Source organism: Paenibacillus alvei DSM 29 (assembly GCF_000293805.1).
Lineage (GTDB): Bacteria > Bacillota > Bacilli > Paenibacillales > Paenibacillaceae > Paenibacillus_B > Paenibacillus_B alvei.
This window is the reverse complement of the sequence record NZ_AMBZ01000002.1, coordinates 431,029-488,699: the sequence shown is the minus strand read 5'-3', so window position 1 is coordinate 488,699 and position 57,671 is coordinate 431,029. Positions and strand designations below refer to the sequence as shown.

At 47.0% G+C, this 57,671-nt stretch carries 52 protein-coding genes and 4 pseudogenes (2 of these 56 only partly in view); 34 read left to right on the top strand and 22 right to left on the bottom strand.

Going from position 1 to position 57,671, the window contains the following annotated elements:
- The 5 genes from rlmN to PAV_RS08565 form a co-directional block, all read left to right on the top strand.
- Positions 1-742 carry the 3' portion of a dual-specificity RNA methyltransferase RlmN gene (gene rlmN / locus PAV_RS08585; protein ID WP_005545210.1) on the top strand. The gene continues 341 nt to the left of window position 1, outside the view, so 742 of the gene's 1,083 nt are visible here — the last part of the coding sequence; its start codon lies off the left edge, out of view; the stop codon is at positions 740-742.
- Between the two features lie 327 nt (positions 743-1,069).
- On the top strand, positions 1,070-1,744 hold the full coding sequence (locus tag PAV_RS08580) for a TerC family protein (RefSeq protein WP_005545208.1): 675 nt from the start codon (positions 1,070-1,072) through the stop codon (positions 1,742-1,744).
- Between the two features lie 201 nt (positions 1,745-1,945).
- A complete protein-coding gene (locus tag PAV_RS08575) occupies positions 1,946-2,737 on the top strand; it encodes a class I SAM-dependent methyltransferase (RefSeq protein WP_005545206.1) in 792 nt (263 codons plus the stop codon).
- Between the two features lie 177 nt (positions 2,738-2,914).
- A complete protein-coding gene (locus tag PAV_RS08570; protein WP_040735730.1) occupies positions 2,915-3,982 on the top strand; it encodes a YeeE/YedE family protein in 1,068 nt (355 codons plus the stop codon).
- Positions 3,983-3,994: 12 nt separating this feature from the next.
- Positions 3,995-4,219: a sulfurtransferase TusA family protein gene (locus tag PAV_RS08565; RefSeq protein ID WP_005545203.1), complete on the top strand. Its 225-nt coding sequence runs from the start codon at positions 3,995-3,997 to the stop codon at positions 4,217-4,219.
- 214 nt (positions 4,220-4,433) lie between these two features.
- On the opposite strand, the gene PAV_RS08560 is transcribed toward PAV_RS08565, so the two are convergent.
- Positions 4,434-4,781, bottom strand: coding sequence for a hypothetical protein (locus PAV_RS08560; protein WP_005545202.1), 348 nt, complete (start codon positions 4,779-4,781; stop codon positions 4,434-4,436).
- Positions 4,782-5,876: 1,095 nt separating this feature from the next.
- Between PAV_RS08560 and PAV_RS08550 the strand changes: the two genes are divergently transcribed.
- Positions 5,877-6,626, top strand: a complete 750-nt coding sequence (locus PAV_RS08550; protein WP_005545201.1) for a MerR family transcriptional regulator — start codon at positions 5,877-5,879, stop codon at positions 6,624-6,626.
- 86 nt (positions 6,627-6,712) lie between these two features.
- Here the strand turns inward: PAV_RS08550 and PAV_RS08545 are convergent, their stop codons facing one another.
- Positions 6,713-9,640 (bottom strand): DEAD/DEAH box helicase, encoded by a 2,928-nt coding sequence (locus tag PAV_RS08545; protein ID WP_005545200.1) that lies wholly within the window; start codon positions 9,638-9,640, stop codon positions 6,713-6,715.
- A gap of 457 nt (positions 9,641-10,097) precedes the next feature.
- Here PAV_RS08545 and wsfD point away from each other — a divergent pair, with 457 nt between their 5' ends.
- The 7 genes from wsfD (at position 10,098) to PAV_RS32255 (ending at position 18,370) form a co-directional block, all read left to right on the top strand.
- Positions 10,098-11,369 (top strand): glycan biosynthesis hexose transferase WsfD, encoded by a 1,272-nt coding sequence (gene wsfD / locus PAV_RS08540; protein WP_005545199.1) that lies wholly within the window; start codon positions 10,098-10,100, stop codon positions 11,367-11,369.
- 20 nt (positions 11,370-11,389) lie between these two features.
- Positions 11,390-11,644 (top strand): hypothetical protein, encoded by a 255-nt coding sequence (locus tag PAV_RS32260; RefSeq protein WP_051135093.1) that lies wholly within the window; start codon positions 11,390-11,392, stop codon positions 11,642-11,644.
- A 56-nt stretch (positions 11,645-11,700) separates the two neighbouring features.
- Positions 11,701-13,185 carry a hypothetical protein gene (locus PAV_RS08535; protein ID WP_238555784.1) on the top strand — a complete coding sequence of 495 codons (1,485 nt, stop codon included), beginning with the start codon at positions 11,701-11,703 and terminating at the stop codon, positions 13,183-13,185.
- Between the two features lie 10 nt (positions 13,186-13,195).
- Positions 13,196-14,446 carry a glycosyltransferase family 2 protein gene (locus PAV_RS08530; protein WP_005545196.1) on the top strand — a complete coding sequence of 417 codons (1,251 nt, stop codon included), beginning with the start codon at positions 13,196-13,198 and terminating at the stop codon, positions 14,444-14,446.
- Positions 14,447-14,589: 143 nt separating this feature from the next.
- Complete coding sequence (locus PAV_RS08525; protein WP_005545195.1) at positions 14,590-16,698, top strand: cellulose biosynthesis cyclic di-GMP-binding regulatory protein BcsB; 2,109 nt, start codon at positions 14,590-14,592, stop codon at positions 16,696-16,698.
- The gene (locus tag PAV_RS08520) at positions 16,679-17,533 is read left to right on the top strand and encodes a diguanylate cyclase domain-containing protein (protein WP_005545194.1); all 855 of its coding nucleotides are present in this window, start codon (positions 16,679-16,681) and stop codon (positions 17,531-17,533) included. Before PAV_RS08525 ends, PAV_RS08520 begins: the two co-directional genes overlap by 20 nt.
- Before the next feature lie 156 nt (positions 17,534-17,689).
- On the top strand, positions 17,690-18,370 hold the full coding sequence (locus PAV_RS32255) for a GGDEF domain-containing protein (RefSeq protein WP_005545193.1): 681 nt from the start codon (positions 17,690-17,692) through the stop codon (positions 18,368-18,370).
- 119 nt (positions 18,371-18,489) lie between these two features.
- On the opposite strand, the gene PAV_RS08510 is transcribed toward PAV_RS32255, so the two are convergent.
- From PAV_RS08510 to PAV_RS36045, 4 genes are read right to left on the bottom strand one after another with little or no spacing between them, the layout of a single operon-like run.
- The gene (locus PAV_RS08510; protein ID WP_005545192.1) at positions 18,490-19,674 is read right to left on the bottom strand and encodes an ABC transporter permease; all 1,185 of its coding nucleotides are present in this window, start codon (positions 19,672-19,674) and stop codon (positions 18,490-18,492) included.
- Positions 19,616-20,374 (bottom strand): ABC transporter ATP-binding protein, encoded by a 759-nt coding sequence (locus tag PAV_RS08505; RefSeq protein WP_005545191.1) that lies wholly within the window; start codon positions 20,372-20,374, stop codon positions 19,616-19,618. The genes PAV_RS08510 and PAV_RS08505 overlap by 59 nt, the downstream gene beginning before the upstream one ends.
- Positions 20,371-21,450: an efflux RND transporter periplasmic adaptor subunit gene (locus PAV_RS32250; RefSeq protein WP_238555799.1), complete on the bottom strand. Its 1,080-nt coding sequence runs from the start codon at positions 21,448-21,450 to the stop codon at positions 20,371-20,373. Before PAV_RS32250 ends, PAV_RS08505 begins: the two co-directional genes overlap by 4 nt.
- Positions 21,345-21,755, bottom strand: a complete 411-nt coding sequence (locus PAV_RS36045; protein ID WP_238555783.1) for a hypothetical protein — start codon at positions 21,753-21,755, stop codon at positions 21,345-21,347. Before PAV_RS36045 ends, PAV_RS32250 begins: the two co-directional genes overlap by 106 nt.
- Before the next feature lie 244 nt (positions 21,756-21,999).
- On the opposite strand from PAV_RS36045, the gene PAV_RS08490 reads away from it, so the two are divergent.
- The 5 genes from PAV_RS08490 (at position 22,000) to PAV_RS08475 (ending at position 27,410) form a co-directional block, all read left to right on the top strand.
- On the top strand, positions 22,000-22,968 hold the full coding sequence (locus PAV_RS08490; RefSeq protein WP_005545188.1) for a sugar-binding protein: 969 nt from the start codon (positions 22,000-22,002) through the stop codon (positions 22,966-22,968).
- Positions 22,965-23,960, top strand: coding sequence for a sensor histidine kinase (locus tag PAV_RS08485; protein WP_005545186.1), 996 nt, complete (start codon positions 22,965-22,967; stop codon positions 23,958-23,960). The genes PAV_RS08490 and PAV_RS08485 overlap by 4 nt, the downstream gene beginning before the upstream one ends.
- A gap of 78 nt (positions 23,961-24,038) precedes the next feature.
- Positions 24,039-24,419 (top strand): sensor histidine kinase, encoded by a 381-nt coding sequence (locus PAV_RS37195; RefSeq protein ID WP_005545184.1) that lies wholly within the window; start codon positions 24,039-24,041, stop codon positions 24,417-24,419.
- 30 nt (positions 24,420-24,449) lie between these two features.
- Positions 24,450-25,820 carry an AraC family transcriptional regulator gene (locus tag PAV_RS08480; protein WP_005545183.1) on the top strand — a complete coding sequence of 457 codons (1,371 nt, stop codon included), beginning with the start codon at positions 24,450-24,452 and terminating at the stop codon, positions 25,818-25,820.
- Between the two features lie 210 nt (positions 25,821-26,030).
- Positions 26,031-27,410, top strand: a complete 1,380-nt coding sequence (locus tag PAV_RS08475; protein ID WP_005545179.1) for a sugar porter family MFS transporter — start codon at positions 26,031-26,033, stop codon at positions 27,408-27,410.
- Positions 27,411-27,631: 221 nt separating this feature from the next.
- Here PAV_RS08475 and yedF read toward each other — a convergent pair whose 3' ends face one another.
- Both yedF and yedE read right to left on the bottom strand, forming a co-directional pair.
- Complete coding sequence (gene yedF / locus PAV_RS08470; RefSeq protein ID WP_005545177.1) at positions 27,632-27,856, bottom strand: sulfurtransferase-like selenium metabolism protein YedF; 225 nt, start codon at positions 27,854-27,856, stop codon at positions 27,632-27,634.
- Positions 27,853-29,054 (bottom strand): annotated as a pseudogene (gene yedE / locus PAV_RS08465) (selenium metabolism membrane protein YedE/FdhT). Before yedE ends, yedF begins: the two are co-directional and overlap by 4 nt.
- A 273-nt stretch (positions 29,055-29,327) precedes the next feature.
- On the opposite strand from yedE, the pseudogene PAV_RS08460 reads away from it, so the two are divergent.
- The 6 genes and pseudogenes from PAV_RS08460 to PAV_RS08435 all read left to right on the top strand — a co-directional run bounded on the left by PAV_RS08460 (position 29,328) and on the right by PAV_RS08435 (position 34,682).
- Positions 29,328-29,775: pseudogene (locus PAV_RS08460) on the top strand (carboxymuconolactone decarboxylase family protein).
- Positions 29,776-29,863: 88 nt separating this feature from the next.
- Complete coding sequence (locus PAV_RS08455; RefSeq protein ID WP_005545170.1) at positions 29,864-30,784, top strand: RNA polymerase sigma-70 factor; 921 nt, start codon at positions 29,864-29,866, stop codon at positions 30,782-30,784.
- Positions 30,785-31,000: 216 nt separating this feature from the next.
- A complete protein-coding gene (locus PAV_RS08450; protein WP_005545168.1) occupies positions 31,001-32,314 on the top strand; it encodes an MATE family efflux transporter in 1,314 nt (437 codons plus the stop codon).
- Between the two features lie 81 nt (positions 32,315-32,395).
- Positions 32,396-33,103, top strand: a complete 708-nt coding sequence (locus PAV_RS08445; RefSeq protein ID WP_005545166.1) for a DNA alkylation repair protein — start codon at positions 32,396-32,398, stop codon at positions 33,101-33,103.
- Positions 33,104-33,216: 113 nt separating this feature from the next.
- Positions 33,217-34,233 carry a medium chain dehydrogenase/reductase family protein gene (locus PAV_RS08440; protein ID WP_005545165.1) on the top strand — a complete coding sequence of 339 codons (1,017 nt, stop codon included), beginning with the start codon at positions 33,217-33,219 and terminating at the stop codon, positions 34,231-34,233.
- A 26-nt stretch (positions 34,234-34,259) separates the two neighbouring features.
- Positions 34,260-34,682: a MerR family transcriptional regulator gene (locus PAV_RS08435; RefSeq protein ID WP_005545163.1), complete on the top strand. Its 423-nt coding sequence runs from the start codon at positions 34,260-34,262 to the stop codon at positions 34,680-34,682.
- Between the two features lie 50 nt (positions 34,683-34,732).
- On the opposite strand, the gene PAV_RS08430 is transcribed toward PAV_RS08435, so the two are convergent.
- On the bottom strand, positions 34,733-35,491 hold the full coding sequence (locus PAV_RS08430) for a tyrosine-protein phosphatase (RefSeq protein ID WP_238555782.1): 759 nt from the start codon (positions 35,489-35,491) through the stop codon (positions 34,733-34,735).
- A 114-nt stretch (positions 35,492-35,605) separates the two neighbouring features.
- Between PAV_RS08430 and PAV_RS08425 the strand changes: the two genes are divergently transcribed.
- Positions 35,606-37,555, top strand: coding sequence for a GTP-binding protein (locus PAV_RS08425; protein WP_005545160.1), 1,950 nt, complete (start codon positions 35,606-35,608; stop codon positions 37,553-37,555).
- A gap of 701 nt (positions 37,556-38,256) precedes the next feature.
- Here the strand turns inward: PAV_RS08425 and PAV_RS08420 are convergent.
- The 4 genes from PAV_RS08420 to PAV_RS08405 form a co-directional block, all read right to left on the bottom strand.
- Positions 38,257-38,802 carry a hypothetical protein gene (locus tag PAV_RS08420; RefSeq protein WP_005545158.1) on the bottom strand — a complete coding sequence of 182 codons (546 nt, stop codon included), beginning with the start codon at positions 38,800-38,802 and terminating at the stop codon, positions 38,257-38,259.
- A 475-nt stretch (positions 38,803-39,277) separates the two neighbouring features.
- The gene (gene pepT / locus PAV_RS08415) at positions 39,278-40,516 is read right to left on the bottom strand and encodes a peptidase T (protein ID WP_005545156.1); all 1,239 of its coding nucleotides are present in this window, start codon (positions 40,514-40,516) and stop codon (positions 39,278-39,280) included.
- Positions 40,517-40,653: 137 nt separating this feature from the next.
- The gene (locus PAV_RS08410) at positions 40,654-41,538 is read right to left on the bottom strand and encodes an AraC family transcriptional regulator (protein ID WP_005545154.1); all 885 of its coding nucleotides are present in this window, start codon (positions 41,536-41,538) and stop codon (positions 40,654-40,656) included.
- Between the two features lie 2 nt (positions 41,539-41,540).
- A complete protein-coding gene (locus PAV_RS08405) occupies positions 41,541-42,659 on the bottom strand; it encodes a C45 family autoproteolytic acyltransferase/hydrolase (RefSeq protein ID WP_005545152.1) in 1,119 nt (372 codons plus the stop codon).
- A gap of 389 nt (positions 42,660-43,048) precedes the next feature.
- On the opposite strand from PAV_RS08405, the gene PAV_RS08400 reads away from it, so the two are divergent.
- The 4 genes and pseudogenes from PAV_RS08400 to PAV_RS08385 all read left to right on the top strand — a co-directional run bounded on the left by PAV_RS08400 (position 43,049) and on the right by PAV_RS08385 (position 46,520).
- Positions 43,049-43,744 (top strand): response regulator transcription factor, encoded by a 696-nt coding sequence (locus tag PAV_RS08400; protein WP_005545150.1) that lies wholly within the window; start codon positions 43,049-43,051, stop codon positions 43,742-43,744.
- 8 nt (positions 43,745-43,752) lie between these two features.
- Entirely contained in the window at positions 43,753-44,985 is a 1,233-nt protein-coding gene (locus PAV_RS08395) for a sensor histidine kinase (RefSeq protein WP_005545148.1), read from the top strand.
- 280 nt (positions 44,986-45,265) lie between these two features.
- Positions 45,266-46,022, top strand: a pseudogene (locus PAV_RS08390) (threonine/serine exporter family protein).
- 69 nt (positions 46,023-46,091) lie between these two features.
- The gene (locus tag PAV_RS08385; RefSeq protein ID WP_005545145.1) at positions 46,092-46,520 is read left to right on the top strand and encodes a threonine/serine exporter family protein; all 429 of its coding nucleotides are present in this window, start codon (positions 46,092-46,094) and stop codon (positions 46,518-46,520) included.
- A 170-nt stretch (positions 46,521-46,690) separates the two neighbouring features.
- Here PAV_RS08385 and PAV_RS08380 read toward each other — a convergent pair whose 3' ends face one another.
- Positions 46,691-48,016, bottom strand: a complete 1,326-nt coding sequence (locus PAV_RS08380) for a PepSY-associated TM helix domain-containing protein (RefSeq protein WP_005545143.1) — start codon at positions 48,014-48,016, stop codon at positions 46,691-46,693.
- Between the two features lie 362 nt (positions 48,017-48,378).
- On the opposite strand from PAV_RS08380, the gene PAV_RS08375 reads away from it, so the two are divergent.
- Positions 48,379-48,648 carry a DMT family transporter gene (locus PAV_RS08375; protein ID WP_005545141.1) on the top strand — a complete coding sequence of 90 codons (270 nt, stop codon included), beginning with the start codon at positions 48,379-48,381 and terminating at the stop codon, positions 48,646-48,648.
- A 1-nt stretch (position 48,649) separates the two neighbouring features.
- A complete protein-coding gene (locus PAV_RS08370) occupies positions 48,650-48,964 on the top strand; it encodes a DMT family transporter (RefSeq protein ID WP_005545139.1) in 315 nt (104 codons plus the stop codon).
- 109 nt (positions 48,965-49,073) lie between these two features.
- On the opposite strand, the gene PAV_RS08365 is transcribed toward PAV_RS08370, so the two are convergent.
- Positions 49,074-50,201 carry an ATP-binding protein gene (locus PAV_RS08365; RefSeq protein WP_005545137.1) on the bottom strand — a complete coding sequence of 376 codons (1,128 nt, stop codon included), beginning with the start codon at positions 50,199-50,201 and terminating at the stop codon, positions 49,074-49,076.
- A 170-nt stretch (positions 50,202-50,371) separates the two neighbouring features.
- Between PAV_RS08365 and PAV_RS33260 the strand changes: the two genes are divergently transcribed.
- From PAV_RS33260 to PAV_RS08355, 3 genes are read left to right on the top strand one after another with little or no spacing between them, the layout of a single operon-like run.
- Positions 50,372-50,599, top strand: a complete 228-nt coding sequence (locus PAV_RS33260; protein WP_306416454.1) for a spore coat associated protein CotJA — start codon at positions 50,372-50,374, stop codon at positions 50,597-50,599.
- A gap of 14 nt (positions 50,600-50,613) precedes the next feature.
- Entirely contained in the window at positions 50,614-50,871 is a 258-nt protein-coding gene (locus PAV_RS08360) for a spore coat protein CotJB (RefSeq protein ID WP_005545135.1), read from the top strand.
- A gap of 11 nt (positions 50,872-50,882) precedes the next feature.
- Entirely contained in the window at positions 50,883-51,446 is a 564-nt protein-coding gene (locus PAV_RS08355; RefSeq protein WP_005545133.1) for a manganese catalase family protein, read from the top strand.
- A gap of 88 nt (positions 51,447-51,534) precedes the next feature.
- Here the strand turns inward: PAV_RS08355 and PAV_RS08350 are convergent.
- The 7 genes and pseudogenes from PAV_RS08350 to qoxA all read right to left on the bottom strand — a co-directional run.
- Positions 51,535-52,494: pseudogene (locus PAV_RS08350) on the bottom strand (copper amine oxidase N-terminal domain-containing protein); the annotation flags it as partial.
- Positions 52,495-52,506: 12 nt separating this feature from the next.
- The gene (locus tag PAV_RS34535) at positions 52,507-52,671 is read right to left on the bottom strand and encodes a hypothetical protein (protein ID WP_005545129.1); all 165 of its coding nucleotides are present in this window, start codon (positions 52,669-52,671) and stop codon (positions 52,507-52,509) included.
- A 144-nt stretch (positions 52,672-52,815) separates the two neighbouring features.
- Complete coding sequence (locus PAV_RS08345) at positions 52,816-53,946, bottom strand: copper amine oxidase N-terminal domain-containing protein (RefSeq protein WP_005545127.1); 1,131 nt, start codon at positions 53,944-53,946, stop codon at positions 52,816-52,818.
- Between the two features lie 167 nt (positions 53,947-54,113).
- Positions 54,114-54,401 (bottom strand): cytochrome aa3 quinol oxidase subunit IV, encoded by a 288-nt coding sequence (gene qoxD / locus PAV_RS08340; protein ID WP_005545125.1) that lies wholly within the window; start codon positions 54,399-54,401, stop codon positions 54,114-54,116.
- Between the two features lies 1 nt (position 54,402).
- Positions 54,403-54,999 (bottom strand): cytochrome aa3 quinol oxidase subunit III, encoded by a 597-nt coding sequence (qoxC, locus tag PAV_RS08335; RefSeq protein WP_005545123.1) that lies wholly within the window; start codon positions 54,997-54,999, stop codon positions 54,403-54,405.
- Entirely contained in the window at positions 54,996-56,939 is a 1,944-nt protein-coding gene (gene qoxB / locus PAV_RS08330) for a cytochrome aa3 quinol oxidase subunit I (protein WP_005545122.1), read from the bottom strand. The genes qoxC and qoxB overlap by 4 nt, the downstream gene beginning before the upstream one ends.
- A 29-nt stretch (positions 56,940-56,968) precedes the next feature.
- Positions 56,969-57,671 carry the 3' portion of a cytochrome aa3 quinol oxidase subunit II gene (qoxA, locus tag PAV_RS08325; RefSeq protein ID WP_005545120.1) on the bottom strand. Its footprint extends 350 nt past the window's final position, so 703 of the gene's 1,053 nt are visible here — the last part of the coding sequence; its start codon lies beyond the right edge, outside the window; the stop codon is at positions 56,969-56,971.

The following is a 57,671-nucleotide window of genomic DNA, read 5'->3' as shown; positions in this document are numbered from 1 at the left end:
TGGCTGCAGCTTTTGTGCGAGCGGACTGCTGGCAAAGAGCCGCGACTTGTCGAGCGGCGAGATTGTAGAACAGATTATGAAGGTTCAGCACCATTTGGACGAAATGGGCCAAGGTGATCTGGTCAGTCATATCGTCGTGATGGGCATCGGAGAGCCGTTCGATAACTTCGAGAATATTATTAACTTCTTGCGGGTCGTGACTGATCATAAAGGTCTGGCTATCGGTGCGAGACGAATTACGGTTTCAACAAGCGGCTTGGCGAATAAGATTAAAGATTTCGCGGATATTAACCTGCGGGTGAATCTGGCTCTTTCCTTGCATGCACCGAATGATGAGCTTCGCACGCGCATTATGAAGATCAACCGTGCGATTCCGATTGCGAAGGTGATGGAGGCGATTCAGTACTTCATCAATACAACGAACCAACGGGTGACACTGGAATATATCTTGTTGAGGGACGTAAACGATCAGCAGGAGCATGCGCTTGAATTGGTGAAGCTGATACAGGAGTGGAACATGCAGGACGAGGTCAATGTGAACCTGATCCCGTACAACCCTGTTGATGAACACAGCCAATATCAGCGCAGCGAGCAGGAGTCGATCCGCGGCTTCTATGACGTGATGAAGAAAAATAACATCAGCTGCAGCGTACGCTTGGAGCATGGCACAGACATCGATGCCGCCTGCGGCCAGCTTCGCAGTAAGCAGATTAAGAAAGAAAACACGCATGCATCAACGTAAGCCGTGGTAGAAAAAAGGGGCATTGAGCGGCAGGAAATCGGACAATTGTATCTTGACCCTGTGTACCCTCTTCGATTAACATAAGATCTATAAAGGGGAGTAGCTGTTACAATAAAGTCGTCATTACGAGGATAATCCTCCGGCTTTGTTGGCAACTTCGATTGTTAGCGAGACCTTTACCGACAGGGTAAAGGTCTTTATTTATGGCCTTTACCGTGATCGGTAAAGGTCATTTTTGTTTTTTAAGGGGTGTTGCTCGGGAAACTTCTCATAATTGTGCGCAATTGAAGAAAAGATATACATGACATGATAAGAGGAGAGGGTACTATGGATTTCTTTACAGCAGAGTTCTGGTCCGCGCTAATGGCAATCGTAGTCATTGATTTAGTCTTGGCGGGAGACAATGCAATAGTAATCGGTTTGACAGCGCGCAACCTGCCTAAGGAGCAGCAGAAGAAAGTCATATTCTGGGGCACATTTGGTGCTATTGCGCTTCGTTCCTTGTTGACGCTTGCTGTAGTATGGCTGTTGAAAATTCCGGACTTGCTGCTCATTGGCGGCGTACTGCTCGTATGGATTGCGTATAAGCTTCTTGTAGAAGAGAAGGGCCATGATGTTGGATCTGCTGCTAGCCTGTGGGCGGCGATCAAGACGATCATTATCGCGGATACGGTCATGGGGCTCGATAACGTGCTTGCGGTAGCAGGGGCGGCGCATGGTGATTTTATACTCGTTGTACTCGGCTTGCTAATCAGTGTACCTATCGTGGTATGGGGCAGCACGCTTATTATTAAGTGGGTAGAGCGCTTCCCGGTCATTATCTATATTGGTGCGGGTGTCCTGGCTTGGACGGCGGCAAAGATGATTGTAGATGAGCCGCTGGTGAAGGGGTTCTTTACAGCGAACCCGGTTCTGAAGTGGTGCCTTATCGTTGTCATCATCGTCGCTGTGTTGGCATTGGGCAGAATGAAAAAGCAGAAGCAAGTGAAGCAGGCTGCGTAATGTGCGGCTGATAAGCAATTATTTGCCGAAAAAGTAAGGTAGATGAGCGAGGAGCTGTCCGGAAGAGGCTCCTTTTTGTTGAAATAAAAGTAAAAATAGGAGTGCATGCATCAAGCTGTTGCGCTATAATGAAAATGTGAATAAAATGGAACGTGGTTCCATTAAGTGGAACGATAGTGTTCGGTGACTAAAGGTCGGTGTATGTATTATTCTTCATACGATGGGAGCGTGAATGTTGTGGATAGTAAAGAACGATTTTCAAGTCGGGTGGATGCGTACGTGAAATATCGACCGAGTTACCCGACAGAGGCACTGGCGTATTTGTACGATGTCGTAGGTTTGCGGCCCGAGGATATAATTGCCGATATAGGCGCGGGAACCGGGAAATTCTCGAAGCTTCTTCTCGGCAAAGGAAGCCGCGTTACCGCGGTAGAACCTAATCAGCCCATGCGGGAGGCGGCTGAGCGAGAACTTGGGGGCAATCCGAATTATCGCGCCATTTCAGGAGCGGCAGAGGCGACAGGGCTGCCCGATCACTCCGTCGATCATATCGTATGTGCGCAGGCATTTCACTGGTTCGATCGCACAGTAGCCCGTGCAGAATTTCATCGCATCCTGAAGCCGGGAGGGAAAGTAGTCCTCATATGGAATGCGCGAAAGCTTCACGGAACCCCGTTTCTGGAGGAATATGAGCAACTGCTCCGGCAGTATGGAACGGATTATGAGAAGCTGCGCCATAAAAATATATCAGAGGAAGCATTAGCAGCATTTTTCTCCCCTAACAAGATGACGGTGGCTACATTCACGATGCGGCAATTGCTTAACAAAGAGGAACTTGGTGGGAGATTGCTTTCCTCCTCGTACGCGCCTGAGAAGGGCCATCCGAATCATGAGCCCATGATGGCTGAGCTCGCCCGTGTATTCGAACGCAATCAGCAGAATGGCGTTGTATCCTTTGATTACGAAACTGAAATATACTGGGGCGAAATGTAGGAAAATAGCCAAGAATCGCATATTGCTTTTAGATAAGAGAGGAGAAAATACCTCTCTTTTTTGCGTCTGTGTCATATTTGGTATTGACTCTGCCATACATTATGATAGAATCATTATCACTTATAAATCCTATTGTATTACTAGGTATAAATGAGGGGGATATACGATTTGGCACAAATGATCATTACTGGATTGTTATGTGGGATACTGCTCGGGTTTGTCATGCAGCGCGGCCGATTCTGCCTGACTGGTGGATTCCGTGATATGTATTTGGCAAAGGATAATCGGATGTTCTATGCGCTGCTCATCGCCATCACGGTTCAAAGCATCGGCGTATTTGCACTCATTCAGCTCGGATTGGTGGAGTTCACGGCAGGCTCGTTTCAATGGCTGAGCACGATCGTAGGCTCTTTCATATTTGGAATCGGCATTATTTTGGCGGGAGGTTGTGCGACAGGGACATGGTATCGTGCCGGGGAAGGCTTGATTGGAAGTTGGATTGCCTTATTCGGATATATGGCGATGAGCGCCATTATGAAGTCAGGCGCGTTGCTGCCTGTCAACCACGGCCTGAAGGCGTATGCAGCTCCGAATAATTCCATCCCGGATACATTCGGATTGTCCGTATGGCCGTTCATCGTCGTGCTCGCGCTCGTGACATTATGGCTTGTTAGCAAGCAACTGCGCAAACCAGCCGTCGCGATTCCAGCTTTGCCGGCAAAACGGAAAGGACTCAACCATCTATTGTTCGAAAAGCGCTGGCATCCGTTTGCTACAGCTGCTCTTGTAGGAATCATTGCGCTGCTCGCATGGCCGCTGAGCGAAGCGACAGGTCGGATGTCCGGTCTTGGCATTACAACGCCGTCAGCCAATCTCCTGCAGTACTTGGTGACGGGCGATAGTACCAAGTATGTGAACTGGGGCGTTTTCTTGGTGCTTGGCATCTTTGCAGGCTCCTTCCTGGCAGCGAAGGGAAGCCGCGAATTCCGCTTTCGGGCACCGGATGCAAAGACAGCTGTATCCAGCTTCGGCGGGGGGCTTCTCATGGGCTTCGGAGCGAGTTGGGCAGGAGGGTGTTCGATTGGCAATGGGCTCGTTATGACGGCCATGATGACGTGGCAAGGATGGGTGTCACTCATTTTCATGATTTTAGGTACATGGACGGCTTCGTATTTCGTATATGTACGGCCGCGTACCAAGGCAAGTCGCAAGCTAGGTGCTTCTTATCATGCAAAGACCGTATAGGAGGAAAATGACATGAAAACGAAATTAGCCGTACTTGGCATGGTATGTCCATTTCCATTAATCGAGGCGAAGGAGGCGATCCAGTCATTGAACAGCGGCGATGAGCTGGTCATTGATTTCGACTGCACGCAAGCTACAGAGAGCATTCCTCGTTGGGCCGCCGAAGCGGGGCATACGATAACCAACTATGAACAAATCAATGATGCATCATGGACGATTACGGTACGTAAAAAATAACCGGAGACATCGACGAACAATAACGGGGAGTTCTACGATGCCGCTTCTTTCAGTGAACTAAAAGAGATGGCATAAAGCAAGAAGGTCGAGTTGAGGACAAAAAGAGGAGTCCTGACTCGACCTTTCGTATTATAGGTCATTATTTTAGTATATGATAGGGGAAGTATCCTTTTTTAATTACTTTTTTGTGTGGCTAAAGGAAAGTGCATGTACCTTAATCTGGCCATTTTGGATATGTACCCTCTTCAAGCACTCCAAACTTCCAGCTCCATTTTTCAAAAATATTATTTTTTGATGCAATTGTATGTTCAACGACGATTCCTACTCTAGTAGCGAGTCCACCTCTCAATACAGGAGCCCAATTCCAGTCTCTAACCAATATGGTGCCACTCAAAATTTTTGGGACATCTTTAGGATCGGTAGAGCCAAATTCGGGGATTTCTTTGTTTTGAAATTTCCCAGATCCATTTAAGGTAGGCCCATCTTGAAATAAGTATTTTCTGGCTAGAATAGCTCTGATATTGTCATCCTTATGCTCTATTCTCCAACTAACCTTGTCCATTCCAATGTACATACCACCATCACTATATTCATAATAAAATACTGTGAGGAATGTATGAACTTTTCCAGATTTATCAGTATCATTTTTACTGTTACTGTTGGGAACTGAACCGACTATTTCAAAATCAGTGGCATATTGGGTTATTGTTTCGTTGGTGAGTATATTTCTTAAGTCTTGAATGGGATATGTTCTCTGACTTACAACTTTTGTCGTGGCACTATCTTCCTCTTTAATTGAGAGATCAACAATTCTAAAGTCTGGTTTCTTAAAGAGATTGAATGTGTTTGTGGAGTTATCGTATTTTTTATGATTTCGTACCCAGCAGGAACTGTAGGTGGTGAGTCTGAGTCAAGTCCTTTTGCGAATGAATGAGTGGAGTAAGTAGACAGAAGTAACAGGGTCATAACGAAAGATAAAAGCAATTTCGAAGATTTCAATTTTACACTAACCCCCTTAATTGGTATTTGATGTAATAATATCATATTGAATTTCCCAGTCAAGTATTATAGTTTTAATTTTTGAGTGAAAACTAATCCAATAGAAAGGCGGCATCATATAAGGACGCTTCTATCTTGATTGTACATGATCATTATTTGAATTTGTGATAGGATTAATTTGGGGAATGTGGATAAATTAAACTTAGGATCAAAAGAAAAGGAGCTACAATGTCTATGAAAAATTAATTCTTAGTGCGTTGTTTATTATTCTTACAATATTTTTCCTGGTGGGATGCACTGAAAGTACGAAATTTAAAGGGGCAACTGAAAACTGGGAAGTCGAAGTTATGCAGAAAGGTAATTTGGAGCAAGTGCAATATCGATTTAAGTATTTGGGAGTTGAGCAGTCTATAGAGTCCTTTTCTTATCGATTTGAGAGCCTGAATCTTAATTCATCAGGTACTTTATCGAAAACAAATTCAATTCCGTTTATTTATGAAACAAATATAAGATTCATCGGTCAAAAAAATAGAAGTTCCTTTAACAGCAACAATAGGTTGGAATGGCAAAAAAGAGGAAATTAAGCTGGAATAATAATAAATGTAAATTGACTCTCACGTTACGTGATACTTTATAGTAAATGTCGAAGGGAGGTCGCATGGAGTCTATGAGAGTCAAAGAAGTGGCAGATATCACTGGCATTAGTGTGCGCACGCTGCATCATTATGATGAGATTGGGTTGTTGACGCCAGCCCATATTACCGAAGCGGGTTACCGACAGTATTCAGAAGACGATCTCGCTTTGCTGCAGCAAATTTTATTTTTCCGAGAGCTGGATTTCCCTTTGAAACAAATTAAAGAGATTATTTATAGTCCGAACTTCAATCAGGCAGAGGCGCTTGAGCTGCATCGCAGCATGCTGCTGGAGAAGCGCAGGCAGCTTGATGTCATGCTGGAAACATTAGATAGAACGATTCGGCATATGAAAGGAGAAATCGAAATGACAAATAAAGAGAAGTTCCAAGGTTTCGACTTCAGTCACAATCCCTATGAGCAGGAGGCCCGTGAAAGATGGGGCAGCAAGGCAGTGGATGAAGCGAATGCGAAGATCAGTAGCATGACGATGGAGCAGCAATCTTCCTTGTCGGAGAAGATGAATGCGATTTACACTCGCTTGGCAGCACTGCGCAATAGCGCACCAGAGTCGGAAGAGGCGCAAGCGGGAATCAAAGAATGGTTCGATTTCTTGAATTCGATGGGGAAATACACCCCTGAAGCATTCAAGGGCCTGGGCCAAATGTATGTGGATGACGAGCGATTCACAAAAAATATAGATAAGTTCGGTGAAGGCTTAGCAGCATTCATGCGAGACACAATGGCTGTGTTCGTGGATAAGCAATGTCAATAGGGACTCTCTTATAAAAGATGCAGAAAACCGAAACCCCCAGCGGCCAAACGGCTGGGGGTTTTTTGTAGTTGGCACCTGTACGGGGCTTATAAACTCAAAATGTCACGTATATCTTGTTCAGAAAGAGAAGCAAGAGCATCCTCTCCGGGCTGAATTACTTCTTCAATTAAATGTTTCTTTCTTTGTTGAATATCGTACATTTTGTCCTCGACAGTGCCTTGTGCAACGAGGCGCAACACTTGTACGACATTTTTCTGCCCGATTCGGTGTGCGCGATCAGCCGCTTGCTGTTCCACAGCAGGGTTCCACCATAGGTCATACAGAATGACCGTATCCGCCCCGGTCAAATTCAACCCCGTTCCGCCTGCCTTCAAGGAGGCTAAGAACAGCTCGCGCTCACCCGCATTGAATCGGCTGCACAGCTCCACTCGCTCAGCGCTTGGCGTCTGACCGTCCAAGTAGAAGTAGGACACGCCTTGTTCCGCCAGCTCTCGCTTTATAATGGCGAGCATTTCCGTGAACTGTGAGAAAATGAGCGGTCTTCGGCCAGCCTCTCTTGCTTCTGCGATTATCTCCAGCAGCTGTTCGAACTTCGCGGAGCTTCCCGCGTAATCCTCGACGAACAGGGCAGGATGGCAGCAGAGTTGGCGCAGCCTTGTAATGCCAGCGAGTATCTTAATACGACTCTTCTGGAACCCGTCCTCATCCAGATGCTTTAGAGTATCCTTCTGCAACTTGGCTAAGTAAGCAAGATACAGCTTCTTCTGCTCAGGCAGCAATTCTGATGCTTGCAGGGATTCGATTTTCTCCGGCAGCTCCTGCAATACATCTGTTTTTAATCTTCGCAGCAGGAACGGACGGGAGCGCTTCGCTACAACGTCGCGCGGAAGGTCGCTGAACTCCTTTCTCTCTGGGAACAAGCCCGGAAATACAGCATCGTAAATCGACCACAGCTCATCTAGCGAATTCTCTACTGGTGTTCCGGTAAGCGCGAAACGGTACACAGCTTGAAGTGCCTTCACAGCCTGTGCCGTTTGAGTCGTGTAATTTTTGAACGCTTGCGCTTCATCCAGAATGAGCGTGTGGAATGAGCGCTTGGCATACCATTCAATATCTCTGCGCAGCAGCGGATAGGATGTGATGATAACATCGGCTTGCTCAAGATGATTCAGCTTGCGGATGCGTTCCGTCTTGTTCCCGTCAGCAATGACAGTGCGAACCGAAGGAGCGAAGCGCATGAATTCGTTGCGCCAATTGTACATGAGCGACGCTGGACAGACGACGAGCGCAGGGAGCTCCTTTTTCTGAATGTCCGGCAGAACAGACATGATGAAGGCAATGCTTTGCAATGTCTTGCCGAGACCCATATCGTCCGCCAATATGCCGCCGAAGTGATAGTGCGCCAGCGTCTTCAGCCACTGGAACCCGTATGCTTGATATTCCCGCAGCACAGGAACGAGACTGTCCGGTACGGGAAATTCCAAATGATCCGGGTTGCGCAAATTCTCCAACAGCTTGCGCAAGGTTTTGCCAAACCGTACAACCTGCCGTTCTCCTTGGGAATCGACAAGATGCAGTCCTCGTATGACAGGGATCCGGAATTCTGCTCCTGAAGCCTCTCCCTGACGTAGGCCCACCTCGTTCATGAAGCGAATGATCTCTTGGAACTGTTCGCTTTCAAGCGGCATGAGCGAGCCGTTTGCCATTCGATAGTAGCGTCTTTTTTCTTCAATTGCCTTTAGCAGCTTGCGGATCTCTGCCTCTGATATTCCATCCAGTTCGAACTTGAATTCAAGCCAATCGGTACGTTCGTCCACATTGACTGAGATTTTGGGAGGAGAATTTGGAATGAACAGCCTTTCCTTCACGGCAGAAGTCGCATAGATGTGTAGGATTCGCTGCAACTGGGGAACAACGTGATACATGAATTCATATTCTGCATCCTCGTCTTCCAAGAAATATCCGCCTTCCGTCTTCACAAACGGCGACTGCTCCATAATTTCCAGTATCCGCTGCTCTTTCTCCGTATTTCGCATCAGAATTCGGTTCTCTGTGTGCTTTTGCCGATTTGGTTCCAGCGGATTAATGGAGACATCGCCGTAGTGAAATTCCAGCCCTGCAAGCAGGCGATCCCGTATGCGATCGAGATACAGCTTCGCTTGCAGTTCCGGCTGTACGACGCGATCGGCTATTGCTTGCGCAATGCGAACATTGCCGAGCTTCTGCAGTCCCGGGATTACTTTGTCCATGATTGGCCCAATCTGATTAGGCGATATAAGAATCCGTTGCTGGCGACCACTGCCCAACGTCTTCTTGAGGTCGACGAGCCGCTTGCATTGCTCAATCGGGGTCGGAATAAAGGCTCCATTAGCAATGACTGCTCCGTAGCTTTCCAGCACTGTCACTTGCTCTAATCCATGTACATCAATGCAGAACGACTCTTTATCCGCCTCATCCAGCCTGAATTGTATCGGGAGGGGCTCATCTATAACAGACAGTCCCTCAAAAATCGCTCCATCATGCGACAGAAGTACAGATGGAGCCTGTTGAATAACAGGAAGCAGGGCATCCCACGAGTAAGGGGGAATGAGCAGCATTCGTTCATCGTTGCCCTGCTTGGCAAGAACGGCGGAATGCGGCATGTGCCGATATACATTTTCGTTGCGGTATATCGAGATCAACTGCTGGATAACGGCAAAATGCTCGGGATGAAAGCAGTGCAGTGCGGGGTCATAGGAGAAGTGTCTTGAAAAAACATAGCATTCCCCACGATCGATACAGCGCAGCAGTTCCCGAATATGCTTGACGATATACAGTCGCTGCGGCCCGGCTCTCATTTCAACGGCCAAAAAGGCTTGCTCGCTGCCTGATGAAACCGGGAAGCAAGTGATTTCTAATTCCAGCGGCAGCCTGGTGTCGAATAAGGGGCGGACGCGGCTTGATTTGAGCGGAGTATCGTCAAATAAACCGAGTATTCGCTGGGCTAGCTGATCATCCCCCGATTCCATATTCATAGTAACGATTCTCCTTTCTGTATGTGAGACGAGATATATAGTGAACGCATGTTCGTGTGTGTCGATAGCTATATGATAACAGAAAGCAATTAAAAAGAAACAATAGGACTTTGGGACTACGTGATTATAGTCGAAATTAAGAATATATTCAGTGCCGATTGGTAAGATGGGAGTCAAAGTAAATCGTATAGGCTTGTTACCCGCATGAGCTCAGTGGAGCCATAACTGGAAAGTTGAAACCACTGACAGGATGTATGCAGGCATGTATAATAGGATCTGCAATGAAAGGGAGTTTTCAGAAAATACAAAAATTTTCCTTGATTCTCCAAGGATCATACAGGAATTCGTCGAATGTAATAGCGATTATACTTCTTTCAGACTGATTCCAGGGTGTTAAAAAATAAGACCAACGTCTCATTTTATGGGGCGTTATAGATAGGGAAAGGAGGCCGACCCGATGGCGGGCATATGGTCCAAAATGAAAATTGAGCAGAGACTGGAGTCCCTGCGCCGCTATGTCACGCCAGCACTGCTAGCTGCCGCGGGAGTATTTATAATTACCTGCATGGCATTATTTGTTCCCCCCTATATCGGCATGGCAGATAACGGCGACTATTTCCGCATCCTATACAGCAATGGCCTATACTTTAATGCGCCTGATTATGACAGCCAGTATTTTGGATATTTTATTAAGCAATATGGAATATTCCAATACTACAACGAGAATGCGGCAACATTGTTCTCTTCTCAATCGGTATTTATTAAAGCAGCGATTTGGCTTAATCAATTATTGTACAGCCATGAGATATTCGATATCCGCTTCCAAGCGGCTATTTTTCTGGTGTTGTATACCATTGCCGTATATTTGCTCGTGGAGAGCTTAACGTGGAAGGTTGCTTCCAAGTACGCATATCCGATATCCATCATCGCGATATTTTTATTCGGTGATACCGCATATACCGCTTACTTCAACTCCTTCTTCGGGGAGAGCGTTGTTTTCATTATGCTGATATTTGTGTTTGCCTCAGGGCTGCTCATCTATCGGAATCGATACAATGACTATGTCATGATGGGGGTGCTGTTGGCCAGCGGATTGCTGTTGACAACAAGTAAACAACAGAACGCGCCACTTGGCATCATTCTCGGCATATTTGGCATCTTCCTTATCTTTATTCGGAAAAAAAGAACATACCGGGCATTGATGGCTTCAACGCTCGTACTTCTGCTTTTGGCCGGCATCGGCACCTACACGCTCATACCGAAGGAGTTCGTGAACATTAACCAATACCACGCGATGACGCGGGGAATATTGATGGGTTCCGATGATCCGGAATCGACATTGGAAAAATTCAATATGGACAAGCAGTACGCCATACTGAACAAAAGTATTTATTACGAGCTTTACACAACTGTAGATGTAGATTCTGAAATTTTAGAAAATCAATTCTACAGCAAATACGGATTTGTATCGATACTTGGCTATTACCTTACCCATCCTTCTAAAGCTATCGATATGCTGGATTTGGCCGCCAAGAGTGCATTCAAGATTCGTCCCCCTGCAATGGGCAATTACGAGCTATCAGTTGGAAAGCCATTTCGCGCGCAGACGTCGTTTTTTTCTGGCTACAGCATTCTGAAGGCCAAGATGGCGCCGAAAACATTCGGTTTCGTGACTTATGGATTGTGCTTGTCACTGGACTGTATATGCCTTCCTTTATCGCTGCGATAAGGGCCAAGCAAATACGGCGCATGATCCGATTTACCTTTATTTTTATTATGATTTTGATGGGGTTGTCGGGAATCGCAGTATCCATTATTGGTGCAGGGGATGCCGATTTAGCGAAGCATGAATTTGTCTTTACGGCGGTTTTTGACCTTGTCACGTTTGTAACGGTGTCTGACGCGATACGCAGACGCTTATGGAGCAGACAGGATGAAGATTCTGCACTGCTTACTTCTGATACCGGCACTCATGTTCATGAGGGATCCAAGGTGGTGATGTAACGCGTGATCCAAAAAAATTCATAATATGGATGCTTGTAGTGATGCTTGGGTGTGGGATGCCATTGCCTATCCGAGCGGCAGAGCAAGCTGCCTCCAAGGTGCTGCTCATCTACGACAGCTTGGACAAAGGAACAACGCGAGAGGGGAATGTCGAGGCAATGCAGCGCCTGCTGGCTTCCTATGGCATCCAAGTTACGCTTGTTCGTTCTGACCATTATCAGCGGGGGCAGATGGACGCTTATGCAAAGGTGATAGGGATTCATAACTTAACTGATTTGAAGGAATCAAGTCAGGATTTTCTTCAAGATGTCGAACAGTATCGAGGTAAATATTTGCATATCGGTGCGAGAGTCCCGGAAGTGGTAACTGCAAGCTTGGAGCTTCGCGTCCGCAGCGGAGTCCCTGGCCCAATTCGAATCACGATTAACCGCTTTGTACAAGACGCAATCCGTACCGAGCAAGTGAGCATTATCGAGCATGCTGCGGGCACTCATTACGGGAGCCTCAGCTCAGCAGGCGCCCCGTCCGAACACCCTTATGGTGTGCGAAACGGCCGCTACGGCTATGCCGCTTACTTCGAGGGGGGCAACATCAGTGAGCTGGCAATGTCGCACTTGTTGCGGGACTGGCTGGGCATTGCAGGAGAGGCTCGCAGCTACGTTATTTTTAAGGAAATCTATCCGTTCTCAGACTTGCGGCTGCTGGAGCGGCTTGCCGACCGGATGTATGAGGCGGGAATCCCGTTCATCGCAAGTGTGCAGCCCGTGTTCATGAATACCGACTATCCGGCCATGAAGCGATATATGGAGACGCTGAAGTATGTCCAATCCCGCAAGGGAAGCATTATTGCGAATGCCCCAGTCGTAGCCTCCACGGTCAACCTACGCGATACGACATTGAAGGGAAAGATGGAAGGGTTCGTTGATGTGCTTGCAGACTATGGTGTTGCACCTTTGGGACTTGGAGCAGATTTCTACTGGACATATGACCAAAGGTACGCAGAAGAGGGTATGAGCTTTACGGACTCGGTCGTGTTGTTTCCAAATAAGACGTTGAAGTACAGAGTCAAGACGAATGAGTCTAAGGCGTTTTCGTTCTCCGCATACAGCATGCAGCCTGAATTTTTGAAGCAATTCGGTCATTCCGGGACTTTAGTGCCTGCGATGCCGATGAATACAGCATTAACCTTTGATCTTCCCAATACAGAGGAGAAGATGAACGACATCGTAGAGCAATTGGAGAGCAGTTGGATATTGTTTTCTGATTATAAACAAGCCCCCCATACCGTTCGTACGCCTAACAGCATCATTATGTCCCGAGGCGGCAGTGTGACCATTAACGGACAGGGTGTAAACTTGGATGTCGTGATCAAGAAGGTAAGCTCGGATTTTGTATATAAGGAAAAAGAAGTGAAGAGCTTCGAGACCTTGTTTAATGTACAGAACAAAATTTTTATTGTCATTATTATTCTGACGCTTATTGCGTTCACAGGGTTCCTCATCGTGGGGAAGCGGCTGTACAAGCGCAAATATTACAAATAAGGAGATAGCCATGACGACTGCAGATATTTTAATGCTCATAGCGGTTATCTGTATTTGGTCGCTCTTGCTTGTCAACGTCGTTCTTATCATTGCAGGTTACTTGTACTACATCAAAATCGAGAACGAGGAAGTGCCGGAAATTAAGGGTGAGGCTCCATTCGTCTCTATCATGGTGCCTGCCCATAATGAAGGAAAGGTCATCACGAAGACGGTGGAGTCACTATTGGCGCTGGATTATCCTCATGATCGATACGAGATTATTGTTATCAATGATAATTCATCAGATAACAGCAGCGAACTGCTGGGCAATTTGCAGCACAAGCATGAGGGTCGCAATCTGATAGTCATTAACACGGATGCGGTGACGGGGGGCAAAGGCAAGTCCAACGCGCTCAATATCGGATTCAAGCGGAGTCGAGGCGAACTGATTGCTATCTATGACGCAGACAATACGCCGGAGAAGACAGCTCTTCGCTATCTGGTAGCAGAGATTACGAATGACGATACGCTTGGTGCGGTAATCGGCAAGTTCCGTACCCGCAACCGCAACACGAACCTGCTTACGCGCTTTATTAACATCGAGACGCTGTCGTTCCAATGGATGGCTCAGGCTGGGCGATGGAAACTATTCAAGCTGTGTACGATTCCGGGGACGAACTTCATTATGCGGCGCAGTATCGTGGAAAGCATAGGCGGCTGGGATGTAAAGGCGATTGCTGAGGATACGGAAATTAGCTTTCGCATTTACATGATGGGGTATCGAATTAAGTTTCAGCCGAAGTCTGTAACATGGGAACAGGAGCCACAGACGGTAAAGGTGTGGTTCAAACAGCGAACGCGCTGGGCAAAGGGCAATATTTACGTCATTATCAAAAACATTCCACTGCTTTTTGACCGAAAGGCACGAAATATTCGCTTCGACATTCTCTATTTTTTATCGATTTACTTTTTGCTGCTTACCTCATTAGTCATGTCCGATATTTTGCTCATTCTGCATGCCTTAGGTTACGTGCATACGACGATAGCCGGCTTTAGCTCCTTCTTATGGCTGCTGGCCATCACGTTGTTCATCTTAGGGACTTATATTACGCTAATCACGGAAAAGGGGGAGATGGTGCTCTCCAATCTGTGGATCATTATGCTGATGTATGTATCGTATTGCCAGATGTGGATGGTCGTAGCCGCTTATGGGCTCTATAACTATGTGAAGGACTTATTATTCAAGCGGGAGGTCAAGTGGTACAAAACAGAACGCTTTTAGAAAGTTGATTTTGAACACGTAGTATTTTAGGAAGTAACTCTTTTGATCACGCAGCATGTTGACCATTTTGACCCGCATGTATAAGGAACTCGTTCGATGACGGAATACTCATTATATGAAGAAAAGACAGGAGAGAGAAGCTTGTGAATAAACGGTGGATCGTAGTCGGCATGACTTGCTTGTCCTTGTTATTGGGACAGCTTGGACAGGCCTCGGCAGCTGTGGCTCCCACAATGGGCTCTGCTCAACTGAATACGTATGAAGAGACATTTTCAAGTGCGGACACCTCTTTGTCCGGAATTATGTCCTCTAGACAGTTCAACTTTCAAACTGAAGAGTATTGGAAGGTTGACGAAGTTAAGATCCATGTCGATTATAAGGCATCGCCTTTGACGAAAAGAGAACGATCCAGCGTAACGCTGGCATTGAATGGAAAGAAGTTTCATTCCTTCCGTCCCGAAGTCAGCGATGATCCAAAACGTCGGCTTACGGTATCCGTCCCGAAGGAACTGCTGGTAAAAGGAAATAATACATTAACGATCGAAGGCTATATTGTTACTACTGACGCAAATCAAATTTGTATGCCGTCGGAGAAGCGTGACAACTGGCTGCAGCTGTTTGCGACGTCAGGCGCTTCCATTCGATATACGAGTGAGGCGATTAAGCCAAGCATTCGCGATTTTAGCCGCCATTTTACGGGCATGGATACGATCAGCACAGGGCTTAGCGCGATTGCGATACCTAGGAACAGCAGCTCTGCTGAGCTGGAGTCGGCCGTATATGCACTTACAGGCTTTGCGAAGCAAAATAGGCTGAAGCAAAAACAAATTCCGATGTATGCATTTGACACTGACGCCTTAAAGGGGAAAAAAGCAGTTGTGGCTGTGGCCTTGTACAATCAGCTGCCAGCGGCTTGGAAGAGTGAACTGGGCAAAGTAGATGTCGCACAAGCTGCGGTGATCCGTGTGATTCGAACCGATACACAGCCGACTCTTGTCGTTACTTCTCAGGATCCTGCTATGCTGGTGAAGGCAGGACGATTGCTGGCAAATCAAGAACTGGTCAAGCAGTTGGACGGGGATACGAAAATTGTATCGGGGGATACGGATGTTGCGACGCCTGAAGTCAGCATTAGCAGGGACATGAAGCTTACCGACAATGGCGACAAGCTGAAAGGCTGGATGCATCAAGAGAAATCATACTTCATTTCGCTTCCAGCCAACCGCACGATTGCCGAGGCGAGCAAAATCCATCTGGATATGCGATATGCGACTAATCTCGATTTTGATCGCTCCATGGTTACGGTGCTCATTAACAACACGCCGATCGGCAGCAAGAAACTGAGTATGGATCTAGCCAACAAGGATACATTAACTTTGCCGATTCCAAACAATTTAGATGTAACAGGTAGCTTTACGATCACGGTTGCATTTGACTTGGAGCTTCAAAATGTCGTGTGCATGGAACCTCAGGATGAGATGCCTTGGGCATTTATTACGAAGGATTCAGTACTGCAGTTGAAAACGAAGGATAAGACAGAGCTGTTGTTCGACAGTTATCCGAATCCATTCCTTCGTGACGGCAGCTTCAATCAAGTTGCGGTTGTGATGCCGAAAAATCCAGATATGTATACGTACCAGTCGTTGGGGAATGTATTCAATCTTCTTGGCCAATATGCCGAAGGCAATGCAGGAGAAGTTCGCTTCTTCGCGGATCAAGCATCTGCTTCCGACCTGAAGGCACATAATGTGATTGCAATTGGCAGCTATAACAATAATAAAATTATCCGGGATAACAATGATAAATTGTATTTTAAATACGGAGCGAATGGCGAAGGGTTTGTCTCCAACGAGAAGATGAGCGTGGACGCGGATTACGGCAAGCGATTAGGCACGCTTCAATTGATCGAGTCTCCGTATGAGGAAGGCCGAGGCTTGCTGGCTATTAGTGGCCCGAGCACCGAATATGATTATTTGGCCTCCAAGCTGCTGGCCAGTGATAATGCGAAGTGGAGAATATACGGAGATGGCGTAGCCACGAACAAGGACGGCGACATCCACGCCTTCCGCTTCAAGAAGCAGGCAGAGCAGCAAGCTACCTCGATTATGGATCAGGTACTGCAGCGTGGAGACGTTCTGGGCTTTATGGTAGCTACTATGCTTATCGGTTTGCTCGTGATCGTATCTCTCATTTTCATCATTCGCAAATACCGCAAGAAACGGGGGGCTGACGATGAAACGAAATCAAAGTAGTCTTCTGTCAGATGGTGCCTTCTTGCTATGGTTTTTGCTGAGCTTTGTATGCATTGCATTTACGGTGGGTGAGCCGAGCCGCTACATCATGAACATGATCCTGCTTAATGTAGCCTTCCTCATCGCCATCGTTACGTACTTCACGAGTGTGACGACAGGGTTAGTCCTAAATATTGTGTTTTTATTCGGATATGGGACGTTTACATTGTATCAGACTGTCGTGGAGGGAGGAGTCGTTGGAGCCCACAATTATTTCTGGCTTATCATGACGCCGGCCTTTACCGTGGTTAGTGCTATGCTTACCCATGGAAATCGAAAATTGCAAGCGGATAACGAACAATTGGAACGTAAAAATGCATCTCTGGCGACGATGGATGAAAGCACAGACTTGAAAAATAGCCGCTCATTCCAAAAAGATGCCAAAGTGTTCATGGCTTTGTCCATGCGATATCATATTCCGCTGACACTGCTTGTCGTACAGGTGAGATATTGGGACGAACTGAAGCGAATGGTTAGTGAAGAACAAATGTCAAAAATGATCTATGATGTGTCTAAGCTGAGTGAGACAAGCATACGTATGAACGACTCGCTATACATGCTGAATACAGAGAATCCGACATGGGGCCTGCTGTTGTTCACCGACCGTGACGGAGCCAATGTCGTTATCGAGAGGTTGAAGGAGAAGGTTGCTTCCTTTAATAATGTAGAATTTGCGGGTAAGTACAAAATCGAGTTGAGTCTTATCGTAGGTGCTTTGGAATATTCTCCTGAGACGGTACCCACACCGTTGGAATTCATATCGCAAGCTAGAAGACAGATGGAGTACGATGTATAAAAGCTGCTAAGGTTTTGCGGCAGTTAACGCTTCGCGATGACCATTCACCCTATGTGGATGGTCTTTTATTTAGAAAGAAAATGTAGTAGGCTTGGTTTCAGTAAATGTTCAGTGAGTTGGAATATAATGTTGATTAACGATATTCCGAGGTGGAGCATGAAGAAATGTAAAGGAAGGGCACTGCTGTTTATTATGTCATTGATTCCAATTGGATCACTGCATGTGTATTTATCCATTCATGACGTAAACCATTTGTTTATTATGATTATGTCAACATTTGCTATTGTGGTTTCGTGGCAAGTTGGCAAATATATTGATAAGCTGCGATATGAGCGAGATACGGATCCGCTAACAAAGGCCTATACTCGTCGCGCGGCCCTGCGCATCTTCCGTAAGCTCTCTAAAAGAGCTGCCAGCGCCAACCGCAAGTTGGCAGTCTATTTTGTTGATGTGGACAACTTCAAGACGGTTAACGATAATTACGGTCATCATGTCGGAGACACGATGCTGAAGAAAATAAGCAGCCAGCTACTGCAGCTCAAGATTCGAGACAAGCAGGTTGCGCGCTGGGGAGGCGATGAATTCGTCATTATGGTGCCATGCGCGAACGATCAGGAAGCACATGTTGTGCAGCATGCGTTGTTATCTCATATACAGCTTCCAGCCATTGATGAACAGACCCCTTTGACGATTTCCGTCGGATGCTCAACTTTCCCAAATCAAGGCCGGAGCTTGAATGAACTGGTGGACATTGCGGACAAGCAAATGCTTTGGAACAAGCGGCAGGGCAAGTCGGATGTCAATCGGAAGCGCTGCTCCTGCGAATGGACATGCTAAGAGGCATGATATTATTCGGTTTGAATTTCTCTTAAATAGCATCAACATAAAAACAGCCTGATATCCGATAACGGATAATCAGGCTGTTTTTACTTATCAATTGCGAAAGGAAGCCTTCTCTAATCATGACGCAGTGCATCTACCGGCTTCAGAGAAGCTGCTTTGTTGGCAGGAAATATCCCGAATACAATTCCAATTACGGCTGAAAAGGCAAACGAATATATGACAATATCTATTTGGATGGCGGTTGCGACGGACATGAAATGAGTCATGGCATAGCAGGCGGCATAAGCCAATCCGATACCGGCCAAGCCGCCCATTCCGCTTAAAACGACGGACTCAATCAGAAATTGCAACAGAATATCGCGTTTCTTGGCGCCCAGCGATTTGCGGATGCCGATTTCCCGTGTCCGCTCCGTAACGGACACCAGCATAATATTCATAATTCCGATTCCCCCAATAATTAGGGAGATGCAAGCGACGCCCGCCATCATCGTGGACAGCGTCTTCGTGATTGAGCTCATCGTATCCTTTACATCTTGCTGGTTGAAAATGTTGAAGCTGTCCGTATTGCCACGGAACAAGTTCGTCAGCTTCGCTTCCAGTTGTGCCGAGACATCGCCCATTTTCTCCTCTTGTGCGACCTTAACGCCAACAGAGCGCACGCCAGCCGACTGGAACAAGCGCTGTGCTGTTGTGATAGGGATGAGAACTTTCTCGTCATTCGATCCGCCGAGCGAGCTGCCTTTCGGCTCCAGCAAGCCGATTACTTTAAACCGTACACCGTTCAGCAATATCGTTTGTCCGGTTGGATCTGCTCCCTTGAATAATTCAGCTGCTGTATCTACGCCAAGCAGGGCAACTCGGGAATAACCTGTAATATCGAGGGGTACGATATAGCGGCCGCTTTGGTTTTTGAAATCCTTGACCCGTTCATAGTCTGGCGTAATGCCTTCCACAGATACGGATGAGGCTTCAGTCGTGCCATTTTTAACGGTCGCATTTCCGGATACTGTGGGGGCCAGTCCCTCGATATCCGGAATATCGTCAGCCAAATGAACCGCATCGTCCAACGTTAGTGTCGTTTGGCTGCCCCGTCCCATAATATTGACAGACAGCTGATTCGTGCCAAGGCTTTGCAGCGATTGCTCAACTGCATTGGAGGAACCTTGACCCATGGCCATCAAGGAAATAACCGTAGCGACTCCAATTAAGATGCCGAGCATCGAAAGGAAGGTTCGCAGTTTATTGGAGCGTATACTGTGCCATGACATTTTGAATCCTTGCGACAGCTTCACGTCCATTCCCCCTTTCCTCTGTCAGGACGCCGTCGTTCATGAAGACGACTCGTTTTGCGTGGGCGGCCACCTCCATGTCATGGGTGATAAGGATGATCGTATGCCCCTCGTGATTGAGTTTCTTGATTAGTTCCATTACTTCTTGTCCTGTTTTCGTATCTAAGGCACCGGTAGGCTCGTCAGCAAGCAGGATTGGAGGATGCGCAGCCAGTGCCCGGGCAATGGCTACCCGCTGTTGCTGCCCGCCTGACAATTCGCTTGGCCGGTGTCCCATCCTGTCCTCCAATCCGACCTGACGCAGTGCCTGTACAGCCATTTCCTGTCTATCTTTTGCTCCTAATCCGCGATAGATAAGCGGAAGCTCTACATTTTCAATGGCGGTAAGCTTGGGGAGCAGGTGGAAACTTTGAAAGATAAATCCGATCTTGCGATTGCGAATATCCGCCAGCTTGTTGTCGCTCAATCGGCTCACTTCCACTCCATCCAGCATATAGCTGCCGGAGCTTGGCGTATCCAGACAGCCGATGACATTCATCAGAGTGGACTTACCGGAACCCGAAGGGCCGATAATAGCTACAAAATCCCCTTGTTGAATATCGAGATGAACCCCTTTGAGGATTTGAACCTCCTCAGGCCCCATTTGATATGACTTTTTCACATCGCATATAGTAATGATACAAGGATTGCCTGATACATTCTGCTTCATTGGCGACCACCTCTACCTCCTGAAGACCCGTTAGGGAAGCTAGACCCTCCAGGGAATCCGCCGCCGAAGCTTATGCCGCCCTGGCGTTGTCTCTGCTCTGTACCGCTGCTTCCACCAACTTTGCCTTGCGGGATAGCCACTAAGACAGAATCTCCAGCATGGAGGCCTGACGTAATTTCGGCATACGTATCATTGCTGATACCGATGGCGACCTCCATGAGCTTACCACCACCTCCTGTGCCTGCTGCCTGTCCGAGGTATCCCCCATTTCTCGTATATCCTTGCCCTGCATCACCAGCAGCGGCGCCAGATCCGCTGCGGTTGGCTTTGGACCATCCTTTACTAGAGCGTTCATTGTCTCCATTTAGGCGAGGGGTTTCATTGCTGTCCTGCTGGGACAAGCTGCTTGCATTGGCTGGTTGGTTATCGGTCTCCTTAGCATCACTCTCTGGGGAAGTAGCACTCCCATCTTCATCAGGTACACGCACATAATGTTTACTGCCCATGGTAATGACTGCATCGACCGGAACAAGCACGACATCCTGCTTCGCTTGCGTAACGATATCAGCTTGACCCGACATGCCCGCAAGCACCCCTTCTGCCTTGGTTAATCCGATATTCACATCGTAAGTCGCTACGCCATTTGAGCTATTGCCTTCTTTTCCGATCGATGTGATCTTTCCGGTAAATTCTTTATTCGGGAAGGCATTAAGCGTCACTTTGGCTGTCTGTCCAGTTTTAATGGATGGGATATCTAATTCGTCAGCCGACATTACAAATTTCAAGTTCTCATAGTTTGCAATGACAGCTACCACCGTATTTTCGTTCACATCATTCCCATCTTCGATCTGGCTTTCCTTAATAGTTCCTGAAGCTGGAGCGACCACATCATGATTTTCCGCTTCCTCTGCCTGTAGACTTGCAAGCGTGGACTCATTTTGCTCGATTTCTAAGGTGAGTGATTCCATGTTTATCTGAATGGAATCCCGGTTTTCCTCAGGCGCTTCTTTGTATTGCTTCTGGAACTGCTGCATTTGCAGCTGCTGCTTCTTGATAGACAACTCCGTCTGCTTGATTCGCTCGGAATTGTCTGTCTTCTTAAACGCAACGAGCGTCTGTCCTTTTTTACTTGATCGCCGACCTTGAAGTTGATTTTGCTGATGGTTCCTTTATAGCCTGCCTTTACGTTGGTCACCTCTGCTACGTCAACAAGTCCGGAACCAGATACTTTGGTTTCGATATTTCCCTTGACCGCCTGTACGGTTCGAGCTGCCGGATTGGAAGCAGAAGTCTGCTCTGCCGGCTGCCGGGTCAGATATATTGCGATGGCCGCGCCTGCTGCAATTAATATCGCTGTCACATACACCCATTTCCTCATCATTCTAATCCACCTTTACCGGTTCTAGGGGGCTGCACCTCATTCGATGTTCCCGATAAACATAGGGTACTTGTCTTAGATGAATGATCCATTAAAGCTCACTGAGCATGAACTGAGCGTTAGCTGAATAATTGCTGAAAGCCAAACGAAGGACAACAAATAATGCCATAATGGTCTTAGTTTTCATTTTCGCGATCAGATTAGTATAATAAAGCCTATATTTCAGAAAAGAATTAAGGGGGGCATCATGGCGAAACGAAAGTGGATGATAGGCCTGATCGTCCTATTCGCTATATTCGGTTATGTAGCTGTTCGATTTTTGTCCTCCACATTTGCGGTTGAACGCTTGGTGCAGCAGCTTGAATCGGGTCAGGATACGGAACGGCATCAATCGCTCAAACATATCGTGCTTATTGCTCAGGAGCTGGATAATCCCTTCTGGCGCACGGTGGAGCAGGGGGCAAAGGAGGCGGCCGCACAGTTCGGCATGAATATCGAATACGCCGGCCCAATACGCATTAATCCATCCGAACAGATGAAGCTGCTGTCTAAAGCGATTGCATCCAAGCCGGACGCGATTCTGACACAAGGGATCGACGAACCACAATATAACGAGCTGGTGAGCAAAGCAATCGAGCAGGGCATTCCCATTGTAACCGTCGATTCAGACGCCCCGAGCAGTAAGAGATTAGCCTATATCGGGACTGATAATCAAGCGGCAGGGGTGCAAATGGGACAGTTGGTCGTTCGTGATTCAGCCCACCAAGGGAAGATTGGCGTTATTCTAGGCAGCGAGCATGCCGACAATCAGCAGATGCGGCTGGAGGGATTCCGAACGATTATCGAGCAAACTCCAGGCTTTGAAATAGTAGCGGTACAGTCATCGAATATTTCGCGAATCGAAGCCGCGAGACAAGCCGAGCTCATGCTAAGTGAACATCCTGATATTCGAACGATGATTGGATTCAGTGCATGGGACGCAGTTGGCATTGTCGAAGGCCTTCAAGCCCTGCATAAGAGCGGGGTCACTGTATTTGGCTTCGATGATGTGGAGGCAACCCAGCGTGCAATTGCGCGTGGCGATATCGCTGCATCCCTTGTGCAGCAGCCGAAAGACATTGGATTCGAAGCTGTATCTGTCCTGCACCGTATTTTTGAGCATAATCCATATCCGAACACACACTATACAGGTACTAAGGTATTAGACAAACGATGAATATACGGAAAAAGTTATTGATCTTCATTCCAGCACTGCTCATTATGAGCAATGGCGTTTCCTTTTTTATTTTCCAAAGCGGGACAACCGTACAGCACAGCTATAATGTGATGCTGGAACGGGTATTGATGTACAAACAGATTGCAGGCCAAGCCGATAACAACCTGCGTGCCTTAAATATATACCTGCTTGATCAAAGCGACAGTGCGCGCAAGGAATACCTTCGGGAACGAGATAGGCTGATTGTGCTCCGATCAAAATTAACAGAGCAGGTTTCTAACCTTCCATCCTCAGGAGCGGCAGTCCGCAATTATCGGAATCTGTTGGACACTTATATCGAGGAGGAGGCCGCTGTGCTTCAAGCGCGAGAGGAGCCTAGTTCCTTGCGTTATGTTCCTCTTTATGAGGAGTTGGAGGCAACAGCCGGCTTTATTCGGGAAGAGGGACATCAGCTCATTGATGAAGAGCTGCGCTTTTATCAGCCGTTCTACCGGCAAATTTTCACTCATACAGAAGCGATGAATCAATGGGGAATCGGCATTTTTATCTTTAATACGCTGCTCAGCATCGCGCTTGCTTATTGGCTTTCTCTAGGTATTACCGAGCCTATCAAGCGGCTGGTAAATGTGGCGAGAGCGATATCCCGCGGTAATTTGCAGAGCAAGCCCCCGCAGGTGGAGGGCAACAACGAGCTTCGCACGCTTGCAGAAGCCTTCGGACGTATGCAGGCTGATCTTCTGCAAATGATCGAGAAAGATAAAGCGAGCTTAGAGAAGGATCGACTTGTGAAGGAGCTGGAGCTCAAGGCGCTGCAAAATCAAATGAACCCGCACTTCCTGTTCAATTCGCTTAATGTGCTTGCAAAGCTTGCTTTGCTGGAGGGCGCTGAACGTACAAGCGATTTGACAGTGTCTATGTCCAATTTGCTCCGGTATAATCTGCGCAAACTCGATCAACCCGTGCCGCTTCGGGACGAGGTTGAGCAGGCGTAGGAATACTTTACGATTCAGCAGGCTCGGTTCCGTGACCGCATCCAATTTGTAACGCAAATCGATGAGACAGCCTTGGATGTGCTTGTTCCGGTGCTCACCCTGCAGCCGATTCTCGAAAATGTATTTGTGCACGGCATTGAGGGAATGGAGGCGGGAGCGGTCGTAACCTTGACTATCGAACATGTGCTGGATGGGGTGCGGGTATCGATCGCGGACAATGGCATGGGAATGTCGGAGGAGACGCGCAATTCCTTACTCCAAATGGATGAGGGAGCAACTGATTCTCGTTCCGGTGGAGGCGGGCAATCTACAGGGATAGGGACATATAATGTGTTTCGGCGACTGGAGCTGTACTATGGCAGAGCGGATCTGGTCGATATTTATAGCGAGCCGGGCCAAGGTACGACGGTAATGATACGAATTCCGAACATCGTGGTGCAATCCGAAAAAGACCGGTGAGAGTTGTCGTGATGAGAAAGGAGGGGGAAGATGTATCGTTTGCTGATTGCCGACGATGAGGCATTGGAACGAGAAGGCCTAGAGTGGATTATTACGAGGATGATGCCCGACACCTTCGAGATTATCCATGCGGATAATGGCCGTGTGGCCATCCAGAAGGCGGATGAGCATCGTCCGCATATTGTGCTGATGGATGTGCGGATGCCCGGTATTCAGGGCTTGGATGCCTTGAAGGAGATTAAGGAACGCAATCCACTCGTGAAAATGGTGCTGATTACGGCCTATGAATATTTTGACTATGCCAAGCAGGCTCTTTCCCTTGGGGTGAAGGAATACTTGGTCAAGCCTGCCAAGCGGGAGCAAATTGTGTCAATTCTTCAGCGGCTCGTTGATGAGATCAAGGATGAGCGTAGAAAGCGGGATGAGCAGCTTGCCATTCGGGATAAATTCTTTCAGCTGCTCCCATTAGCCGAAACCGAGCTCTCTCTTGCCTTAATGGCTGATCAGGCTTATATGGCAGATGCCTTGCAGCTAGCGGATATTTTGGAGCTTTCGCTTGATCGGGGATATGCAATTGTCGTTGCTATAAAGGATATGAAGTCGGCTTCAGGGCTACAATTAGCAGAGAATTGGCAGCTAGCGGTCGATGCTGTGAAGAGTGCAGTAAAGGAGCAGATAAAGGATCGATTCAACTGGATTGCAAGCCCAATTATCCATGAGCATATGGCTATTTTTATCTTGGATAAAGAAACAATACAGGGAGAACCAATGCAGGAGGATGTGTCCGGCATTGGAACCGAGATTATAAATTCCCTGCGCAGACAGTGCGGGTTGGACGTTATGATCGGTGTTGGAACCATTCAGCATCATATCGAGGGGATACGGCGTTCTTATTATGAAGCGGTGTTTGCCTCGACTTGTCCAAACTCTTGGGGAAGTCTATGCCGATTTGAAGATTTGCAATTGGCTGCGGACAATGCCTCTTGGCAGCCCGATGATAGGTACGAACGTGGAACTGCTGCCGAAGGAGCTTATGTGGAGCATGCAATCAAGCGGATTCGCGAGGAGCGGGAACAACAGACAGGGAATGTCGTGGATCGAGCTGCGGCCTATATTCTTGATCGGTACGATGAAGAGCTTTCCTTGGAGGAGGTAGCAGAGCATGTCCACTTGAATCCGCATTATTTTAGCAAAGTCTTTAAGCAGCAGACGGGTGAAACCTTTATTGACTACGTCACAAGACTGCGGATTGACAAGGCCAAGGCGCTTATTTTGGACGGACAATACAGTCTGAAGGAAGTGTGCTATATGGTAGGCTATAAAGACCCGAATTACTTCAGTCGTGTATTTAAGAAGGTAACAGGCGTAACGCCAACTGAATATCGCAGTACAGAGAATTAAGTTCATGCCCGTATGTTGGCATGGACTTTTTTGTCTTTCAGACAAGAATGTGCTAGTTCGCGGGCAATGTTTGGAATTCGTTCTGATGGGGAACGATATTATGCTGATGATCCGCAAGGAAGTGAAGGGTTTGACTGTCATGATCGGACAGGCTGGATGTTATAATGAAGCTCCAGTCATCATTGATTCTACTCAAAGGGGTATAAGGTTATGAGTACGCAACAAGACGAACACAATCAAATAAATATGAAGTATGTTACGCTTGTATCGATTGTAGCCGCACTCGGTGGTTTGCTGTTCGGTTTCGACACTGCCGTTGTCTCTGGTGCAATCGGTTTCATGAAAGAAAAGTTCGGCCTGTCCGAATTCCAGGTTGGCTGGGCAGTTTCCAGCTTAATTGTAGGATGTATTGTCGGGGCAGCAAGCACAGGCATTTTGGCGGACAAGTTCGGCCGTAAAAAGGTACTTATTGCAGCAGCTCTTCTGTTTATTGTCGGCACAGTGGGTTCAGCGATTCCAGCAACGTTCTCAGGCTATATCGCAGCGCGTATTGTCGGCGGTCTCGGAATTGGGATTACTTCTACGCTCTGCCCGCTCTATAATGCGGAGATTGCGCCGGCGAAGTTCCGCGGGCGTCTGGTTGCCTTGAATCAGTTGGCAGTCGTAACGGGTATTTTTGTCGTCTATTTCGTCAATATGGGTATTGCTGGCGCAGGCGATCATGCTTGGGGCGTGGAACATGCATGGCGTTGGATGTTCGGCGTAGGAGCCGTGCCAGGCGTACTGTTCCTAGTACTGTTGTTCTTCGTGCCAGAAAGTCCTAGATGGTTGATTACGCAGGGCAGGGCAGCGGAATCCTTGCCAATTCTGTGCAAAATTCACGGCGACGAATTGGCTCGCCAAGAAGTGTTGGATATTAAAGAATCATTCAAACAGGAAAAAGGTTCTATCAAGGATCTATTCAAGCCGGGGCTTCGTCTGGCATTGATCGTAGGCGTCGTGTTGGCAGTGCTTCAGCAGGTAACGGGCATTAACGCGGTCATGTATTACGCACCTGAAATTTTCAAACAAGCAGGTGCAGGAACGAACGGAGCGCTCATACAGACGATTCTTGTCGGGTTCATCAACTTCGTGTTCACGATTTTGGCACTGTGGTTGATTGACAAAGTCGGCCGCAAAGCGCTGCTCCTCGTCGGATCTGCCTTAATGACGATATGCTTGTTCGTTATCGGCCTTGCATTCCAGACCGGGCACTCATCCGGCTGGCTGGTGTTAGTCTGCATTCTGGTATACGTAGCAGCCTTTGCCATATCGCTTGGCCCGGTTGTATGGGTGATCATGTCCGAGATATTCCCGAACCATATTCGCGGCAAGGCTACGGCGATTGCGTCTATGATGCTGTGGGCGGCGGATTATCTCGTTTCCCAGTCGTTCCCGCCGATGCTTAGCTCTGCGGGGCCGGCCATTACGTTCTGGATATTCGGCATATTGGCGCTGTTCACCGTCTTCTTTACTTGGCGTGTTGTACCCGAAACAAAGGGGAAATCGCTGGAGGAAATCGAGAATATGTGGACTCCGTCCAAGGCGTAATATTGGAGATTGCTGCATTCTATAGAACCACTCTGTCATCCGTGAAGCGGCAGTACAGAGTGGTTTTTTGTTATTCCGGCCTAGGTACAGTTGCTGCGGCAAGCTGGCTGAATTATGCTGAATTCATGCAAGATGAAACTGATAGTAAATAAGAAATCAAAAGGAGCTGCTTAGGCGAAGTAGTTAACTACTTGCAGAGCAGCTCCTTTGTCATGTCTTTACTATTTTTGAATATAGAAAATAAGTTGTCCATTCTTAACAGGGTCTTGCGCGAGCGTATAGCCGTGCTTCACCACTTCTTCCGGTACGTTCTTGAAGGCGGCTGGACAGTCGGCAATTACTTGCAATACTTGTCCTTTCTCCATATCCTGCAATGTCTCTAACGTGTAGATAACGGGATATGGGCAAGGTTCTCCTCTAAGATCCAATGTGAAATCAATCGTCATTGTTTTGCATCTCCTTTTTTGAATCCAACGCCGAAGCGGTAATTTTTTGCCAGTAGCTAGCTACAGCATAACCGATTGCAAGCAATACAAGTGTGACAATGATCGCCCAAGCTGGACCCATCACAGAAATCAGATTAATCTTCGCGCCACTCTTCACGAGCAGGTCGAATACGCCAAGATGATCCCAAGCGTACGCAAGAGCAGTAGCGCCAATAATGTTGCCGATGAAAACAGGCAGGAAGATGACTTGTCCTTCCATGAGGCGGTACATCATCCCTGTCTCGCAGCCGCCTGCAAGGACGATACCAATGCCGAACAGGATGCCGCCGATGAATGTGCTTGGTGCTGCCATTTTCGTAATCGGCTCGACGCCGTTCACGAGAATAACGATAAGCGTTAGGACAGAGCTGATCGCCATCCCGCCGATAATAGCCTTGGTCATCGTTGCGCGTCCGCTAATCCACAGATCGCGGAAAGCGGAGGTGAAGCAGATCTGTCCTCTTTCGATCAAGATGCCGAAGGCAGCCCCGAAGATAGCAGCTACGCCGAGCATTGTTTGGCCTGCTAGGAAGAAGTACACAATAAGTCCAGTATAAGCCAGTGCAACAAGCCCGCCGATATAAGGCTGAACTTTTCTTGTTTGTTGAATGGTAGGCGCGGCATTCCCTTTTTGCAGGATCGGCTTGCCTTTCCACCATTTAGTGCCTACGATCTTTACCCCGGCATAGGTTCCTATGGCAGTCGCGACCATGAAGATCCAGGCATGGAACGAGAATTGCGGCACGCCTGTGAAGAAGGCAGCCAAGTTGCAGCCAAGCGCGAGCCGTGCGCCCGCACCTGCGATAATGCCGCCGATCAGGCCCTGTACCAAGCGGCGCTTCTGCTTCGGCATGCGAATTTTGAAATTGTTGCTGAACAGGATCATGATGAGCGCGCCAATGAACATGCCCCACACGATCCAGCCGTCCGTACGCTCGAATGTCGAGCCCTTCATTTGTATCAATTTGAAGTAAGCCCAATCGGAAATATCGACGCCGAACAGTTGGAGGATATGTCCTCCAAAGCGCGTAAACTCGCCGGTGACGGCCCATACCGTGTTGGTAATGCCGAAGTACAGCGCGCTGAGTACGCCTGCGATGCCGATCGCAACGTAAGGGCTCCAGTAGTTGGTGAATAGCTTGCGTAACGAATCTTTCATCTTTTCCCTTACCCCTTCAATCCCTCATAGCTAAAAGTGCGAACACGATCGAACTATGATTTGTTTGTATGCGGCAATTCACATCCGAACAAGAGATGAGATGCAAATAAAACCATTCTCCATTTTACTACAAACTGCTTACTAGCGGGGGAATTCGGGGGTGATACTTTTTTACCTCAAATGGAAATTCAAAAAATCGATTATGACGTGTCACAAAATGAGTACCTTATCTGTCTTAGATTATGTAACCAAATCCAAGATGAGGTGAATGAAATGAAATTGCGCTTTAATTACCGAACGGCAAATGCCCCTGCTTATCAAGCCATGCTAGCTTTGGACAAATTCGTCAGCGGTACACTTGATCCGGTGCTGCTTGAACTCATTAAGATACGGGCTTCTCAAATCAATGGTTGCTCCTTCTGTATCGATATGCACGCAGCAGATCTGATGAAGATGGGCGATCATACGAAGCGCATCATGCTGCTTAGTGTGTGGAGGGAAGCACCAGTATTCACTGACAAAGAAAAGGCTGTTCTGGAATTAACAGAATGTGTGACAGAAATAGCGGATGCGGGTGTACCACAGTCGGTATATGAAAAGGTACGCGAGCATTTTTAATGAGAAGGAATATGCAGATTTGATTCTCGCGATTGCGACGATTAATTGCTGGAATCGCATTGCCATTTCGACAGGAATGCATCCGGGATGCTTCGATAAGTAGAGGGGAGCCTTGTGCTCCTCTTTTCTTATTTGCTCCATGGATCAGTATAGCCTTGGAATGGTAGAATGAGGGGCAAAGGAGGGGGAACATGGATGTAAAAGAGCTTCATTCGGTTCATACACAGGAGGCTGATCCTGTTGAACAATTGTATCGCAGCTATCGGCCTTTAGCATTTTCAATTGCATATCGGATGCTGGGCACGGTGTCTGATGCGGAGGATGCCGTGCAGGATTTATTTGCGGGTATGGTTGGCAGGAATTTGGACGATGTCAGGCATATCAAGCCGTATATCGCCAAGTGGATGACGAACCGATGTCTGAATGTGCTGCAATCTTCTCGTCGAACAAGGGAGACGTATTTCGGGGAGTGGCTTCCAGAGCCTATCGTTGAACAAGGAGAGCAGCCCGATCAAGTGGCGGAGCGTGCAGATTCGTTGTCCTATGCGTATATGGTTATGCTTGAACGGATGACTCCGATGGAGAGAGCCGTATTTCTGCTGAGAGAAGTATTCGAATATGAGTATGAGGAAATCGCAGATGCGGTAGGCAAGTCGACTTCCAACTGTCGCAAAATATTGAGCCGCGCCAAGGAGCACGCGCGAGAATATTCCCCCTCTGCCAGTCAAGATACGGAAGCCAGACGTACGCTTGTCTCTAAGTTCGTTACTGCCTTTCAGCAATATGATATGGAGGCATTGTTGTCCTTGCTGTCAGAGGATGTACGACTGACTACCGATGGAGGAGGCAGAGTCCATGCTGCTATGCGGCCTATTATAGGCAGAAGCCGTGTACTGAGGCTGCTCACTTCTCCTAAAGCGTTCGTGGCGCTGCGAAGTTGGGATCTATCCTTCACTATGGTAAATACGAGTTTGAATATGGTGTACTGGGAGCAAGGAGTTGTGAAGGCGGTATGCTGCTGTGAGCTAACGGCTGAGCAAGATCGCATAAGCAACGTTTATGTTATATTTAACCCGGATAAGTTGGATCATATAAGTCGTATAGAAAAGTAAAGTAAGTCTTCCCTTTCTTCCGTTATTTATATGTGATTATGTTCACATATTGGCAAAGGTACTGGTTATATACTGATTACGCGACTGAAATTTCCAATATTATAGCTCAAGAATATGAAGTAAGTAATGAAGAAGTATATTCCGATATTGTAGATTTCTTGTGGCAGCTTAATTCTGTTGTAGAAATAACCCAGACTGAAATAAAGGATATAATCAGTGAAAAGCATATGGAAAAAATATAAATCAGATTTTATTCTTATAAATAGTATGGTTTTACCTATGCTTTCAGCGCATCTCATGCAATTATTATTCCAAATAGGGGATCAAGCTATTGTTGGCAGGCTATCCATTCATGAATTTGCTGCTGTTGGTATTGTAGGATCGTTTATTTATTTTATAACAGGCTCAATTGGACTTCTTGGCGTGGCATTCAATATTATTGGTGCAAAGTATCTTGGGAATGATGATAAAAAATCATTCGGCGATATATTTAATTCAAGTATCACGCTTGCAGTCGTATTAGGGGTTATTTGCGAATGTCTAATTTTAATTGGCGGTAAATGGGTACTTGTGTATTTGTATGGGCTTGATTCATTAACGTTGAAGTATTCCGAAAATTACCTTTATATTAGTGGCATAGGCATAGGTATTAACCTTGTATTATTTATATTTTCCGCTTATTTTAAAAACTTGCGAAAAACTAAAATATTTTTTATAAGTACCATAGTCGCTAGTATTGTAAATATATCATTGGATTATGTACTGGTTTTTGGCAAGTTAGGTTTCCCGCAATTAGGTACTACCGGTGCTGCAATAGGGTCTGTAGTTGGTTTGCTTTCAAGCGTATTTATCTGCATCATAGCTTACAAAAAGCATAGTTTTCACATTTTTAGATTGAGGTTCAATAGAAGTCACTTGAAAGAGCTTGTAAAATTATATATTCCTCTTTCCCTACAGGATTTGGTTGAATCTTCTTTGTTTATGATCTGTTTAACTATGATTGTGTCAAGACTCCATGTGACATCTATAGCTTCCTATAATGTAATAACAACCCTATTGGAATTTTTAATGCTTCCTGCATATGCATATGCTGGTTGCAGCATGACTTTAACCGCTCAAGCATATAGTAAAAATAGAGACTATTTCACTTATGTTAAGATCGCATTTTTATCATCATTCCTAATTATTATTCCTCTTAGTATAGTTATAGTGAATTATTCTTCTTACATAAGTGGGTTCATTACAGATAAAGTTGAAGTAATTTCACAGATAAAAGATTACCTGATGATTGCTTTATTGATTTCCTTCATCAATGCTGCCCAACAAATCATGAAATATACTTTACAAAGCATAGATTATGAAAAATGGGTAATGTATTTCTCTACAATTATCTATGGCATATCCATAGTGATCATCTGGATTTTATCTCTACATGCAGGATTATGGGGAATCTATTTTGGTTTAGGAATATGCTATTTGATATTAATGGTTGGCTTCCTTAGTAAGTTAGGGAGAATTTCAAAGTTATAGCCCTGATTCGTACTCACTAGGTATATATCATTTTGAACTCGGATAAGTTGGATTATATATAGTGGGGTCAGGGGGCTGCAAATGACACTGGATGAAGTCATGGCGAAGCTGGAAGCGATGGGCACAGAGCAAACGAAGAAAACGTTCCTCCGACATGGGGCACCAGAGCCGCTGTTTGGTGTAAAGATCGGCGATCTGAAGAAGCTGGTCAAGGAAGTTAAGAAGGATCAGCAGCTTGCGCGTGCGCTGTTCGATACAGGGAATAGCGATGCGATGTATTTGGCAGGGCTGACGGTCGATCCATCTGTAATGACCAAGGAGCTTCTGCAATCATGGGCCCAAAAGGCTTCATGGCATATGATTGTAGAATGTACGGTAGCTGGTGTGGCTGCGGAAAGTCCGTATGCCCTCGAATTAGCGCGCGAATGGATGGCATCCAGTGAAGAGCTGATTGCGACATGCGGCTGGAGCACCTATCTGCACTATATCTCGATTACTTCGGATGAGAAGCTGGATATCGAAGAGTTGAGGAGAATGCTCGCGCTCGTCGAGTCGACGGTTCATCAGGAACGCAATCGGGTGAGGTACGTTATGAATCAATTTGTCATTGTAGTGGGTTCGTATGTATTGGCCTTGCATGATGAGGCAATGCGAGTGGCAGAAGCCATTGGCAAGGTGCAGGTCAATATGGGCGAGACAGCTTGCAAAGTACCGGAAGCGGCGGCCTATATCCGCAAAGTGAAGGCTGCAGGCAAGCTCGGCGCTAAGCGAAAGACATGCATATGTTAAGATGAAGCACAGGATATGGGATCCTGTGCTTTTTTGATTCGTGTTGACTTCGAGTGAACTCGAAGGACTACAATACAGCCATCTACGAAAAATCGCTAAAGGAGAGATGGCTTGTGTGGAACACCAAGATGACTGTAACTGAATATGGGGGGCCGGAGGTGTTGAAGGCCATTCAAGAACCGATTTGTACACCTGAAGTAGATGAGGTGCGCGTAAGGGTGCAGAGTGTGGGCGTAGCGCTTGCGGATATTATGCGCAGGGAAGGATTATATCCGATGTCGCCTAAAGTGCCGTTTGTTCCTGGTTATGATGCGGTTGGGATTGTCGAAGAAGTAGGAGATGCTGTGGACGATTATGTGGCAGGGGATCGCGTAGCCGTATTTTTCAATGGGACAGGAAGTTACGCTTCACATGTGTATGCAAGAGTAGATGAGCTTGTTCCGATTCCTGCACAAATCGATGCGGCCGAAGCAGCAGCGAGTATATTGAATTATGTGACGGCGTATCAGATGCTGCATCGCATCGCAAAGGTGGCGGAGGGTGAGCGAATTCTTATCCATGGCGCGAGCGGCGGTGTAGGGACAGCATTGTTGGATTTGGGGCGATTGGCAAAGCTGAAGATGTACGGAACAGCCTCGGCTGCGAAGCATCAGGTCGTTGCAGCATACGGTGCGATGCCGATAAACTATAGAGCAGAGGATTTTGTTGAAGTGCTTGCTCAAGCAGCTCCTGAGGGCATGGATGCCGTGTTCGATCCAATTGGCGGCTCTAACTGGAAACGCTCCATGCGGACGTTAAGTTCGAAGGGGCGCTTTGTCGGTTATGGCTACACATCCGTGCTGGAGAAGGATCATCATGCTAACGATTGGGTGAAGGATTGGACAGGGACGGCCGCACGCGGGACAACGGAAAGCGGGAACTCTGTGTATATGTATAGTATTACAGCGCTGAAAAAGGATCGATTGGATTGGTTCCGTGAGGATGTGCAATCCGTCATGTCCCTGCTGGTAGCGGGGGAGATTCACCCGCTCATCTCCCATCGAATTCCGCTGCAGGAAGCAGCCCAGGCACAGCAATTGCTGACAGGATCTCATTCGATCGGTAAAATCGTCCTTGTGACAGAGGAGTAATCGAGACAGCGGGAAGGAGCAAGGGGATGTATTCCATTGGAGAAGCGGCGCGACTAACCGGAATATCTGCCTACACGCTTCGATACTATGAACAAATCGGTCTTCTCCACAGCCCACAGCGTTTGGGAGGGAAGCCGGATGGCGTTCGGCAGTACGACGAGCAGGATGTAAGGTTTATCCAATTCATTTATGGATTGAAGCAAACAGGTATGAAGCTAGAGGACATAGCGGCGTTTACAGAGGACGGATGCCTGTTGTCTGGGAATCGCTTGCCGCATGATATAGAGGACACTTTGCATAAACGAATAGGCATGCTTGATCGTCATCTTGCGCGGCTTGACGCGCAGATTAAACAGCTTGAATCCGTCAGAAAGATTGCTGAGGAAAAAAGAAGCATGTATGATGCGATGCTGCTTGAACAGCTGCAAAAGAATGCTCAAAAGGACTAACCAATGAAGGCTAGTCCTTTTTGTATTGTATTTTTTATTGTGTATCAGGGTTATGCTTCCAACAATTTTTGTCTCAATGTTTGTACTTTCCCCTCGGGCAGTCCAATTGCCGCCAAATAACGCTCGCTGCCGCCATACTTGGCATGAAGATGTTGAAGCATCATCTCCATATTGCTCGGATCACAGCCAAGGAAGCGCTCGTACAAGTCGACGGGCATTCCTTTCGGTCGGCTGGCGCGCAGGTCATTCATAATCGGAATCAGGCATTCAGCAGTCATGGCATAGTCTTCAATAATTGTTGCATGAGGTATACCCGCCAGATCCAGCAGCAGGGCCGCTACCATTCCTGTCCGATCCTTGCCTGCCGTGCAGTGGAAGAGTACAGCCTCCCCTGAATGGTCAGTCAGAAGCTCGAACACACGAAGAAAAGCCGCTTGGCTATTGTCCAGCATGCTGACATACAGTTCACCAAGGCTAGTAACGTGCGGCTTGTTCGTCGTTGCTGGATTGATAAGATCAACATTGTAGTAAGCAACCTGATCCGAATCGGCGAATGCATCCTTGGCAACGGCCAGCTCTTGTGCATAACGCAGGTCGATGACCGTATGGATACCGCGTTCAAGCAATATCTCTTGATCCTGCTGAGTCAGCTTATGTTGACCGTCCCCGCGATAAAATCGCCCCCACTGGATTTCGCGTCCGTTCACCGCTTTATATCCGCCGAGATCCCGTACGTTGCAGGCGCCTTCCAATTCAATGATCCTTGCAGGCTGCCGTTCTATAAATTGATTCTTTTCTCCGTTCATCATCTCTGTCCGCCTCTCTTGAAGTAGGTAAGTCTATGCTATCATAGATAGCATAGAAGAACCAAAATAAGAATTGGTGAAGAATGCAGACTTCAGAATTAGCAATGAGGTGTCGCCATGAATATTACATTAGGGCTATTCGCCCATGTGGATGCAGGAAAGACGACCTTTGCCGAGCAGATCCTGTATCATACACGAAGCATCCAAAGCCGGGGACGGGTAGATAATAAGGACGCTTTTTTGGACAGCCATGAGATAGAGAAGGAACGCGGCATTACGATATTCGCCGATCAGGCGGTGATGACCTATAAAGGGAATTCGTACACACTTATTGATACTCCTGGGCATGTCGATTTCTCTGCAGAAATGGAGCGTGCGATTCAAGTCATGGATGCTGCGATCATTGTCGTAAGCAGCGTGGAGGGCATTCAGGGACATACGGAAACGGTATGGCGGCTGCTGCAGAAGCAAGGTGTGCCGACGATATTCTTCCTTAACAAAATAGATCGGATCGGCGCTGATGTGGAGCGAGTCATCGAGGAAATCCGATTGAACCTGACTGCCGACATTCTGGAGATGTCATCGTATTGTTCAGATGGGGAATTAGGTGATGATGTGATTACATTTATGGCTGAGCGAAATGATGAGTTGCTCGAGCTCTACTTGGGGGGGAGCTATGAGCAGGCCGAATGGCTGCGAGCGATGCGGCATATGCTTGCTGAACGAAAATGGTTCCCGTGCGTACGTGGTTCGGCACTTCAGGATGTTGGTGTTGAACAAGTCCTGGAGCTGATACATCAGTTTATACAGACCGGCTATGTCAGTGAAGGGGATTTTGCCGGACGAGTATATAAGATTCGCTATGACGATCAGGGTACACGAATGACACATATGAAGATTATGAGCGGCTCCCTGTCCGTCCGGGATGAAGTTCGATATCGCGCAGGATCGGATGCCTTCATGGAGAAAGTGACATCTATACACATCTATAGCGGCCAGAAGGCACAGCAGGTTGATCGTGCAGAAGCAGGGCAGCTGTGTGCAGTAACAGGGCTCACGGCTGCATCTGTAGGGGATGGGCTTGGTATGTTAGAGGAGCCGGCTGCTTATCATATCATACCTACGTTAAAGTCCAAGGTTATCTTTCCTGCCGATTTGCATGTGAAAGAGGTGCTGGCCTGCTTCCATCGGTTGGATGCGGAAGACCCTGTTCTTCGCGTGCAGTGGGATGAGCATGTACAGGAGATTCATATTCATGTCATGGGAATGATTCAACTGGAAGTGCTGGAACGAATTGTGAAGGAGCGCTTTGGCATTACCGTATCGTTTGCTGTCCCAGAAATCCTTTATAAGGAGACGATACGTTCTGTCGCGAATGGGTGCGGACACTTCGAACCGCTCGGACACTATGCGGAAGCACGCTTGCGGTTGGAGCCTGGAGAACGAGACAGCGGGATTCAGGTATTCAACGAATGCCATCCCGATGAGCTTGGTGTCAATTATCAAAACTTGATTATGCAGCATCTGCTGGAACGGGATCACCATGGCCTGCTTACGGGATCGCCACTAACGGATGTACGCATTACCCTGCTGACAGGGCGTGCTCACAATCGGCATACGAGCGGCGGTGATTTCCGTGAGGCCTCTTTCCGTGCGCTGCGTCAAGGGTTGGAGCAGGCAGACAATGTGCTGCTGGAGCCGTACTATAATGTGAAAATTACGGTGGATGCAGACGATATGGGCAAGGTGATGGCAGATGTGCAGAAAGCGCATGGTACACTAGAGCCTCCGGACTTTGTTGGAAGCAAGGCGGTCATTATCGGGCGGGTGCCTGTGTCAACCTTCATGAACTACAGCACAGAGCTTGCAGCGAATACACAGGGCAAAGGGATGATTCAGATTCTGTTCGGCGGCTACGATATCTGCCATAATGCCGATGAAGTGATCGCACACAAGGGCTACGATAAGGACGCAGATCCGGCCTATACCTCTTCTTCGATATTCTGTTCCAAGGGACAGGCGTATCGAGTTTCCTGGGATGAGGCGGAATCTCATATGCATAGCTAAGATATTCGTGTAGCACATGCATCGTGATTATGCGGTAAGCATAGCTTCACTACCGTAATAAATAACAGGCTGTCCAATAGGAAAGGGAATCCTTGCTGGGATAGCCTGTTATTCTTCGGCTGCTTTCACTCGCTTCTTCTATATAAATCAATTATTTTTTTGCATTTCCAATAGATAAACCATACTTAGTTCTGACTCTTTTTATTGCTTCTACTTCTTCTGATTCTCCCTCTAAAACCTTTTCAACAAATGATTTAACTTCACTGTTATTTCTATATGACTCATATAGTGCTTCCTCTAATGAGTTCAACTTCTTAGAATTATAATAATTTGTAATAACAGAAAAATAAGTGCCAATAGCAAGAATATGATTACATATATTGAGCTGTCCATAAGGCTCCTCCCTATTTTCCTCAAAATTAAGTAAGAATAGAGCACTTGAGGAACAAGGGGAGGGGAAACGGATTTCCCCAGCTTGTCCAAAGTGCTCTTAATTGGCCCAGTAACACCACTCGAAAACCCTATTGCCACAACGATTTAACGATGTTCCGGACTTACATACGTAAATAATTTAGGTAGAAAAGAGCATTGATAGGCTTAATTTTGTTCCGAGACTCACCGTTTGCGGGTGGTAACAGCGACTGGTATTACCCCTAAAATTGTATTGTGAAGAATGTTACGTTATATCAATTTATCCCAAATCAAAAGCAAGCCTTGCTAACAGCTGTGATTCCTGCCAATTCAGCAACCAAATCTTTAGCAGCTGAGCCTAAAGCTTTCCATTTCTCACTTGCAAACGAAGCGCCCCAAATTACTTTAGCCGCTTCGGCAGCGCCACCCAAACTTTTGACTAATTTGCCTATTTTCACAATCTTAGCGATTGGCACGGCAGTGGTCACAACTAAACCTGCAATAGCTAATCCACATTCCCAAACTCCAGCAGGTTGGATCAACTCTTCATAATCGTCGGAATCTGTAACTTTTACTTGGCTGCCTATACTTATAAAGTAATTATTAATAGTCGACGCATCATTTGAATGTAAGACTTCATCTGGAATGTTATAAATGTCATTTAGAATACGTTGAAAAGAATTCTGAGAAATGCTTTGGAATTTTTCCATCTCAGGATCTGGGCTTTCAGCTGCAGTAGCAACTGATCCTGACGAAAGACCAAAGGTAACAAACATGGAGAATACAACCAAAGAAATTAAACCCTTGACCCACTTGTTATTTGTGGCAATCTTCATGTTTTGTAACGCTCCTTTTCTTTTAAATTTTTCCACATTTTCATAGTATCACATAGCATTATATATGCATAGTATATATTTCCAATATGACAAAACATTTCAATATTCTACAATGATTATGAATGAATGTAGGATATGGTTACCTGATATCGGTGATGAGAATAGTCGGTAAGCTGCGAGATGATGTTGGGGTTAGTTGTGTTGATGGTTTGCGGACATATTGGTGAGTAGTATTCAGACTTATCATAGTCTTCAATCTTCCATTCCTGTTCCAAGGGAAAGACGATCGATTTCCTTGAGGCGAAATCCCATATGCATTGCTAAGATATCGTGTAGCGCGTGCATCGTGATTATGCGGCAGGCATAGCCTCACTACTGTAAACAATAACAGGCTGTTCAACAGGAAAGGAAGTTCTTGCTGGTACAGCCTGCTATTCTTCGGTTACTTAAGCGGGTAATTTCATTTCTGTCTTCCTTATTCAGCGCCTTGCTGTTCGAACAACTTTACAATTTCAACAATGACCTCAGTAGCCTTCTGCATATTGTCTACAGACACATACTCATAGCGGCCATGATAGTTTTCGCCGCCTGTGAAAATGTTCGGTGTAGGCAGCCCCATATAAGACAATTGCGAACCGTCTGTACCGCCGCGGATTGGCTTAATTACAGGCTCTACGCCAATGTTTTTCATCGCTTTATAGGCAATATCGACAATGTGCTTCACGGGCTCGATTTTTTCACGCATATTGTAATATTGATCCTTCAGCTCAAGGCTGATGCGTTCGGCTCCATACTTCTCTTGCAAGCTCTTCACGATGTTCTCCATGTTCTGCTTGCGAGCATTAAAGTTATCTCTATCGAAATCACGAATAATGTAGCGGAGCTTTGTCAGCTCTACATCGCCGCTAATGGAAGATAGATGGTAGAAGCCCTCATAGCCTTCTGTCGATTCAGGCGCTTCCTCAACGGGAAGCTGGCTGTTGAATTCCATGGCGATTTTCGCTGCATTGACCATTTTATTTTTAGCCGTACCTGGGTGAACGTTCTTGCCCTTAAAGGTTAGTGTAGCTTGTGCAGCATTGAAGCTCTCATATTCCAGCTCACCAAGCGGGCCTCCGTCTACGGTGTAAGCATATCGAGCATTGAATGCTTCTACATCGAAGCGATGAGGGCCTCTGCCGATTTCCTCGTCCGGCGTGAAGGCAACGCGAACCTTCCCGTGCTTGATTTCTGGGTTGCGGATCAAGTACGCCATCGCTGTCATAATCTCGGCAATGCCGGCTTTGTCGTCTGCGCCAAGCAATGTTGTGCCATCAGTCGTAACGAGCGTATGTCCGATGTAATTATGTAATTCAGGGAAGTCTTTTGGCGAGAGAACAACGCCTTGAGCTTCATTGAGCACAATGTCCTTGCCATCGTAATTTTCAACCAGTTGAGGGTTCACGCCCTCCCCAGAAAGCTCGGTAGCGGTGTCTATATGGGACAAAAATCCGATCGTAGGAATGTCCTTGTCTGTATTAGCAGGAAGCGTAGCCATGACGTAGCCGTTCTCGTCCATTGTCACTTCTTCCATGCCGAGCGCTTTCAGCTCATCAACGAGCAGGCGTGCCAAATCGAGCTGTCCAGGTGTGGAAGGGCAAGTTTCGCTGTCGTCGTTGGATTGGGTATTCACTTTGACATAGGATGTAAAGCGTTCAATTAGTTCTTGTTTCACGACATTCACCTCTGAATAGTAGCGTATCAAACTCTCTTCATCTTACCACGAATGGCAGGACTTTACCCTATTTGTGGCAATGTCTCTTTGGAACGTTATTCGAGGGAGTGAGCCATCCCCTTCTTCATGAACCTTTTCTATTTTTGAATGGGGATGTAAATCCATATCGTCGACTGTGGATGATGCGGACCATAGAAGTCACATCCATATATCTCGAAGTCTGCCCGATCGGCGAGGCGAAGCGGTGTGTTGCTCAGCCATGTTCCCCAGATGTAATCATACGTGCTTCGAAGCTGCTGGGTAGTCCCTATATGCTTGAAGACGGCATAGGCACCCGCAAATATCGTATACGCACGCATGCCATGGGGAATGTCAGCAATACGCTCCACGGAGAATCCAGCCATGTGTCCAAACGGCGAGTGCTCTGTGATGTCCCTGAACTCGACATCGTGCTGCGGCGGACATATTCCGTAGCCAGTGAGCTCCGGCGTCAAAGCTTGAATCTCGTGACGCCGTTGGAGTAGTTCCTCCCACAGTTTCGGTATCGTATTGTGATCGGGAGAGACAGCTCCGCTAACCCCTACGACATGAATATCATCCTCTATTTCTGCGATGTTGGGGACAAGGCTAATGGTATCCAGCCGATGCTGCAGACGATCGCCCAACAGTGTGCCCTTCTCCAGGAATATAGGGCGCATGCTGCGCTTGCGGAAGCTGCCAGGCGTTGCGCCGAATACTTGCTTGAAGGAACGGGAGAAGGCCTCTTGGGATTCGAATTGATATTCTAAGGCAATGTCCAATATAGAACGCTCGCTCGAAAGTAAGGCTACGGCTGCTTCGGTTAATCTACGCTTGCGAATGTAGTCGCCGAGTGTTTCCCCTGTCATTGCAGCAAAGATACGATGAAAATGATAGTATGATAAATGGACAGAGGCGGCTACACGCTCTGCATCCAGCCGCTCTGTCAAATGTGATTCGATGAATCGAGTCGCTTGTTCAATTTGTTTCTTATATGTTTGCATAACTAATCACCACTTATTTTCATTTGCCAAAAATCAGGTGCATAATCATGGTGCTGCATCGTTACCTGTACACGATCTACCGGCATTTTCCCGCCTACGGGCACAGTATACCATGGATTATCAATTGGAGAACCAAAGCATATATTGATGATTCGGTCATCCAAATCGAACAGCATGGATCGCAATGTGCCGAACCACTGATTGTAATTATGAACGGCCAAGCCTTGCGGGTATTCGGTTGAGACCAAGGACTGCAGATCCTCCATCGTTACAGAAGCAGGCTTCTCCAAGAATTGCTGCAGGATGTGTTGGCGGATGACCGAATGGTTCAGCTTGCCGGGTTCAAGCTGCTCAATATCTGCAAACAACGGATGATTCGTGGCTGCGACATAAGGAGCTTGGCTCGCCTCTTCTACCTCGCGAATTGCTTTGTGCCCGTCAAAGGTTTCGATTAGCGCTGCATGGCCATGCGGATCGCACACGATGAGGTTCATGTTGGATGCAATCGGCATTTCTTTCACAAGTCGCACCGCTTCACTGACATTGCGGCATTGCTCTAAGACGGCTCGTACCACGGCCCAGAATTGCAAGCCGCTAGCTCTAGGAGGTCTCATACCGGGCGCGTTGCCTACAGGCATCCCGCAGGCGGAGAAGGTAACACATAATCCATGCTCATTCATGCCCTCCGTTCTACCGAACAAAAATACGGAAAATCCAGTATGCTTATATGCCTTCTCGATCGACGTAGAACATAACCTCATATCATCAACATTAGGTGAAAGATCGTAATTGCGGAGCATGTACGTGTGCCCATTCGCCGTTTTAGCCGGCAGGATGGCACAATGGCTGCATCCTGAATGAAGAGCAGAGTTAGCGTAATAAGAAATCAGTGATGGCGGCACTTCTAATGCCGCACAGAAACCGTCAATTTCCTCCGTTATTCCCGGACAATATTGTTCGAGCAGTGCGACTGCTTCTTTCCATTGATCAACAGGTAACGGCTCGTTCAATAAAATGCCTTGTAAAAAGTGAGGATGCTTCTTCGCAAACTCCCCTTGCTGGTACCCCGCCTCATAACGCGTTCCCTCGATAGAAGAAAAATAGCCTTGTATTTGCTGCATAAATAAATCTCCCTTCACTAATGTCATCTCTTGTTCCAGTGTAGCGGGATAAGTTGCTCCTGGTATGATATTTCCTGCTGACTTATCGGGACGGTGCAGCAAAGCGGCCTTATGGCCAATTTAGCTGTCTCTGGCTTCGAGCCAAATCCTTATCAAATTCTGAATTCCTTAATATTCACTTAACGAAAGGAACAATTTCCCTAGCAGGACGTCATAATATATATCGCTTTTTACGTAAGCAGCAGAACTGGAATGGCATAAGGGGGTTGTATTCATTCCGCTGTAAGAAAAGGAGTAATTAGCTGGAAGCTGAATTAGTATGTACCAAAGGAAGACGCTCCTTCAAGCAGAAGCGTTTTGTTAGCATACATGGAAAGGGAGATAGTCACATGGGCAAGGAAACCGTTCTTGTCGTTGATGATGAGAAGGAAATTATTGAACTTTTGCAAATTTATTTGAAGAATGAAGGTTACGATTTGCTTCAGGCATCCAATGGATTAGAGGCTTTGGAGCTGCTGGAGAAGCATGATGTGCAGCTGATTATTTTGGATGTGATGATGCCTCATATGGATGGCATACAAGCATGCATGAAGATTCGGGAGGAACGCAACACCCCTATTATTATGTTGTCCGCGAAGGATCAGGATATAGATAAAATTACAGGGCTTAGCATTGGCGCCGATGACTATGAGACGAAGCCGTTTAACCCGCTTGTGCTGATGGCGCGGATTAAGTCTCTGCTACGGAGAACGAAACAATTCCGGCAAGAGGGAATTCAGTACAATGAACATGAAATCTTCATTGACGATATGGTGATCAATACGGCGAACTATACGGTGATGGTAGATGATATTCCGGTAAAGCTGACACCACGGGAGTTCGCCATATTAAAGCTGCTTGCGGTGAATCGCGGGATCGTGCTGAGCATGGAAAAGATTTACGAGGAAGTGTGGAACGAGCCCTTCATGGAATCTAAAAACACAGTAATGGTACATATTCGTAAGATAAGGGAAAAAATCGAGAAGGATCGCCAAAACCCGCAATATATTAAGACGGTGTGGGGAATCGGCTATAAACTGGGATAGGAGCGGATATGAAGAGACGATTCATGACATCAAAATGGCTGAATTCGATTCGGTGGAAATTCCTGATTACGTTTATTGCCAGTATCGGTGCTACGGGTATTATTTTGCTGCTTGGGCAGCTGCTGGTTTCTTATTTGATGCAGCACAAGCCGTATAATATAGCATTGACATGGGTGATCAACAATATCGGCTCAAGGCCCGTCTATGTCATATCAGGATGCCTATTATTTATTTTTAGCTACTATCAACTGAGTCGTCCTATATTGAGTCAGATAACACAGATCTCAAATGGGCTTCAGGAGATGGCGAACGGAAATTTCGATGTGGAGATTCAGATCGATTCGTCGGACGAGCTAGGAGATATTGCACATCGAATTAATGATGTAGCGACTGAATTAGACAGCTACCTGCAAGAGATCACTCATGGGCTGGGCGAAATCGCCACGGGTGAGCTGCAGCATGAAATACCGGTAAGATCAGTTCAAATGCTGGGCAAAGTAGCGGAGAGCATTAACCGAATGAGTCGGCAGTTAAGCCAATCGATTGAGGAAGAACGGAAGGCGGAGAAAACAAAGAGCGATCTCATTACGGGGGTATCGCATGATTTGCGCACACCGCTAACATCTATACTCGGTTTCCTCGAGCTTATTGAGAAGGATCGTTATCATGACGAGGTGGAGATTCGCTATTATGTCAACATAGCCTATGAAAAAGCGCTCGACTTGAAAAAATTGATCGACGATCTGTTCGAGTATACACGCATTAATAATGGACTTCCGCTTCAAGTACAGGAACTGCATATTACGAGCTTTATCCGTCAATTAGTGGAAGAATTCGTACCGATTCTGGAAAAGGCAGGCTTGGAGTGCAGACTGAATGTAGAAAAGGAAACGCTCAAGGTTCTAGCAGACGGCGACAGGCTCGTTCGGGCTTACGAAAATTTATTGTCAAATGCGATTCAGTATGGTCGCAAGGGGCGATATATCGACATCGAGATCCAGTCGCTGGACGAACAGGCGGTCATTCGTATTATCAATTACGGCGACCCGATACCGGAGCGGGATTTACCATTCATCTTCGACCGATTCTATCGCGTGGAGCAATCCCGTTCCAAGGAGACAGGCGGAACAGGGTTAGGACTGGCGATTACGAAAAGTATTATCGAGGTTCATGGAGGGCAAATCGCGGCATACAGCAATCCGTATCAAACGACATTCGAAACGATACTGCCTGCTGTTTAGAAGGATCAATCGAGCGACGGGGCAATTCCTTCATTGCCTTCTGTCCAGATTCAACTTCAAGTAGATGCGGGAACGTTTACAGGGTGGGCGTTGGGGCTTGAGTACACTGCTTAGGCTCAACTGTATGGCAAGGCTCATTTAAGACTCAGTGAGCCTTTTTAAGATGCTGTTCATGGGTAAGGAGTTTAGCGAATATTTGCATGATCAGCAGGCATAGACTAAAGATTGTTCTGTCGGTTACAATATGGGAAATTCATGCCATTCACAGGAGAGACATCGGATGAGCGAACAGTCGAATGAAAGCTATGAAATTACGCAGCTATGCCTATTGGCAGGAAAAATCATGCTGCAAAGCGGAGGGGAAACGAATCGGGTAGAGGATACGATGATCCGTATCGCCGCTTCGTATGGGTTCGAGAACTGCCACAGCTTCGTGACGCCGACAGGCATTATTTTTGCGATCGACGGGTCAGCGCCAATTACCCGGTTGTACCGAATATCCGAGCGATCGACGGATTTGAAGAAGGTAACGCTCGTGAATGACATTTCGCGCAAAATAAGCAGCGGAACCTTGTCTTATGCAGAGGCCTATCGCTTGCTGAAAAAATCGAAGTGTCTAATTTGGCTTATCCGGTATGGCTGCAGATTGCAGCAGCGATGCTCTCGAGCGGCTGTTTTACGATTATGTTTCGTGGCGGATGGCCGGAATTCGTACCTTCGTTGTTGGCAGGAGGACTAGGATTTTCACTCTTCCTGTATTTCCATCGTTTATCGCGCATTAAGTTTTTTCTGAATTCCTCGCTTCCATTGTAGTCGGAACCGTGTCCTATTTCTGTGTTCGGTACGGTCTGGGTCGTGATCTGGATAAGGTCATTATCGGGTCGGTGATGCCGCTTGTTCCGGGGCTGCTTATTACCAACGCTGTGCGGGATTTGATGGCGGGTCACTTAGTATCCGGCATATCGAAGGGGGCGGAAGCATTTTTAACTGCCTTCGCGATTGGAGCAGGGGTTGCTTGTGTATTGTCCTTCGCCTAGGACGGTAATGCAGCAGATTCCGAATTCGTTGACCACTTTGGATGTAGAGCATGAGGGAGGCATTTTGTTATGATCGAGCAGCTCATTGTAAGCTTCATAGCATCCGCTGCATTCGGAATATTGTTCAACAGTCCGCCGAAGCTGATGCTTCAATGTGGGTTTGTCGGCATGGCAGGCTGGTTCGTATATATGATTTGCATAGATAATCAGATCGGTCCAATTCCAGCGAGCTTGGCTGCTTCATTCGTTATTGCCATGATGAGTCATCTATTTGCCAAGCTGTATCGCACTCCGATAATTGTATTCAATGTCGCAGGGGTTATTCCCCTCGTACCTGGCGGAATGGCATACGACGCAATGCGAAATATTGTAGAAGATCAGTATGATCAGGCGATTCAGCTTGCATTCAAGGCATCGATGATTTCCGGCGCAATTGCAATTGGCTTGATCTTCTCGGAAGTGCTGCATCAGGTGATGCGGAAGCGTGTGAAGGGATAAGGCGATGATGATCTGCGCACTCCCTTAAATTTTCTTTCTGAATTGTGTAGTACAAGAGGCAGCTAAGGAGATTTATAAAATATCGTAATTAGATTTGCTGTCCATAAAGGGATAGCAAAAAAAGGGGAGGGCCGAGGCCTGTCCCCTTTTCTATTTCAATACCCTTATAATTAACCAGTTACGGACTTCGCTGATTTCCCTCGGAACACTAGGAAACGTATCAGTTCAACGACTGCAATGACAATCAGCGACATACCGAGCAGCGGCATGAGCAGTCCGAGAATGACTAAAATGGCATAGAAGCCGATCATCGATTTCGTGTGCGGTTGTCTTGGTGGTGCTGCAAGTCTTCCGCGAGGTCTGCGCATCCACCACATTTTAACTCCCCAGTATACAATGGCAAGCAGTGCAACCACCGTCAGCAGGCATAGAATCTGGTTCGGCCAACCGAATAGATGCCCTTCATGCAAAGGAATTCCGTAGGTGAACCACTGGGCGAGAAGCCCGTAATCGCGGTAGTCAATCTTATGAATCTGTGTGCCGCTATATTGATCGAAGTAAGCTGTTATTTCCTCGCTAGGCTTGATGACATCCATTCCGGTAATGCCTGATCCTGCGGATTTAGATGCCGTGTAGACGTCTTTTTCATCTGCTGGCAGGCTCAAGACGAAAGGCTTGGTCACACCGTAATGATGGAGCATATGCTCGATATCGTCTGCAGAGAGTGGCAGGTAGCCGGATGAAGATTGCGGAGACTTCTCCTTTCTAGTAGCCCATGGCAGCTCCTTTGCTTCGGATTGCGGCGGGCTCACATACAGCTGCGGATACCCGAGTGATTCGTTGCTTGCTGCCAGTTGATAGATCTGGTTGCCCATGAAACCAGACCAAGGCAGCCCTGTAACGATAAGAATTAGCAACGGTATGGTGAATATGATACCGATGACGGTATGCCTCGATTTCACCTTCTCACGCTTCGTTCCAGCTGCCGACGCCCTCTTTTTCCAACTCATATAGAGGCCAGAGATGATCAGAAATACTGCCCAACATGCCGCAAGCTCCACCGTATAGTTGACGACGGTTCCACCTACGAGCAATGAACTATGCAAATTTCGCATTATATTTCCGAAGCTGTCATCGGCAAGCATGCTCCCGACGATCTGCTTGTTGCGATCTACAAATACATATCTTTCTCGACCTGCTTCATCACGCATGGAGAATCTTGTGTTGCGCGATTCATCATCGAAATAACTGATTTTCGTCACGCGTTCTCCTGGGTACGCTTGCTCTGCAGCCGTAATCGCTTGACTCGTTGTTAACGTGTGGGTGTTGCTGCTCTGTCCAAAGTAGAGTGATTTGTATGCGACATCCTCAATTTCCGACTTGAACAGGTATCCAATTCCGCTAAGCGATAACATAATTAGCAAGGGGGCAATGAACAACCCCGCATAGAAATGCCACCGCCAAAACATATGGCTGAGTCTATTGTTTGCTTTCATACTATGATGTTCCTCCTCTAAAAACAGGGGCTAGGTTGCGATACTAAGTCATTGTATGTGGATGCAAAAAAACGGACAAGACTCGATCGGGCTATATTTCACTGTATTTATTGAAAATTTAGTTACTAAAATTCAAGATAATCGTAGTAGAGAACTATAAATAGGATAGTAAAAATTAGGAACTGACATTACAATGATTAGGTACAAAGGTGTGAAATACCATAACTAAGAGGGGAGAAGGTGGAAATGAATGAGAGACCTCCAATGCAGCCTCCAGGGTCGGAAGCTGCTGCTAAAAAAGCAAGCGAATATCTGTCAATCGTGCTTGGCTGTACATCGTGTTAGGAGGATCCTTAGAGATCGTGTGGGCCAGCGGCTTCAAATACGAGCAAATTCCACCGCTTGTCGTTCTTGTAGCGCTGTTGCTCAGTTTCGATCTCATTATCCGTGCTGCTAAGGTCATACCGATCGGGACAACGTATGCTGTATTTGCAGGTATTGGGACAGTTGGAACGGTCGTGGTAGAAGCGGTTATGTCTCATGAGTTTAATCCGATCAAAATCGGAATCATTCTGCTGCTGCTGCTCTTTATTATCGGATTGAAGCTGACGAGCGGGAAGGAGGGGCATTGAGATGGCGTGGATAACATTAATCGCGGCTGGACTGCTTGAAGTCATTGGTGTCATCGGAATTAAACGGGTTGCTGAGAAGAACAATTGGCCGAATAACATTATGATGATTGCCGCCTTCTTCCTTAGCTTTAAATTGCTTATTGGTGCAATGCAGACAATACCGTTGTCCACCGCTTATTCCGTATGGACAGGTGTCGGGACGGTTGGCTCTGCATTGGTGGGGATGTTGATATACCAGGAGTCGAAGCGCCCATTTCGCCTGTTATGTATATTGGGGATCATTGGCTGCGTGGTCGGCTTGAAGCTGATCGATTAACCGGATCGCTGACAAGCAGCCTGACAGGGGGCCAAGATCCCTTTATAGACCGCGACAACATAAGATGTGTGATTGGATTCTTGGCCAGCCTCGTGCCTAAAGCGTGCAGCTATTCACGATGAATTCGAATGTTTAATTCGGGATGAGCTTCGTTAATTATGGTAACTTGTGCAGCTAGTATGTCGGTTTCGATTGCCAAGCGGAAAAGCTTATTGTCCGGCAGGAATGTGATGCTCGTACCTGTATCTTGAGTAATACCGATTGTCCGTAATCCTCCCTGCGGAATACCCTGCTTATAATCTTGGCGGAATACTCTTCCTTCACGGCGAATCTCCACGGAAAGCGTGGATGAGAGCGCATTGACGACCGCCATGCTAATCCCCTGTTCTCCTCCAGGAGCTGTGAACGAAGCGCTTCTTGAGAACCTTCCCATATCCGTTAGAACGGATTGTGCCTGTGTAACATCGTGACCGGGAAGCACGTTCACTGGGATGCCTCGGCCGTTGTCCGCAACGGTAACGCTTCTATCCTGATGTACAAACAGGTTCACTTCTGTGCAATACCCCGCCTGGTGTTCTTGGATACAGTTCTCTAGGACAGCCTGTATCAATAGATGCGGGTCATATTCATCTTCAGGTGCCCCCAAGTACGTACCGGCATTGCTCCGTGCCTCTGCCATCTCCATGTAGTCGCTGGCGTCGTTCAAGTCGGCAGCGGCTGATAGGAGCAGCAGAAGCGGCATGATACGGTGCTTGGGAACGGAATAGGCTCCGCCGCGTTCTTCCTGAACGAGCAGATCAGCACCAAGCAAAGCCTTCGTGTGGTGATACAATTGACCAGTTGTCCCCATATGAAGCCGTTCTACAAGCTGCGGTCCAGTTTGCGGCCCTTGCAGTAGGGAGATCAGAATCTCAAGACGCTGTTTATGCCCGAGCGCGCCGAGTACCTTGGCGGCCTTATCACTGTCTAAGGTAAGCAATTGGCTTACTCGTCGTTGACAAGGAGGCAAATGGTAGAGTTCATTCGTGCTGTTGTAATAAGAACCTGAGTAATTCAATTCCCCGAGGTCTTCTCTGTCATAGCTTTGATGCACGGACTGTGTAAGGGGCATTTCGAATGCTCTCTGACCCGGCACAGCGCCGTCTGATGCGAGTCGTCTGACTAGCTGATGCACTTCTTCTAATTGAGCTTTCAGTACATCCAACTCAGCTTCCACGTTGCGTGAAGATACCATCATGCATCACTCCAAACAAATTATTGAAATACGTAATTACGTATTTAAGTGAATTATAAGATGGAATGTTTTTCTTGTCAAACCCATCGTGTATTACGTACGAAATAAAGGTTCAAAATGTGTGCGTATACGATTCCTTCTCGTATGCGGCTTAATAGAATAGAGTGAACGACATGAGAGAGGAGGTACCGTTCATGCGCTCGCAAATAAGACGTTATTTCCCGCATATTTCTCCACATGATCCCTGCATGCCTGTAAGAGTTAAAACATATGTCTTGCCTCCAAGCGTCCTTATCCCATTTCAACCATCCGGATTGCCTATGTTTCCCCTTTCTCGAGCAATGAGGTTGGGAACGCTGTGGCGGGATCTTTACAGTCCTTATCACAGAAGATCGATATAGAAGGGAGCTCTCGAATGGATCAGTCGGATTTTGATAAATTGCTCACGCAGCTGCAGGAAATCCAATTTGCATTGGTAGAACTGAACTTATATTTGGACAATCACCCTGACGATGCGGCAGCAATCAACCAATTCAATCAACTCGTGAAGCAGCGCAGGGAAGTGGCAAGGAAGTTCGAATGCAGATTCGGGCCCCTATTTAACTTTGGGCTAAGCAAATCACCGCGATGCCATTGGCAGTGGGTTGATCAGCCATGGCCGTGGCAAGTGTAAGGGGGATATAGATGTGGTTCTATGAAAAAGCCTTGCAATTTCCCGTACGGGTTAGCAAGTGTGACGTGAGAATGGCCAAATTTCTGTTTGAAGCCTATGGGGGGCCGAACGGGCCGCTGTCACAGGCGCTCTGTTACTTGAATCAACGTTATACAATGCCTCCGCAAGTAATCGGCATTCTGAATGATATCGGCACAGAAGAGCTGGCTCATTTGGAGATGATAGCGACGATGATATATAAGTTAACTAAAGATGCGACCGTTGAGCAGCTCGTGGAGGCGGGACTGGGCGGTTACTACGCTGAACACGGGCGGGATCTTTTTTATCAAAATGCGCAGGGAGTACCGTGGACAGCGTCCTATATTCAGGCAGTCGGCGATCCAATTGCCAACTTAAATGAGGATATTGCATTGGAAGAGAGGGGGCGCGCTATGTATCAATCCCTTATCGATTTAACGGACGATGAGGATCTTAAGGATGCGTTAAATTTCCTTCGGGAGCGGGAAATCGTACATTCTCTTCGTTTTCGTGAGGCAGTTGAAATATTGAAAGCAGGGGTTTCCCAGTGCGACTGAAGTCAATTGATGACCGAGATTCAGCGACAGCATAGCAGAGCCTTCAGGTCGACCCGGATGTGGGCAGTCCCGAAGGCTCTTTGCCGCATTACTTCAACTGATAAGTGTGGGAGTTTTCATTTCTATTGAAATAGAGTGTTTTGCCCTCTTTTTTCACGAAAGATAATCTATCCCCAGCGTAGTCTGAATCTCCGGTGGCCCCGTCTTTGATCATCGTGTCGATTATCTCTTTATCTTGTTCGCTCAAAAGTTCTTTGTAAAGAAGCACGGATTCTTTCGTTTTCGTATTTAACAACTGTAATGTACCCTTTTGGTATGGTCGAACAAGGAGATACCCGTCAAAAGCTCCTTCAACGGTGAAATTATCTTCTTCGCCAAATAGATCCTTGGCCTGATAGGAAGCCTTTACGGTTCCCTTTGCATCGGCGAGCTTCAGGGTTTTTCCATCAATCATGACGATAAGATCGCCAGCTTTCTCGATACTTTCGTGGTTATGATGCCCCCAGTAACTAACCTTGGAGGATAATGCCAGTTTCTCCTTATGGACGATGGCTCTAAATACAACATCGTTGATGTGAGGCTCGCCATAATTGTCGTGAATTTGCAGGAGATAACTTTTGGCATCTAGTTTGGCCGCGGTAAACGTACTGATTTCTTTAATGTCCATACTTGTCTTCCCGACTGTTAAAGGCTTGCTGCCCGTACTCATGTACAGTGTGCCGTCTTTCTTATGGAACCAGAATGGAGTGCCCTGTACACTCGTATATAGGTATGGCGAAGTGTAATTGGCACTAACCGTGTTCGTCTTGGCGTTCCAAGTCAGCGGCACCTTTAGCACGGACGCGAACAGTTGAAGCGGCACATAGGTAACGCCTTGCTTGACGATAGGTGGAGCGTCGATCTTGATGCTCTTCCCGTTCACCATCGCCTTGGAATCATTTGACCGCAGTAAAATCTCTTGTCCCACGCCAAGCACTTGGATCGATTTGGTGTTAGGATTCCAGCTTGTGTGCAGAGAGAGAAGCGTTCCAAGATCTCGTAAGGGAACGTAAACTCTTCCTTAACGTTTCATAGGATCATGACTTAACGTCGCATCGATATTATTAATGGTGATTGAAATGCGGGGGCTTGAGCTAGCGTTTGCCTGGGGCTGAAGTATAGTGCCGGTAGCCGACAGCATAAGCGTGAAAGCAAGGAAAAACTTAAATGACTTCGTGTTTTTCATGTATTTCTCCTCCCAATTATGAGTATGCTTAATCCTTAGATGCTACTAGCACGAAAATGGTTTCAGGAGACTCCAAGTAAAGAGAGGACATCGATGTCGTATGACCTCAATATCCTCTCTGATTTGTACAACTAGTAACTGATATCATTGCAAACGGTACGTATAGGTGGTCGGATTCACGCCGGGGATTCGACGAGTAAAATAGAGCGCATCTCCCTCTTTCCTATCAAAGTAAAGACCGTCGCCGAGATGGTATAACCCATTGGCTATTGCTGAGTCGATCGATGCTTTTTCTTTGTCAGTCAGAAGCTGGTTATATAGAGCTATTAATTCTTTCGTCTTCCTATTGAAGAGATACAAAATGTTTTGTCTAGACGTTATAAGCAAGTAATTGTCGAAGGCTCCTACTACAGTAAACGTATCCTTTTCGCCGAATATCTCCTGTGCCTGATAGGAAGCCTCGACTGTCCCGTCCGACGCAACGAGCTTCAAGGTGCTGTCATCGATCATAACCCATAAGTCTCCGACTCTATCAATACTTCTAAGATTATTTCGGCTTCTCTTGTACTGGGCTAAGGACGAAATCGCCACTTTATGATGTTGAATGATCGCTTTATAGATAACATAGCCTGTAACAGAGTCATCTTCGATTTGCAGCATATAACTGTCATTACTGAGTCTGGACGCAGTTAATCTGCTGGTATCTGAGGTTTTCATGTTTATATGTTCGAGTAGGAAGGGCTTATTCCCTGTACTCATATACAGCTCACCCGTATTTTTGCGGAACCAAAATGCGGCACCTTTCTCTTTTGCGAATATAAAAGGCGTGTTATACGTAATATCCACGGTGTCCGTCCTGCTTTCCCAAGACATCGGTACATGTAAGACGGAAGAGAATAGCTGAAGCGGAACATACAGCGCGCCGTTATGCAAAATCGGGGATCCTTCGAGCTCTACAGTTTTTCCGTAGGTGTAGACTTGCGTTTCCCCTACCTTCATAATGGCCTCTTGACCGGGAACAAGTACCCGAATCGTATCATTGGAGCTATCTATCCAGGTAAAAAAGGACAGACGTTCTCCAAGTGAATACATAGGCACGTATATCCGTCCCGATTGAAGCATCGGTTTACCGTTGAATTCTGCCTTTGCATAGTTAATCCGGATGGTGATATCGGTATCTGAATCTGGGCCAATTGTGGGACGGAAGAGGAAGACGGCGGCTGTCAACAATACGGCTGCGGCTAAAACATAGTTCAACCACTTTAGAATCTTCAAAAATCTCCCTCCAAATATGTATGTATATCCTATATTACAGGACGAATCTGGAAAGGGGAAGTTTATAGGAAAAGACCAAACCGACATCAAATCGGTGAAATGAGTTGCTTAATAAAAAAGAGGCTATCCCAAGTCTTGCGACTTCAAGGATAGCCTCTTCGTTCTTCTTACAAGTAGCCCCAGATCATCGTGAACAGTGTACCGAACAATGTCACGAGAGCTACGAATAACGCGTACAGAATATTCGTATAGTTGGCTGTTTTCGTTGTCTTATCTTCATCGATATGCATGAACAGGAACAATTGCACGGCAGCCTGGATAGCTGCGCAGATGATCAAGATTGTAAGTCCTGTTGTGAATGACATATCCCATACAATGACGGCTAACGCAACAACAGAAAGGACGAGAGAGAAGACATAACCCATTACATGACGTATCGGGAATAGTTGTTTCATATCACATCATTCCTTTCAAGTATACGAAGCTGAAGATAAAGATCCATACCACGTCAAGGAAGTGCCAGTACAGCGAGAAGATGAATGACTTGTTCGCTGTATCATGTGTAAATCCTTCACGCTTGATTTGCATCATCAATCCGGATCCCCACAGGAGACCCATTGTTACGTGCGCACCGTGTGTTCCAAGCAAGACGAACAAGCTGGACAGGAAGGCAGAAGTTTGCAACGTTGCACCTTCATGCACGTAAGTGACGAATTCGAAAATCTCAACACCCAGGAAGCCTAGGCCGAGCAGCAACGTGATTCCGAAGAAGACCATGGCTGGCTTCTTCAGTTTCAGGCGCATACTGTGTATCGCAAGTCCGCAAGTGAAGCTACTCGTTAAGAGCAGGAATGTCTCCAGCAATACAGGCTTAATCTCAAAGATTTCCTTGGCAGACGGGCCGTTGCCCGTGCGAGTCCACAACGTAAAGTAAACGGCGAACAAGGTCGCGAAGAGTACAATCTCCGCGCCGAGGAACAACCAGAAGCCGAAGATTCGGTTGCGGTTCTCCTCTGTCTGATATTCTAGCGGCAGCGTGTTATCGATCTTCATGCTCTATCACCCCGCAATTGTTGTTCCGTCTTGCTGATTTCCTTCACCGAGATATGGCGGCCATGATCCCGTTCAAAGGAACGCACTGCAAGCATAATCAGAATGAGGAAGCTTGTAATAATGGCAGGTGTCCACCACATAAATACCATAAAGAATCCCCAGAAGAAGAAGATAACACCGAGAATGAACGGCTGGCCGTTATTGTTCGGCATATGAATCTCTTCAAGCTCACCTTCGAACAATGGTTGCTTGTTCTTTTTCCAGAACCAGAAGGCATCAAGGCTCTTCACGTTTGGAACGATAGCAAAGTTGTATTCAGGCACCGGACTGTGCGTTGCCCATTCAAGCGAGCGTGCATCCCACGGATCGCTCGTTGTATCTCTTGGCTGGTAGCGGAAGCTCCAGTAAATGTTGTACACGAGAATCGCGAAACCGATAGCCAAACCGACAGAGCCGATTGTTGCAAGCAAGTTGAGCGGGCCGAAGCCTGTCTCTGCGGAGTACGTGTACATACGGCGTGTCATACCTTTCAGTCCCAAGAAGAACAATGGAAGGAATGTCACGTTGAAGAAGATAGCGATGAACCAAAAGCTGATCTTACCAAGACGCTCGTTCAGGCGGAAGCCGAACAATTTAGGGAACCAATAGTACATACCTGCGATAACCGCAAATACGGTACCTGGAATCAACACGTAGTGGAAGTGAGCAACCAAGAACATCGTATTGTGATACTGATAGTCAGCACTTGCCATCGCCAGCATAACGCCCGTTACGCCACCAATCGTGAAGATTGGAATGAAGGCTAAGGAGTACAGCATCGGTGTTGTGAACTGGATCTTACCCTTATGGAGGGTGAACAGCCAGTTAAATATCTTAACCCCGGTTGGAATCGAGATTGCCATCGTACTAACGGAGAAGAATCCGTTAACCATTGCGCCATGACCCATCGTGTAGAAGTGATGCGCCCACACGAGGAAGGACAAGAGCGAGATGGCAACCATACTGACAACCATCGATTTGTAACCGTACAAGTTCTTGCGAGAGAACGTTGAGATAATTTCACTATATATACCGAAGGCCGGCAAGATAACGATATATACCTCAGGATGTCCCCATACCCAGAACAGGTTGGCCCAGAGCATATCCATACCGCCGTTGGCCATCGAGAAGAACTGAGAGCCGAACATGCGGTCGAATGTCATAAGCGCAAGCGCTACAGTCAGTACAGGGAATGCGAACAAAATGATAACGTTCGTGATCAGAACCGACCACGTGAACATTGGCATTTTCATCAAAGTCATGCCTGGTGCGCGCATTCTCAAGATCGTAACGATGAAGTTGACACCTGTCATCAAAGTACCAAGACCTGCAATCTGCAAAGCGATCGCATAGAAGTTGTTCCCGATCTTCGGTGCGAGCTCAGGACCTGCAAGCGGGAAGTAAGAAGTCCAGCCTGCGTCCGGGGAGCCCCCGATAACGAACGAGATGTTGAACAGCATTGCTCCCCAGAAGAACAGCCAGAAGCTGACTGCGTTCAGGCGAGGGAATGCAACGTCGCGTGCCCCGATTTGGAGCGGAACGACTACGTTCATCAAGCCGATAATAAATGGCATTGCCATAAAGAGAATCATAATAACGCCGTGCGTTGTAAATACTTCATTATAGTGTTGGGCATCCAGGAACTTCATATCAGGCGCAGCCAGCTGCGTACGCATCATCAGAGCATCCATACCGCCGCGGAACAGCATGATCAAGGCACTCAAGATGTACATGATCCCGATTTTCTTATGGTCAACGGTTGTCAGCCATTCCCGCCACAGATAGCCCCACTTTTTGAAATAGGTCAAGCAGAAGATGATGGCTATCGTCACGAGCACGATGCTGGCCATAGCGCCATAAATCATCGGTTCGCCGGTAACGAAAAATTCGTCCCATTTCATAGTCTCAAATTACTCCTTTCTTGTTCGTTCTAGTTGCCATGTTGAGCATGTTCCATCTCTTGGTGTTCATTGTTGGAATGGTTCATGTTCGAGTGATCCATATTGGAGTGATCCATCTTCGAATGATCCATTTCTTTATCCGATTCCTTATGAGAGTCGCCATTTGACGATCCGCCATGGTGGTGGCCGCCGTGTTCACCCTCTGGTGCTGGTCTAAATGTCAGGTGTGTGGAGGAATATGTTTTCCGTCCCACAAATTCAGTTTTCAGCAAGGAGTTGAATTCCTCTTCCGTCAATTCAGAAGCAGAACCTTTCACTTCTTTTACCCACTCTGTGTATTTGGCAGGTGACATGGCAAGCACTTCGAACTGCATGTGCGCGAAGCCTTTACCGCTGAAGTTAGAGTTTTTACCATCGAATGAACCCTCATGATCAGCTGCAAGGTGAAGCGTCGTCACCATGTCGCTCATCGCGTACTTCTGACCGCCAAGCTGCGGTACCCAGAAGCTTGTAATCGGTCCGTAAGAATAGAGACGGAACTCGATTGGGCGATTCGTCGGAATATTCAAATAGTTTACGGTTTCAATGCCCTCTTCTGGATAGCTGAAATGCCATTTAAAGTTGGAAGATGCGGCATAGATAACGAGCGGCTTCTGATTGTCATATCCTTCTGGCGGCGATTCAACTGCTACAGTAGAGCGAATCGTCACGACAGACAGCACAGTTACGATG

Coding starts and splice junctions, on each gene's coding strand:
- PAV_RS32260 (WP_051135093.1), top strand. CDS start 11,390: ATGATCCGATTTACCTTTATTTTTATTATGATTTTGATGGGGTTGTCG.
- PAV_RS08380 (WP_005545143.1), bottom strand. CDS start 48,016: ATGAAAGCAAACAATAGACTCAGCCATATGTTTTGGCGGTGGCATTTC.
- PAV_RS33260 (WP_306416454.1), top strand. CDS start 50,372: ATGAGAGAGGAGGTACCGTTCATGCGCTCGCAAATAAGACGTTATTTC.
- PAV_RS08355 (WP_005545133.1), top strand. CDS start 50,883: ATGTGGTTCTATGAAAAAGCCTTGCAATTTCCCGTACGGGTTAGCAAG.
- PAV_RS08550 (WP_005545201.1), top strand. CDS start 5,877: ATGGAGTCTATGAGAGTCAAAGAAGTGGCAGATATCACTGGCATTAGT.
- PAV_RS08580 (WP_005545208.1), top strand. CDS start 1,070: ATGGATTTCTTTACAGCAGAGTTCTGGTCCGCGCTAATGGCAATCGTA.
- PAV_RS08485 (WP_005545186.1), top strand. CDS start 22,965: ATGAATATACGGAAAAAGTTATTGATCTTCATTCCAGCACTGCTCATT.
- PAV_RS08455 (WP_005545170.1), top strand. CDS start 29,864: ATGGATGTAAAAGAGCTTCATTCGGTTCATACACAGGAGGCTGATCCT.
- PAV_RS08520 (WP_005545194.1), top strand. CDS start 16,679: ATGAAACGAAATCAAAGTAGTCTTCTGTCAGATGGTGCCTTCTTGCTA.
- qoxC (WP_005545123.1), bottom strand. CDS start 54,999: ATGAAGATCGATAACACGCTGCCGCTAGAATATCAGACAGAGGAGAAC.
- PAV_RS08435 (WP_005545163.1), top strand. CDS start 34,260: ATGTATTCCATTGGAGAAGCGGCGCGACTAACCGGAATATCTGCCTAC.
- PAV_RS08360 (WP_005545135.1), top strand. CDS start 50,614: ATGGATCAGTCGGATTTTGATAAATTGCTCACGCAGCTGCAGGAAATC.
- PAV_RS08475 (WP_005545179.1), top strand. CDS start 26,031: ATGAGTACGCAACAAGACGAACACAATCAAATAAATATGAAGTATGTT.
- PAV_RS08560 (WP_005545202.1), bottom strand. CDS start 4,781: ATGGACAAGGTTAGTTGGAGAATAGAGCATAAGGATGACAATATCAGA.
- PAV_RS08385 (WP_005545145.1), top strand. CDS start 46,092: ATGATCGAGCAGCTCATTGTAAGCTTCATAGCATCCGCTGCATTCGGA.
- PAV_RS08510 (WP_005545192.1), bottom strand. CDS start 19,674: ATGGACGTGAAGCTGTCGCAAGGATTCAAAATGTCATGGCACAGTATA.
- PAV_RS36045 (WP_238555783.1), bottom strand. CDS start 21,755: ATGATGAGGAAATGGGTGTATGTGACAGCGATATTAATTGCAGCAGGC.
- PAV_RS08400 (WP_005545150.1), top strand. CDS start 43,049: ATGGGCAAGGAAACCGTTCTTGTCGTTGATGATGAGAAGGAAATTATT.
- PAV_RS08505 (WP_005545191.1), bottom strand. CDS start 20,374: ATGAAGCAGAATGTATCAGGCAATCCTTGTATCATTACTATATGCGAT.
- PAV_RS08395 (WP_005545148.1), top strand. CDS start 43,753: ATGAAGAGACGATTCATGACATCAAAATGGCTGAATTCGATTCGGTGG.
- PAV_RS34535 (WP_005545129.1), bottom strand. CDS start 52,671: ATGAAAAACACGAAGTCATTTAAGTTTTTCCTTGCTTTCACGCTTATG.
- PAV_RS08425 (WP_005545160.1), top strand. CDS start 35,606: ATGAATATTACATTAGGGCTATTCGCCCATGTGGATGCAGGAAAGACG.
- PAV_RS08490 (WP_005545188.1), top strand. CDS start 22,000: ATGGCGAAACGAAAGTGGATGATAGGCCTGATCGTCCTATTCGCTATA.
- qoxB (WP_005545122.1), bottom strand. CDS start 56,939: ATGAAATGGGACGAATTTTTCGTTACCGGCGAACCGATGATTTATGGC.
- wsfD (WP_005545199.1), top strand. CDS start 10,098: ATGGCGGGCATATGGTCCAAAATGAAAATTGAGCAGAGACTGGAGTCC.
- PAV_RS08410 (WP_005545154.1), bottom strand. CDS start 41,538: ATGCAAACATATAAGAAACAAATTGAACAAGCGACTCGATTCATCGAA.
- PAV_RS08430 (WP_238555782.1), bottom strand. CDS start 35,491: ATGATGAACGGAGAAAAGAATCAATTTATAGAACGGCAGCCTGCAAGG.
- PAV_RS32255 (WP_005545193.1), top strand. CDS start 17,690: ATGAAGAAATGTAAAGGAAGGGCACTGCTGTTTATTATGTCATTGATT.
- PAV_RS08565 (WP_005545203.1), top strand. CDS start 3,995: ATGAAAACGAAATTAGCCGTACTTGGCATGGTATGTCCATTTCCATTA.
- PAV_RS08530 (WP_005545196.1), top strand. CDS start 13,196: ATGACGACTGCAGATATTTTAATGCTCATAGCGGTTATCTGTATTTGG.
- PAV_RS08365 (WP_005545137.1), bottom strand. CDS start 50,201: ATGATGGTATCTTCACGCAACGTGGAAGCTGAGTTGGATGTACTGAAA.
- PAV_RS08545 (WP_005545200.1), bottom strand. CDS start 9,640: ATGAATATGGAATCGGGGGATGATCAGCTAGCCCAGCGAATACTCGGT.
- PAV_RS08535 (WP_238555784.1), top strand. CDS start 11,701: ATGCCATTGCCTATCCGAGCGGCAGAGCAAGCTGCCTCCAAGGTGCTG.
- PAV_RS08445 (WP_005545166.1), top strand. CDS start 32,396: ATGACACTGGATGAAGTCATGGCGAAGCTGGAAGCGATGGGCACAGAG.
- yedF (WP_005545177.1), bottom strand. CDS start 27,856: ATGACGATTGATTTCACATTGGATCTTAGAGGAGAACCTTGCCCATAT.
- PAV_RS08370 (WP_005545139.1), top strand. CDS start 48,650: ATGGCGTGGATAACATTAATCGCGGCTGGACTGCTTGAAGTCATTGGT.
- PAV_RS08405 (WP_005545152.1), bottom strand. CDS start 42,659: ATGCAGCAAATACAAGGCTATTTTTCTTCTATCGAGGGAACGCGTTAT.
- PAV_RS08480 (WP_005545183.1), top strand. CDS start 24,450: ATGTATCGTTTGCTGATTGCCGACGATGAGGCATTGGAACGAGAAGGC.
- PAV_RS08570 (WP_040735730.1), top strand. CDS start 2,915: ATGATCATTACTGGATTGTTATGTGGGATACTGCTCGGGTTTGTCATG.
- PAV_RS08420 (WP_005545158.1), bottom strand. CDS start 38,802: ATGAAGATTGCCACAAATAACAAGTGGGTCAAGGGTTTAATTTCTTTG.
- qoxD (WP_005545125.1), bottom strand. CDS start 54,401: ATGAAACAACTATTCCCGATACGTCATGTAATGGGTTATGTCTTCTCT.
- PAV_RS08575 (WP_005545206.1), top strand. CDS start 1,946: ATGTATTATTCTTCATACGATGGGAGCGTGAATGTTGTGGATAGTAAA.